The sequence below is a fragment of the Paenisporosarcina sp. OV554 genome (genome assembly GCF_003058165.1).
GTDB lineage: Bacteria > Bacillota > Bacilli > Bacillales_A > Planococcaceae > Paenisporosarcina.
This window is the reverse complement of sequence record NZ_QBUC01000014.1, coordinates 1-57671: the sequence shown is the minus strand read 5'-3', so window position 1 is coordinate 57671 and position 57671 is coordinate 1. Positions and strand designations below refer to the sequence as shown.

The window sequence follows — 57671 nt, the reverse complement described above, 5'->3', positions numbered from 1 at the left end:
AGTGCTGAAAATAGCACAAGAAAACGATATTGATTTAACACTTGTCGAAGGTTCTGGGAATGAAGGACGTATTACTCGTAAGGATTTACTTGCCCTTATCGAAAGTGGTAATATCCCAACTGCTAAAGCTGAACAAGTGGCTCCTAAAGCGGAAGCTGCACCAGCTCAAACAATGGCTTCAGCTAAACCAGCTGCTGCTCCTGTAAATGTACCATTAGCTGTTGGAGATACTGAAATTCCGGTTACAGGAATTCGTAAAGCTATTGCGGCTAACATGTTACGTAGTAAACATGAAGCACCACATGCATGGACGATGATTGAAGTAGATGTAACAAATCTTGTTCAATATCGTGATAGCATCAAAAATGAATTCAAGAAAAAAGAAGGCTTCAATGTGACTTATTTCGCATTCTTCGTTAAAGCTGTCTCTCAAGCTTTAAAAGAATTCCCAATGATGAACTCAATGTGGGCTGGCGATAAAATCGTGATAAAAAAAGACATTAATATTTCAATCGCTGTTGCGACTGAAGATGCATTATATGTTCCAGTTATCAAAAGTGCTGATGAGAAAACGATCAAAGGCATCGGTCGTGAAATAAATGAGCTTGCAGGCAAAGTACGTGCAGGTAAATTGAAATCTGACGAAATGCAAGGTGGTACTTTCACAGTTAATAACACTGGATCATTTGGTTCAATTCAATCAATGGGTATTATCAATTATCCACAAGCGGCGATTTTACAAGTTGAATCGATCGTTAAACGTCCAGTTATTATGGATGGTGGCATGATTGCTGCTCGCAGTATGGTTAATTTATGTTTATCACTAGATCACCGCGTATTAGACGGTCTTGTATGTGGCCGCTTCTTAGCACGTGTGAAAGAAATCTTAGAAAACATGACAAAAGAAAATACTTCAGTGTATTAAGAAAGTACAAGTGTCATTCTAGCTGGACTCCGGTGCTGGATGGATGAAACGCAAAGGTTTTGCCTAACTGCCCCCGTGTTCCACTAGCTGGAACTTGAAACTAGACATTATTCAAAAAGTCCGATGCCGAAACTCTCGGTCATCGGGCTTTTTGTTCTTTTAACAAAGCCGATTCTCAGTTAGACTAGAAGTATGCAACAGATTCGAAGGAGGGAAGCGCAAGCGACCACATGACAATCGATCAAATGAAGAATACGACATTCCCGAAAGCAAGTTTTGATGAGTGGAAAGATGTAGCAGTTAGAACGTTAAAAGACAAACCGTTTGAGCAACTGATTACACCTACTTTTGAAGGAATCGACCTTCAACCTTTATATACGTCTGAACATTTACATAACACCTTGAACTATTCTGAAATAGTAGCACATGCTAAACAAGATGCTAACTGGCAAATCGCACAAGCGACGATTAGTACTTCAGCTACAGAATTTTTACATAAATCGAAAGCTCAGTTGGAACGTGGCAATGAAATGATTGTTTACATTGGAACACCTTCTTCATGGACATGGTCACGAGAAGAGCTTACAGAATTAGCAAGCCTATTAAAAACAAATCTGTTTTATTTATCGGTATCTACAACGGACGATGAAATAATTGGTGTTTTTGAGCTGTTTTCTAAGCAAGAATTAATAGAGTTAAAAGGGTATGTTGCTGGAGTACCTTCTTCATCTTTAACAACAATGATTACAACTAATGAAATTCACCATGCAGGTGGTACAGCAGTACATGAATTAACGCATGCTTTAGTAAAATTATCAAAACTTGCTGATAAGCAAAGTGATTTTGCGAGCAAGGTTGCTGTTCAATTTGCAGTTGACACGAACTTCTTTATGGAAATCGGAAAATTACGTGCTTTTCGGGTATTGTGGAAAGCGTTTTCAACGGCATATAACGCGGAGACAATTGCTATTCCAGTGTTAGCTGAAACTTCACTACGCTCCTACTCAAAATTAGATCCAACTGTTAATTTATTGCGCGCAGGTAACGCGACATTTTCTGCAGTTTTAGGCGGAGCAGATATGATTACGGTTCACCCTCATGATGTATTAACTGGTAGCTCACCGTCGTCTGAACGGATTGCACGTAATGTCCAATTAGTCATTCGAGAAGAAACAATGGTTAATAAAATGATAGATGTTGCTGCGGGGTCATATTATGTCGAATCCTTAACGGCAGACCTTGTTCGTCAATCGTGGGCTTTATTTTTACAAGTAGTAGAAATGAGTCCTGAACTACAAGAAAGCTATCTAATGGAACTAGCACATGATATACAGTCTTCTCGTATAGAAGTTCTTGCTAAGCGCAAAGCATCTTTAATTGGAACAAATATGTATGCCAATCCGGCTGATACAGTATCATCTTCCGTTTCAAATGAAAGTACAGAAAGACTAGCACTTCCTTTTGAACAACTACGCAAGCATTTTGAAGACAATCAACTTAAGGCGGCAGTAGTTTCATTTGGTGTTTTGAAAGAAGTTAAACCAAGAGCCGACTTTGTTCAAGGATTTTTGCAAGCAGGTGGGTTAAATCCCATAATGAGTCCTGTCTTTACTGAGGCTAATGATGCTTGGCACTGGGTAAAATCAAACCAAATCGACTATGCAGTAGTAGCTGCAAAAGATGAAGTGACGAAAGAAATTTTGCCACTCTTCTTAAAACAAACTCATAACCAAATCATTATTGATGTTGCTGGTAAGTTTGCTGAAGAAAAGCAATGGCAAGAATTAGGACTGCACGGTGCGATTTTTGCAGGACAAGACTTAATTAAAAAAATGCATCAGCTTATAGTGGTCGAAAAGGAAGGGGTGCAGGGGATATGAAGCCCAATTTTAAAGCGGTTCAATTAGAAAAAATAGTTACTCAAGAAAAGAATTCGTCAGTTGCTGAAAATACTTTTTTAACTAATGAAGGCATACGTCTAAATTCTAGATATGCAAAAGAAGATCTTGAATCACTTGAGCATTTGTCAGATTTCCCAGGTATTGCGCCTCATACGCGTGGACCGTATCCGACGATGTATGTTTCACGTCCTTGGACAGTTCGCCAATATGCTGGATTTTCAACCGCAGAAGAAAGCAATGCATTTTATCGTCGAAACTTAGCGATGGGTCAAAAAGGATTGTCTGTTGCATTTGATTTAGCCACACATCGAGGATACGATTCTGATCACCCTCGAGTAACTGGTGACGTTGGGAAAGCTGGAGTCGCGATCGATTCAATCGAAGATATGAAAATCCTGTTTAACGGTATACCTCTTGATCAAATGTCAGTGTCGATGACCATGAATGGTGCTGTATTGCCCATCTTAGCGTTTTATATTGTAACAGCTGAAGAACAAGGCGTTTCACTAGAACAACTGGCAGGAACGATTCAAAATGACATTTTAAAAGAGTATATGGTCCGTAACACATATATTTATCCACCTAAAATGTCGATGAAAATCATTGCTGATATTTTTGAATACACATCGAAGTTTATGCCGAAATTTAATTCAATCTCGATTTCTGGCTACCACATGCAAGAAGCGGGTGCCACTGCTGATATTGAGTTAGCATACACACTGGCTGATGGTCTTGAATACGTCCGAACGGGATTACAAGCTGGTATTGACATCGATTCATTTGCTCCACGTTTGTCATTCTTCTGGGCGATTGGCATGAACTACTTTATGGAAGTAGCGAAAATGCGAGCTGCTCGTCGAATCTGGGCGCAAATGATGCAAACGTTTGATCCAAAGAACCCAAAATCATTGGCACTTCGAACGCATTCTCAAACATCAGGATGGAGTTTAACTGAACAAGATCCTTTTAATAATGTAACCAGAACGTTAATAGAAGCAAATGCATCAGCAATGGGACATACACAATCGCTTCACACAAATGCATTAGATGAAGCGATTGCTTTACCAACGGATTTCTCTGCCCGAATCGCTCGAAATACGCAGCTTTTCTTACAAGAAGAAACGATGATGACAAAAGTTATTGATCCATGGGGCGGTTCGTATGCTGTTGAAAAATTAACGGATGAATTAATGCAGAAAGCATGGTCATTGATTGAAGAAATCGAAGAACTTGGTGGAATGGCAAAAGCGATTGAGACAGGCTTACCGAAAATGAAAATTGAAGAAGCAGCTGCTAAAAAACAAGCGCAAATAGATTCTGGTAAAGAAATCATCATCGGTGTAAATAAATTCAGATTATCAGAAGAAGATCCAATTGATATCTTAAATATTGATAATACGGTTGTGCGACAAACACAAATTGATCGAATCGAAAAAATGAAACAAACGCGTAATGCAGATGATGTCAAACTTGCACTAACGGCCCTTACAAAGGCGGCAGAATCTGGCGAAGAAAACTTGCTTGCATGTGCTGTTCAAGCTGCGAGAGTTCGTGCTACACTTGGTGAAATTTCAGATGCCATTGAAAGCGTATCTGGTCGACATAAGGCGGTGATTCGTTCCGTGAGTGGCGTTTATAGTTCGAATTTCTCGAATGATGAAGAAATAAAAGTGGTCAAAGACATGACCGAAGACTTTAAGGAAAACGAAGGGCGACGTCCACGAATTTTGATTGCCAAAATGGGACAAGATGGACACGATCGCGGAGCTAAAGTCATTGCGACTGCTTTCGCAGATTTAGGTTTTGATGTCGATATTGGCCCATTGTTCCAAACGCCTGAAGAAACATCTAGACAGGCAGCTGAAAACGATGTTCATGTGATAGGCGTAAGTTCTCTTGCTGCAGGTCACATGACATTAGTACCCGCACTTCAAAGTGAACTAAAAAAAATAGGTCGTGAAGATATCCTTATCGTAGTAGGTGGCGTAATTCCTGCTCAAGATTATGCGTTTTTACGTGAAAATGGGGCTTCCGCGATTTTTGGACCAGGAACTGTCATTCCGGTGGCTGCTGCGAAAGTAATAGAAGAAATTTACCGACGTCTTGGGTACGAGGAAGTGAAGGAATAATGGAAGGTCAGGAGAACCAGCAGAAAAGCGCTATGAATGTGATGGGTGGACTTAAGTCTACTCATGACGGTATGGGGCAAACGACTCGAAAGCAATTTCGAAGGTCTCACCAAAAAGAGATTTCTGTCGATGACTTTTCTCGTGAAATTCGTCATGGTTCTAGGCTCCATTTGGCTAAAGCCATTACGTTGCTTGAAAGTACAGTAGCTGAAGATAAACGAACAGGTCAACGGTTACTGCAAGAACTTCTCCCGCATACGGGAAATAGTATTCGAATTGGCATCACTGGAGTTCCAGGTGCAGGGAAAAGTACATTTATCGAGGCATTTGGGAAACATTTATGCGAAATGGGATATAAAGTAGCCGTTCTTGCCATAGATCCTAGCTCAAGCCTATCCGGAGGAAGTATTTTAGGGGATAAAACGAGAATGGAAGACCTCGTTAGACACGAAAACGCTTTTATTCGACCATCCCCATCTGCAGGAACATTAGGTGGCGTTCATAAAAAAACGCGAGAAACCATGTTACTGTGTGAAGCTGCAGGATATGATGTTATCTTAATTGAAACAGTAGGTGTTGGTCAGAGCGAAACAATTGTCCGAGGCATGGTAGACTTCTTTATGTTGCTAGTTTTGACGGGTGCTGGTGACGAACTTCAAGGGATGAAAAAAGGCATTATGGAGTTGGCTGATTTGCTGGTTGTGCACAAGGCAGATGGTGATAACGCGAAAATGTCAAAAAAAACCGCAGCTGAATATGAACAAATTCTACATTTTCTGCAACCAGCAACGCCAGGATGGACCACAAAAGCAATGCCTGTTTCTTCTATTGAATACATCGGAATACATGAAGTTTGGCAAATCATTAGTAAGTTCAAAGAGACGCTCGTGACTTCTGGTGTTTTCGAAGATCGACGACAGTCCCAAACGAAAGATTGGTTCCATACCATGATTACAGACCGATTAATGGACAATTTTTATGAATTACCTGATACAAAGTCACAAGTCAAATTGCTAGAGCATGAAATTTTGCGAGGCGACATGACGGTTTCTCAAGCCGTCGAAAATTTATTTCCAACCACGCCTAAAACATAGTTTTTGCGTGTCAATAAACGAACTGCTATTATTAGAATTGAAGTTCGAAGGGAGATTTACAAATGAATATGGATTTTAACTTATTAATGAATGATATAGTACGACAAGCTCGCGGTGAAATGGAAGCAAGCGGATATGAGCAATTAACTTCAGCAGAAGACGTTGAACAAGCATTCGCTCGTCAAGGTACTTCACTAGTTATGATTAACTCAGTATGTGGTTGTGCAGGTGGGATTGCTCGTCCAGCAGCTGCCAATGCAGTACATTATGATAAACGTCCAAATCACTTAGTTACGGTATTTGCAGGACAAGATAAGGAAGCAACTGCTCAAGCACGTATGCTTTTTGGTGAAGAGCATTTACCTTCATCACCTTCATTTGTTCTATTAAAAGATGGACAAGCTATTGCTGAAATTGGCCGTCACGAGATAGAAGGTCATGATCCAATGTCAGTTATTACTCACATTCAAGCCCTTTTTGAAGAACATTGTGACGAGCTATAAAAATGAGAAGGGCACTATTCAGTGCTCTTTTTCTTCTTTATTTCTATAAGATTGCCTTTGTTAAACTTTACTATTGTTGTCGTACATATGCGCTAGCGTATGGTTTGCATGAGCCAACAAGTATGAAAACGTGGGTCTCAAGCTTCACGCTCATGCGGCATGCTAGACACAAATGAACTCTTTCGTTTTTATTTAATATCAACTGCATTAATATAGTTAAAAGAATAAATAATTGGCTAATCTTGATACAAGTTAAGAAAATGTAGATTTACACTTTTCTTACGAAAGTTGGTGAACACATGGATTTCCGACGATTTCGTATCGGTTATCGAACGTTAAAAACAGCTGTTGGTGCTAGTATTGCCATGCTCATCGCCATGTTTTTAAATTTGGATTATTATAGTTCTGCATTTATATTAACGGTATTATGTATTCAACCAACGAAAAGAAAATCGGTTCGTGCCGTCTATGCGCGCATAATTTCAAGCATAATTGGTATCGGATTTGCATTTGTCTTTTTTGAAGGAATTGCTTATAATCCAATCGTTTTTGGTATTATTTTACTACTTTTCATTCCAACTCTTGTTTCTTTAAAATTTCAAGATGGCTTTGTTTCAAGTGTTGTCATCTTACTCCATTTATTTGATGCAAAAGAATTATCATGGGCACTTTTGTGGAATGAAGCTCAATTGATGGCTGTAGGCTTCGGTGTAGCACTGCTCGTCAATATGTATATGCCAGACATAGAAAATGATTTAAAGAAATATCGATTAACTCTCGAATCACTGTATTCAACAATCTTTCATGAAATTGCTTTGTACTTACGCAACAAGGATTCGGACTGGGACGGAAAAGAGCTCGTTCAAGCAGCTGAAGTCATTGAAAAAGGAAAAGCCCTTGCATACAAAGATGTTGAAAACCATCTAAATCGAAGACAAAATCTTTATTATCTTTATTTTGACATGCGCGAACAACAGTTCGAAATTATTGAGCGAGTCTTACCGAAAATCACTGCGTTGCCAGTCACTATTTCTCACTCTTATCACGTCGGGGAATTTATTGAGGATTTAGCCAACCATGTGCATTCTGGAAATACTGCGAATACCTTTATCTCAAAATTAGATGATGTAAAAGAAGAATTCTCGAAGATGCCACTTCCAAAAGATCATGAAAACTTTTTGGCAATGGCTGCTCTCTATCAGTTTATTGAAGAAATGGAGCAATATTTACAAATTAAACGGAACTTTGTCGGATTCAAAATGAAAAAAAAGACAGCTGCGAAGGATTAAACATTCCTTCAAAGCTGTTTTTTTAGAAGAATAAACTTAATCCAAACAAGGCACTTGATAAAACCATCATGATAATCATTAAATAGACGATGAACTTACGAAAATTAGCATTACGCATATGATACAACTCCTTTAACAATCTAGTCTTAAGTGTAGTAGAAATCGAAAAAATTCTCAAGAGGTAGAGTTTTCAAAAAGAAATCGGTACAATAGAGGATGGACATTATAGAAGGGTGTGGCTATTTTGAAAAAGGTTGATCATATCGGCATCGCCGTTAAAAATCTAGACGAAACAATCCCTTATTATACAGAAACACTTGGACTAAAAGTTTTGAAAATTGAAGAAGTGGCTTCCGAATCAGTTCGTGTGGCATTCATTGATGCAGGTAATGTTAAACTGGAGTTACTAGAGCCAATGTCAGAACAAAGTGCCATTCATTCGTTTATTGAGAAAAAAGGGGAAGGCATTCATCATATCGCTTTCGGTGTTGAAGGAATTGAAGAACGCATGAATGAACTTCGAGAAAAAGGAATTCGAATATTAAATGAACAACCGAAGATAGGAGCGGGTGGTGCACAAGTGGCGTTTTTACATCCGAAATCTTCTTTCGGCGTGTTATATGAATTATGTGATAAAAGCAGTATAAAGGGGTAATACTAAATGGATATTTATGAGAAAATTAGTGATTTATATGATCGCAAGCGTGAGATTGAACTTGGTGGCGGAGACGAACGGATAGAAAAACAACATGCTAAAGGTAAATTGACAGCGCGTGAACGTATTGACTTATTGGTCGATCGAGGGACGTTTGTTGAATTGAATCCATTTGTAGAACACCGAACAGTTGACTTTGGGATGGATACTCAAAAGGGTCCAGGAGATGGAGTCGTAACAGGTTACGGAAAAGTAAATGGACGTGCAATATACTTATTCTCACAAGACTTTACAGTCTTTGGTGGCGCGCTTGGGGAAATGCATGCCATGAAAATTGCCAATGTGATGGATTTAGCTGCTAAAAATGGTGCTCCATTTATTGGATTAAATGATTCTGGTGGTGCACGTATTCAAGAAGGTGTTGTATCACTCGATGGATACGGACATATTTTCTATCGAAATGCTATTTATTCTGGTGTGATTCCACAAATTTCTGTCATTTTGGGACCATGTGCTGGTGGTGCTGTTTACTCTCCAGCCATTACTGATTTTGTATTCATGGTTGATAAAACGAGTCAAATGTTTATTACAGGACCAAAAGTAATTGAAACTGTTACTGGAGAAAAAATTTCTTCTGAAGACTTGGGTGGTTCAAAAGTACATAATGCCATTAGTGGAAATGCTCACTTCCGTGCGGAAACCGAACAAGAAATCTTACAACAAGTAAGAGATTTATTAAGTTACTTGCCACAAAATAACGACGAAAAGCCACCTCGTTTAGAAGTGGATCAACTAGACGACTATCGTCCAGAATTAACTGAAGTCGTTCCGTTTGAAGCAATAAGACCTTATGATATTCGAAGAGTGATTGAACAAGTTGTGGATCAAGATTCGTTCATGGAAGTACAAAAAGAATTCGCTCGTAATGTTGTCGTTGGACTTGCTCGAATCAAAGGCGAGGTTGTTGGATTAGTTTGTAACCAACCTAAAGTGATGGCGGGTGGTCTTGATATCGATTCTTCGGATAAAGCAGCTCGTTTTATTCGATTCTGTGACTCATTTAATATTCCAATTATCACATTTGAAGATGTTACCGGATTCTTCCCAGGGATAAAACAAGAACATGGTGGAATTATTCGTCATGGGGCTAAAATTTTATATGCATATTCAGAAGCAACGGTTCCGAAAATGACCGTTATCTTACGTAAAGCATATGGTGGTGCGTATGTAGCTCTTAACTCGAAATCAATTGGAGCGGATTTGGTGTTTTCTTGGCCAAATGCAGAGATTGCAGTGATGGGTCCACAAGGGGCAGCGAACGTAATCTTTTCCCGGGAAATCGCGCAAAGTGACAATCCTGAACAAACGCGTGCGACAAAAATCGAGGAATATCGCGAAAAATTTGCAAACCCATATGTTGCCGCAGCGCGTGGTATGGTCGACGATGTAATTGACCCTCGAGAAACACGTATTAAACTCATTCAAGCATTAGATATGATGCGCAATAAGAAAGAAACGAGACCAGCCAAAAAGCATGGGAATATCCCATTATAAAGGAGTTTTTCACATGACCAATCAACGATTAGTTGATGAATTTTTAGAACTTATTCAAATAGATTCTGAAACTAAACATGAGCAACTTATTGCACCTATTCTAATTGGGAAATTAGAAGCTTTAGGTTTTGATGTATTCGAAGATGATTCGGCTACTAAAAGTGGACATGGAGCAGGTAACTTAATTGCCACTTTAAAGGGTAGCAAGCCTGATGTAACCACTATTTATTTCACTACGCATATGGACACTGTTGTACCTGGTAAAGGAATCAAACCTGAACTACGTGAAGATGGCTATATATACTCAGACGGCACCACTATTTTAGGTGCTGATGATAAAGCAGGAATAGCGGCTCTTTTCGACATGGTGAAGCGATTGAAAGAAGAGTCAATTGAGCACGGAGATATTCAATTTATTATTACAGCAGGGGAGGAAAGTGGCTTAGCAGGAGCTAAACACTTGGATCCTACTCGTATTACAGCGAAATATGGCTTTGCAGTCGATTCTGACGGAAAAGTCGGCGGTATTGTAACTGCAGCGCCATATCAAGCTAAAATTTGGGCAACGATTCGTGGTAAAACAGCTCATGCAGGTGTAGCACCTGAAAAAGGTATTTCTGCTATTAACATCGCTTCAAAATCAATTGCAAAAATGACTTTGGGACGGATCGATGAAGAAACAACTGCTAATATCGGTAGCTTTGAAGGCGGTGGTGCAACAAATATTGTCTGCGATGAAGTGAAAATATTAGCTGAAGCACGTTCAATTGTTCCTGAAAAACTGGATAAACAAACTGCACACATGAAATCTGTTTTTGAAGAAACTGCAGCTGCCATGGGTGGACAAGCAGAAATCGAAATACAACTAATGTACCCTGGTTTCCGTTTTGGGGAAGAAGAACATGTGACACAAGTAGCTGTAAAAGCAGTTAAAAACCTTGGTCTCACTCCAAATCTAGGTACTAGTGGTGGTGGTAGTGATGCTAATATTATCGCTGGTTTCGGCATTCCTACGGTTAACTTATCTGTGGGTTATGAAGAAATTCATACGAAAAATGAACGGATGCCTGTTGCAGAACTTGAGAAATTATCAGATCTACTTGTAGAGATTGTAAAAGAGTCTTCTAAACAAGTTTAAATAACTTGATGGAAAAGAGAAGTCAGGATGCCCCTGACTTCTCTTTTTTTGTTATGATTAAACTAAGTACAAGTAGAGGCGATGAGGACATGACAAGCATAAAACGAGGAAATTCTCGGATTATTTTTCATATCGATATGAATAGTTTTTATGCATCTGTTGAGCAATCATACGATCCAAGCTTAAAAGGCAAAGCAATTGCAATTGCGGGTAATCCAAAAGAACGGCGTGGAATATTAGTGACCTGTTCTTACGAAGCACGTGCAAAAGGTGTTTACACAACGATGAGCGTCTGGGAAGCTAAACGAAAATGTCCTGAGCTTATATTATTGCCACCTAATTTTGAGCGATATCGAATTGCATCACGAGCGATGTTTGAAGTTTTAAAATCATATACAATACAAGTAGAACCAGTATCTATTGATGAAGGCTATATGGACGTTACCAATATTGATGGACCAATGACCGCTCTTCAAATTGCTGACGATATTCAGACGAGGTTGTTAACGGAACTTGATTTGCCTTGTTCGATTGGCATTGCTCCGAATAAGTTCTTAGCAAAAACGGCGTCAAATCTAAAGAAACCAATGGGCATTACAGTATTACGTAAACGTGATATTGATAAAATACTTTGGCCACTGCCAGTTCTAGACATGCATGGTGTGGGGGAAAGTACGGCCAAAAAATTGTACAGTATAGGATTACAAACGATTGGCGATATTGCAAAAGCAGAAGAAGGTTTATTAAAAGAAACCCTTGGAAAGAATGGCAGTCGATTAAAAAAACGTGCAAATGGATTTGATGATCGTGCTGTCGATCCAGATTCTGTCTATGATACGAAGAGTGTTGGAAGTTCAACAACTTTACCTACTGATGAAAGTGATCTTCATGAATTGAAAAAAGTGTTCAAAAGCTTAACTTCAAAAGTCGCAAATCGTTTGGAATCGAAGCGCTTAGCAGGTCCAACAGTATCCATACAAATACGGGATTCAGATTGGAATAATTCTTCACGTAGTCAATCGACTCGTAACTTGATTTATGAAAAGGAAAAAATATTTGAAGTTGCGTGGACCTTATTTACGAAAAATTGGGATGGTCAGCCGATACGGCTATTAGGTGTAACGGTTAGTAATGTGGTAGATCGCGTAGACTTTACTGAACAACTATCTATTTACAATTTTGAAGAACACGCTAAAGAAGAGCCGATATTAAATTTAGTCGAATCACTTCAAAAAAGATTCGGCAAAGAAATGGTTACTAGAGGTCAAACTCAAGTTCGAAAGCCAACGTATGAATCTAAAACGAGTTTTAGTAAAGACTTTTTAGACGATCATAAAGATAGGGAGAACAAGTGATATGGAACTTCAATTTTTAGGTACGGGTGCAGGAATGCCTTCTAAGCAACGGAATACGAGTGCTCTTGTTGTGAAATTAATGCAAGAAAGAGGCACCTTTTGGCTATTTGATTGCGGTGAGGCGACACAACATCAAATGCTTCATACCTCTCTAAAACCGCGAAAGCTAGAAAAAATATTCATTACACATATGCATGGCGATCATATTTATGGTTTGCCAGGATTACTCGGATCTAGATCGTTCTTAGATGGTAAAGAACCATTAACCATTTATGGACCAACAGGAATTCAAGAGTGGATACTTACAACTTTACGTTTATCAAGAACCTATTTGCAATACAAAGTGAATTTTGTCGAAATATCAGAAGGCATAGTGTTTGAAGATGAACAATTTACAGTTGAAGCTAAACTGCTCCATCATGTCATCCCTTGTTTCGGCTTCCGAGTTTCCCAAAAACCACTTCCACCGCAATTATTGATCGAACAAGCACTAAAACTAGGAGTGCCGAAAGGTCCCTTGTTAGCAAAGTTGAAAAGTGGCCAAGATGTACTGTTAGAAAATGGACATACCGTTTACAGTCAAGACGTAACTGCAAAAGCGAAAGAAGGATTTTCATTAGCTATTCTTGGGGATACCCGTTTTTGCGAAGCATCTATTGAATTGAGTCGAGATGTGGATATCGTTATTCATGAGGCAACATTCGATGCAGGCACTGAAGAACTCGCTAAGCCATATGGCCATTCAACCATCACGCAAGCAGCTCAAGTAGCGAAAGAAAGTGGAGCCAAACATTTGATCGTTCAACATATTAGCGCTCGTTTTTTACCAAGCCAGGCCGAAGAACTTCGTAAGCAAGGTTTGGCTGTATTTCCTTCGATTATAGTTGCTGAAGATTTTGCGGAATTTGAATTGAAAAAAAATGAATTAGTACAAATATATAAATAGGCAGACCTGGAGTGAAATTTCCAAGTCTGCCTATTTTTTTAGTAAATGTATTCAGAATTCATTCTTTTTTTCTTCGATATAAATCAATGGATTTATAACCCTCTCCTATAATGGTTTCCATTTCAAGCAGACGTTTTTCTTGTGTTTCTTGTCGTTTTGCACTATAAACGTATCGCGCCCAGTCCTTTTGGTAACCAAAGGTCAATTGGTTGTATGTAGCTAATAATTTCTCATTGAGAGACAAATATTGCTTTATGTCATCAATATAACGGATATAGTCATCCACACATTGGCTGTTTTTTGTGCTTGTCGAATTTTTTGTTTTCTTTGGAACTGATTTAAGACCGACAACCGTAAAAACATCATTTAAACTAATCATTTTTGAAAACTTTAGGGTACTCCCATGAACATAACCATCTTCGTCATGAACAATATTATTAAAGATACTATCACGTTCAATAAATTCTTTATATTTCTTATTATTTTTTTTGGGATATGCAATGAACAAATAGCCACTATCCTCAACTAAATTTTTGTTGATCACCATCTCTAAATGTTGTGAAAAATCCTTCATACTAAAAACAAAAGCAAAGATAAAGTGATATTTGTCATTCTTTATTGTAGTGTCGAAATCAACTTCGTTAAAATCATCAATATCCTCTGGAGCCTGGAGAATTAGTTTCGTAGGATATTTGTTAATATTTAACTTTTCAATTACACTTTTTGTCGAATTCATTAATGTATTCTCCTTCACTTTTCTCCCATTTTAAACCGACTGATGAGAACTTTCAATGTTATATCGTTATTACTCATTGAACGCGTGTGACAGAAGGATCTCGATGCATTAAAAATATAATTTCCGATAAAACAAATCAAATAAAAAAGGGGAAGATCAAAAATCCCCTCCTTTTTATAAAATATAACTCGAATAAATAAATACTTAACTCCATTTCTTGTTGTCAAACTAATAATGAGCTAGTGGTTATAATAGGGTGAATTTCTCCATCCATAGCAAAAGAAACTTTTCCTGTCTCTTCTGAAACAACCAGAACAAGGGCATCACTCTTTTCAGATAAACCTATTGCAGCACGATGACGAGTACCTAGTTTTTTTTCACCTACTAGTATGTTAGATAATGGAAGAACATTTGCTGCAGAAAATATTTGATTAGCACGAACTAATACAGCACCATCATGAAGAGGATTTCCAGGGTAAAAAATGGATTCTAGTAATGAATGTGTCAATTTAGCACCGATAGCTGTACCCGCGCGGATAAAAGAATCGATTTGATCCTTTCGCTCTATCACAATCAATGCACCGTGTCTTTTAATTGAAAGATGTTGGATACAAGTTGAAATATCTAAATACTTGTCAGTAAATGGTGATAAATAACAGTTTAAATAAAAAGATGCCGCCACAGCCTCTGCTTTTTCAAATGTTTCTTTGATTTTTGCAAGTTCCCCTAAAAGGCAATAGTTGTTTTCTTCTAATGCACTTAAACCCTTATTAACTTCTACCGAAATATTATTTAGACTCTTAATTAATTGTTCTTTAAGTGGTGAGAAATCGCAATTTATTTCGATACAAATACACCTCATTTCATTTGATACTTATTCAAAGGGTGTTATGTCTTAAGTCTTAGCTTTATTGTGCTCAAATTGAAGCAAGCCATTCCTGCCACGGGATAAATAGTAGATACAAACATTATCGTATTAAACTACTTTTCAAAAACAGCTGGTTAACGTCGGAATAAATGATTATGTTTTCAATATTGTAGTAGTTGCATTAAATGGTGAGTGCTCATTAATATTGCCTTTTATCAAACTAAAGAACAGTATATTTTAATAATTAAAAAAATAAAGGATATAAAGGAGTAAATCTAGAAATAATGATTTAGCTCATCTTAAAAAATGGGATTCAATAGAATACTATTTTACTTATATTGGACCAGTGATAAGCTCGTATTAAAAAAATAAAACATTCAGGAGTTGTTCACTATGTTTTCTGCATTAACCCCATTGGACTGGAAGCGTCGTGCAGTGAAATACTATCCCGAAAAAATAGCGGTAATCGATGAAAATAAGAAGTTTACATATCAGGAGTTTGGAAAACGGACGGATCAGCTTTCGATGGCCTTACATAACTCTGGAATCCAGGAAGGTGACCTTGTTGCGGTGATGTTACCGAACACACATTATATGCTTGAGGCTTTTTACGGCATTTGTCAACTTGGTGCTGTGATGGTGCCATTAAATTATCGATTATCAGCTGTAGATTTGGAGTACATTATCAATCATAGTGATGCGAAAATGCTGATTGTTGATGCCGAATTCAGCGGGCCGATTGAAGAAATCAAAGGAAATCTTTCCTTTGATCAGATTGTAATCGTTTCCGTGGCAGGGCATGAAACAACATTAAAAGGCGTGGATTACGAAGATTTTCTTCAACAGTCTACAGAGAACTCAACACTACCAGAAGTTGAAATTGATGAAAATCAACTTCTAACGTTGAACTATACGAGTGGAACGACATCAAAACCAAAAGGTGTAATGCTAACACACCGTAGTAATTACCTTAATGCAGCGAATTTCATGTATCACCTTAACGTCAAGCATGACGATGTGTATCTTCATACATTACCGATGTTTCATGCGAATGGCTGGGGTGGCGTTTGGTCCATAACTGCGGCTGGTGCCACCCATGTCTGTTTAAGAAAAGTAGATCCTCCTGTAATTCTTGAGTTATTTGAAAGTGAAAATATTTCATTACTATGTGGAGCTCCGACAGTTGTTAATATGTTGGTGAACAATCCAAAAGCGAAAAATATTAAAATCAAAATGAGCCCTCGTATGGCGACAGCAGGTGCACCCCCTTCAGCAGCGCTAATACAGAAAGCTCAAGGTATCCTGGGATTAAATATGATTCATGTGTATGGTTTGACGGAAACTTCTCCATTTATTCTTTATTGTGAATGGAAAAAGGAGTTTGATTCAAAATCTAAGGATGAACAAGCTGTGATTAAGGCAAGACAAGGAATCGAGCTCGCTTTTAATGGGGAAACAAAAGTCGTCAATCCAGAAGGGGAAGAAGTTGCTTGGAATGGGAAAGAATTGGGTGAAATCGTTACTCGAGGAAACGTAGTTATGGAAGGATATTACAAAGACCCAGAAAAGACAAAAGAAGCAATTAAGGACGGTTGGTTCTATACTGGCGATTTGGCAGTCACATATCCTGACGGGTTCATTGAAATACAAGACCGAATAAAGGATTTGATCATTTCCGGAGGAGAAAATATTTCATCTACAGAAATTGAAGGTATGTTGTATAAACATTCAGATGTTATGGAAGTAGCCGTTATTGCGGTTCCTGATGAAAAATGGGGAGAGATACCAAAGGCTATTATTGTGCTGCAACCTGATGCAAATGTGACTGAAGCAGAGATTATTACCTACTGCAGGTCAAATATGGCACACTTTAAAGCACCCAAAGCTGTTGAGTTCGTTATATCGTTACCAAAAACAGCTACGGGCAAACTACAAAAATTCCGCTTAAGAGAGATGCATTGGAAGGGATCGAAGAAGGTAAACTAATTTCTTTAATCTATTTTTTGCTTAATGAAAGAAATTATATTCAAATTAAGAAGAAAGCTTAAAACGTACACGAGTTTATAAAATCGGGTACGTTTATTAAATATTTTGACGGTGTGTCAGACAAGACGAGTGACCATGACATTTTCTAATGTACTTAAACCCTTATTGACTTCTACCGTAATATTATTAAGACGTATTATGATTACTTGGTATTATCGGTTTTCATCAGGCTATCGTCCCTCAATTACTACTTATTGTAAATTGGGAAGGTTGGGTTCGTGGGAACAAAGAAAAAAATTTTCATGTTAAAGCTGGAGATGCCGTTTTTTGGGAAAAAGACGGATGGCATGAAACAACAACTGAAAAGAGATTAACTGTAATTATGATTGAAAGTGAAGAATATAATCTGAATTTACTTATGCTTTCAAAAAAAAACATATCTAAACCGGTTTATTAAAAGAAGGGATTAATTATGAAACTCACCTTAAAAAATGAAAAGTCGGTCGTAATTCGGCCATACAATGAATATGATTTTAAAGACATCAATAGATTAAATATTGATGAAGGATGGACGAACTTAGTGGAGAAGAATGAAGACACTAAAAAAGCATGGAGTAATTCAAATGTTGCTTTTATTGTCAAAACAGATGATCGAGTGGTTGGCTGTATCAGAGGACTTACAGATGGTTTTATTAGTCTCTATATCTGTGAATTAATTATTCATAAAGACTATCGAAGAATGAGTTTAGGAAATGAATTACTCAAATTCGTTCATAGCCTCTATCCCAAAACAAGGATGGAATTACTAGCAAATAGTACATCTCGATCTTTTTATGAAGAACAGGGGTTTCGAACTTTCTCTGGCTTCAGGAAAACATACGAAGAATATAAAGAAAAGGATGAGAAAAATGAAAATAAATCAACAATGGAATCAAGAAGATAGTGATTATATAAGAACAAAAATTATTGAATACAACCAATCCAAACTACCAGATGACGTAAAACATCCAGTTAATAATGTTAGTTTTATGATTAGAAATGAAGAAGGGGAAATTTTAGGTGGCATAACAGGGAAGATTAGTTGGTACAATTTGCATATAGATTTTTTATGGGTAGATGAATCTCTTAGAGGTGAAGGATACGGAAAGTGGTTATTAGATAATATTGAAAAGGCTGCCAGGGATAATAATTGTAGAAGCATCCACCTAGATACATTTAGTTTTCAAGCACCCGATTTTTACCAACAGTGTGGCTATAAAATTGTCGGAAAGATTGACGAATATCCTAATAAAGAATCTCAAAAGTATTATTTGGAAAAGAAACTCATCTACTAGTTTGTCTTTTACTTATGGTCTTGATCGATCGCAAGAACTGAAGTGGTAAAGGAATAACAAAATCGCTTGGCATCTGACACTCGATTTCAATGATATACTGATTCCAGGAAAAAAACTTAAATAATTGTCTGAGCTGCTTTTGTTGGAAGCAGCTATAACGGTGGAGGTTGCTATGAAGGTGGTTGTGGAGGTTAGACCTTAAAAGATTTTTAATTAATCGCAAATAAAGAGTTTGGATTTTCATGCTCTTCTATTTGTCTAATAAAATTCTGTTATTGTATATTCTTTATCTAATGTTCCTTAGCTGATCTCATCAAATGGCTTCAAGGAAAAGTAAGAGCCCATTTTATGAGACGTAATCATGGTTAAACTAATATGATTTGAGTGTAATTTGACCTTGATATATTAGTTTTTCTCTGAAAAGAGCCCCCGTTACAATTCGGGATTCTTTAGATAAATCGTGTTGTTGGTGCTCATGGATTATCGTCAATATTTTTATAGAAAGTACAACGGTTTCTTAATTTTCATACGTTTTACCCATTCAAAAACACCTCCGATGAGTACCATTTCGAAGGTGTTTTATATTTTTTCACAAATTTAGGTTAATCCATTCCTACGTTGTTGGTATTAACGTTTATTGTATAGCTTGTTTTTTATGAAAATTTTCACAGTTGACAATTCATATTGATTTTCTAATCTTTCTACCTTTATTAACTCAGTGTCATTATCCTCATCCAGGATAATTTCATTTTTCAAGTCATTATCCTTATCAATGTCTAAATCAGAATCTGCTCTTGAAAGTGGATTATTATTAGAAAAACCATTACGAATGAAAAATTCTGATTGGTTAATCACGACTGAACTGACTTTATTGTTTCTCCATACTCTAGTCATATTTTTCACCTCATCTGGTTATAGTTTATTCACAAAAAAATAAATACATAGACATATGGCCTACGTTCCTTTAAAGAGCCTGTTGCCTGTTAAATAATTTATCTCATCCAGTTGGAATGTATGGTACATACTAGCATTAAAACTTTCCAAAAAACATTGATGGACAGCTAAAAGGAAGATACTTCTGCGTAAAGTATCGCATTCGTTTCCGTTAATACAGCCGGCTAAACTGTCTTCACAGCAGTTCCCATTTCCTTTGTACAAGATATTGTGTAGTAGGTGATTTCCTGTTGGATTCATTTCGAAATACTGTGCATATGTTAAAGACAAAGTACACGAGAAATGAACGGAGGATTTCAAATAAAAGGGAATTACCTCGATTTACTAGCTTATTTTGGGATAGGTGGTGCCCACCCTGGGGGATTGGATTTAACTAAAACCGTATTGGACGCAGAAAATATTCTTTCCTCAGATCATGTACTGGACCTTGGTTGCGGAACAGGGCAGACTTCAGCATATCTTGCTCGACAGTATAACTGCCACGTAACTGCAATTGATAATCATCCCATCATGTTGGAAAAGTCGAACCACCGCTTTCAATTAGAGCAATTACCTGTAAGAGTGATCAATGGCAACGCAGAGAAATTAGCTTTCCAAGACGATTCATTTGATTATGTCTTTTCTGAATCTGTTGTCATTTTTACGGACATTACAAAAACATTGAATGAACTCTCACGTGTTTTGAGAAAAGACGGAAAATTGATTTTGATTGAAATGATTGCTGAGCAAACTCTTACCGAAGAATTAATATCTGATGTTTGTGAGTTATATGGTATAAAGAAAATCTTAAATGAAGATGAATGGAAAATATCCTTGCAAGATGCTGGATTTAATCAAATTGAAATTTTAAAGCAGCAATCCGCTGAACTAATAAATACTGAAATTCAAGATTTGAATCAATCAAAAGACATTCGATTAGAGTTTTATGATTTATGGGATCAACATCATCAATTGATACACCAATATCGTAAACTTCTTAGCTATCGAGTATTCCGATGTCTAAGAAGTTGAAGAAAAGCAACCATTTCATGTATTCCTGCATGAACGGTTGCTTTTTTTATCGCGGAAACATTGTGGACTCCGTTTAATGCCACCCATATTTTGAACCCGCAATTATTTCATCAGATGAATAGGCATATAATTCACCTTTTGAAAAAGGACCGTGTTTTTTTTGGAAAGAGTTAACGATTTGATATCCAATGGAATACCCGATCCAATTTGGAAAAGGTTTATTGTTATTTCCATACATAAAAACAGTCTGCTTATCTCTTCCGGTCATATTCAGGGCAGGAATAAAATATTTTCTCCACAATTCAATGGTTTCTTCAAAAGAATATTTTTTGGTCCATGGTGACAACCATTTTTTCCCGTATTGTTCCTGTACTGAAAATTCCCCAAGACCTTCAATAACCAATGAATCTTTTAATGGAATATGTTTAAGCTCCAAGCCTAGGTTTTTAAATCGGCACACATGATTATATTCATGGGCGAGAAGGCTTTTTAATCCATATTCAGGCAAATCAGTAGAAATGAACAACAACAATTTTCCGGGGTAGGCAATGCCGTTTTTCTTTATCGTATTTTCACTCTCTATTTTTATCGGAAAAATAAAAATGGATGCCTCTGGACCACACCATTTTGCTTTAAGTAATTGGTATTCTTTATCGACGGAATGCCAAATACGACGGTTTTCCATCTCAATTACACTTTTTTCTATACCTGTCCATTCACTTGGTTCAAACAAACCATTGTTTAGTAGTTCGAAATGCAAAGTTTCTAAATCATTTGTAGAAAAGTATTTTTCCATTGGTTTGCATATAAGTTCACGCTGCAATTGGAAGGGGGTTATCTTACTCGGTTTCTTACAAGCTTCTAAGAAATTATACAGCCAGTCTTGTGTTTGGATAACTGCCATCGTTACCATCCTCTATTTTGACATCTTAACGTTTATGATATGACAGACTGTAGTAAATGTTCATAATAAATGTCCAAAACTATCGGCTTCTAAACATTTGTCTACTAAAAAGAATATTTATCGGCATAAGTTATATGTAACTACATCTATGATTGTAGATTATAAATGGGAGGGGGAATGAATATGCGCTATACAGAGTTGTATGATTTGTGTTGCCGATACCATAAAAAAAGTGTAAGAATAAAACAACATGATGGAAGAGTTCACGTAGGAACAATCACGAGAGTTAGTCGAGATAAGGTATGGATAATGCCTTCAAGTGGTTATGGTGGCTTTGGCCTTGGATTTTTTGGTGGTGGATTTGGAATTGGAATCGCCCTTGGAGCAATAGCAGGGATTGCTTTGACTTCTGCTTTCTTTTGGTAATGTCATATACAAATTAACTGTGTAATTCTAAAGTTGAGAGGAAATCTGTCCAATTTCAGGTTTCCTTATTCTTAAAAGGATGTGTAACTCATAGTTTAAGATCGATATAGGAACCATAAATTACGAAATTTTGATAATCTCGATTTATACATATCTGAGTGCGGGCATGTGATAAAAATGCGCGAAGGTAATTTTTTCCGTTCTTGAGACTTTTTTGATAAGCTAATAGTACTTTCAAAAAAGGAGATGTATGAATCCTGTGGTAAAACAAATCGATAAGCTTGATTCCATATTAAGCACTTAAATATATTTACAGCATTCACATGAGGAAGCTTTCCGTTAATAATAAGATAATAATTTCCCTAATTGAACCTTGGGAAAAACATCCCTAAGGAACAACTAGGAGAGTTAAAGAGGAGGATAAAACTTAATATTTTTTAGAAAGTACTCTTACTACTAGAAATGAGGTTCAATGATTTGAAACTAGGATTAACAAGAGATGAAGTCAAATTAGTTCCTTATGATGTAGAATGGAAAAGTGAGTTTGATTTGGTGAAACAAGAAATTAGAAACCACACAAACATTGATGGTGACCACATCCAACATATAGGTAGCACAGCCATTGTCGGGATCATGGCGAAGCCGATATTGGACATCGTTGTAGGTATAGATGACATCAGAAATGTTGAGAAAATAATCATCACTGGGTTTAAAAAAGCTGGATTTCTGAGATTGTCTGTTGAAAGACCTTCATAAGGTTGTTTTTGCGAAATTTGCGGATAACACATATGAAGTGAAAACGCATTTTGTACACCTTGTTGAGTATGATAAAGAACTGTGGAACAATTTAATCTTTTTTAAAAATTATTTGAACTTGAATGAAAATGTAAGAAGGGAATATCTGAATCTCAAACTGGATTATGTTCAGAACAACAGTAGTGGTATCGGTCAATATACTGATCATAAGGAAGAATTCGTAAAACGCATTTATACGAAACGTCGATAAGTTTAATCATCCAGTTTTTGATACTTTAGACATATATATTGATTACGCTATAAGACCTTAAATAACCAAGTGTTATATAAAATCAACTTGGACAGAAATTGATTATATTAGACTTTTTAAAAATAATGAAGAAACCTATATTAAAGTAGTATCTGGTAATGGAAAATAACAAAAAGTGACTTCTTCATAATCATTTTTGGAAGTGAAAAGAGGTATTAAATGATCTACAAAGTTGTAATTAACATGCCTATATCAAATCATGAAGTACCAGAATTAAGAGAACTTGTTGGATGGGGTAGACGTGATAAAGATTATCCCACTTTGTTTGAGCGGTGCAATTTTTGGGCAGGAGTTAGAGATGAGAATAATAGATTAATAGGCTTTGGCTATGTTTGTGGAATGGGCTTAGAACATGGTTACATGGAAGATATAATAATTCACCCAAAGTATCAAAAGCAGGGAATTGGAGTTAATTTGGTAAAAGAATTAATACGAGAATCTGAAAACTTTGGATTGGGGATTGTAACCGTGACATATGAAGAAAACAATATTAACTTTTATAAAACTTGTGGTTTTACACCTGGTTTTGGAGGAGTATGGCAAACATAAAAGTAAAAGTTTTTATATTGAACCAACTAAGTACAATAGTTTATTAAGTAAACCACAAAAAGGACCTCAAAAGGGTTCTTTCTTTATTAACTGTATTTCAACATTTAATTAAATGGAGACAAAATACGATTTTAGCTATCCAGCTTTCTTATTAGCATCCATATTGAAAATATTTACTAAAATATAACCTATTACGCGTTAAAAAGGAGTTGATAAAAATTTCAAGAGCTCGTTATTTTGTGATTATTATATACACAGTAATATTTGCAGGTTCATTGATACTCTTTCAAACTCAACTTGCTAGTCCAGTGGTTGAAGATCGAGGACGACTTTTGCCTGTAAAAATGAAATCAGTTAAATCAAGCGATAGTGAAGATGAGATAAAGAACATCGTTCGTGAGGCAAATCTTCATGATGACAAGATATCGATTGCCGGCATGCAGCATAGTCAAGGCGGTCAAACCCTTTATCCAGGTGGTATCATGCTTGACGTGAAGCAATATAATAAAATTCTAGAATTAGATGAAAAAAATCAGCTCATTACCGTACAAAGTGGTGTTACTTGGGCGGAAATCCAATCTTACATAAATCCTTATGGTCTTGCGTTAAAAGTTAGTCAATCACAAAATATATTCACAGTTGGAGGTTCGATAAGTGTAAATGTCCACGGACGAGATATTCGGAATCACACACTCATTGAAACGGTTGAATCCTTTAGACTACTCAATGCACAAGGAAAAGTCTTGAATGTGAGTCGAGATGAAAATTCTGAACTTTTTGGTTTGGTAAATGGAGGATACGGGTTATTCGGAGTAATACTAGATGTCACATTACATTTGACAGAAGATGAATTATATCAAGTGAAAACTCAATCTATTTCATACGATGAATACAGTACCTACTTCACAAAGAATGTTTTGCAAAAAGAAAATGTAAAAATGCATCTTGCTAGGATTTCGGTACCACCAGATAGTTTTTTAACTGAAATGTATGTTACTGATTATTCCACGGCAGATGATCAATCCTTATTGGGCAACTACACGACTTTAAAGCGGGAAAGTATTATTGCGATACCAAAATTTTTCCTAGGACTTTCGAGAACCAATGAGTGGGGAGAAAAAATGTTTTGGAACACTCAAAAAGAATACAGTGAGCGAATAAATGGTACGTATATTTCAAGAAATAATGTTATGCGTTCTGATTCATTATTTATGGACTATAACAACGCAAGCAAAACAGAAGTATTACAGGAATATTTTGTACCAATCAATCAATATACCGCCTATATTGATGACCTAAGAGACACAATCAAAGATGAAGAAGATTTTAATCTATTAAATATCACCGTTCGTTATGTGGGGAAAAACGAAGAAGCCGTTATGTCTTACGCAAACGATGATATGTTTGCGCTCGTTATGCTTATTAACCAAGGGACAAGTGAGGAAAGTATCGACACCACTGGGCGAGTCATTCGAAATATGATTGATGTAACTTTAAAACATGATGGAACCTATTATCTCCCTTACTATCACTACCCAACGAAAGAACAGTTAATTGAGGCATACCCTAGATCTGAGGAATTCTTTGAAATGAAAGAAAAGTATGATCCAGATGAACGGTTCATGAATCTTTTCTATGAGGAGTATCACAAATGAATTACAGAAAATTTATTATCTACCAAGGAACAATTGGAATGGCAGCAAGCATGATTTTCCCGTTTTATGTATTGCTACTGAAAAATGTCGGTAGCAGTTACGCCCAGTTTGGATGGGCATACGGATTATTTGCACTTACGGCAGCACTAAGTTACCCAGTGATTGGGAAATTTGCTGATCAAGCTGGAGATAAAGTTCTGTTAATCATTTATTCATGGGGGATGGCATTAATCTTGCTTGTTTTCCCACTTGCTTACGAAATCTGGCATATATATGTACTGCAAATCTTCATGGGTTTACTTGGAGCCGTTCAGAAAAACTCAGAGAAAACCGTCCTAGCACGTTCAGTTAATAAAGAGACTGCAGGAAATGAAATTGGCCGTTACCACATTTGGACATCAATTGGAGCAGCGATTGCTGTTATTGCAACCGGATATTTAGTTGATTTTCTAACAATAGGTAGCATCTTTTATATCGCTTCAATAGTATTTGCGTGGAGCGGGTTTTATATGATGAAAATGGAAAAACCACTTGTATGATATGTGATTTGTAAAATTCAAAGTAGCAAATCTTAATTATCTAATTACTAGGAAAATATAAATAGTAAGTGAGGGACGATTGTGATAAAAGTTGAGAAAACACAAGTTGGTGAAGAATTATCATTATTTATTCCTTATGCAATAATCAAAAGCAACATCATGTGGGTTATTGTGGAAATAGTGAAAACAAAATTTTGCAAACGTTGTTAAATACATATTAATGTGGATAACAAACCTTCAATCAAACTTGCTAAAAAAACTGGATTCCTTTTTGAATGTGTAAGAAAAGAATTTTCTTTAGAGGGTAATCATTGGACTGATCGGTCGTTATTGAAAATTTTCTCAGCTGTTGAATCCAATAATTAAGACAAAATGTTTTATATAAATTAATAACAGAAAAGAAAATTAAAGATATAATGGTATTAAAAGGAAGTGTTAAGGGTGGGTTGGTTATACTTTATTGTTCCAATAATTATGTTAGTTGGTTTAGGCGGCTTCATTGATTGGAGAAAAAAGAAGAACAATAATTATCCTCATATTCCTACCAATCCTGATATTCGGCCTGGTGAGAGTCAGAACTTTAGCATGGGTGATAGCAATAAGGATATTGGCAGCGGATTGTAAATCTGACCCTTATTGAAAAAGAATAAATTTATTGAATAGCTGCCTTTATGGTAGCTATTTGTTTATTGTGGGAGCTGAGTTAATTTGAATTCGCCAAATGAAAATATTCTAGAACTAACAAATATTGAACAATGGGTAAATGCTTTTCTAGCTAAAGGTTAAAAGTGCTAATTTTGAAGAAGTCATTTATGTTTTTGATGGTTCTATTCTATTAACGGCCTGTGGAAATGAATTACAGAATGTAAAACAAATTAATCTATCTTATTGGGAAGTTACTGAAGAATGACAAGATACACTCATGCTACAAATAACGATGAAGATAGTAATAATACTTTTGTATATGCGATTAATCATGCAGAAGAATTAGAAAAAGAGAAAATAATTCAACCAAGCCTTTGTTATCATTTTCAATACTGTTAAATGAAGGCGAAGAGAAAAATTATTCCAGATGGAAATGCAACGTTAAAATTAGATCAAACTTCCGTGCTAAATTCCTAAACAAACAAGAAAATGTAAAACTGATCAATCAAGCGATTGAATTTGAGAAATAAGATTTGCTAAAGTATTTTTTTACTGATTTAGTAGACAAAATGAAAGTACAATGTAGGCTGCCCGAATTGGCAGTCATTCATTTTTATTAACTGATTGATGAAAAATAAAGTACGCAAAGAGGTGACAGTTATGGATTACACAAAGAAGTTATTACCATTGGAAGCTGGTGAAAAATTTATCCAGAAACATTATCCAAATTGCCAAGGGGCACTATTGGCTGGGAGTGTAGTTAGAGGTGAAGCTACAGAAATGTCTGATTTAGATATTGTTATATTTGATGAAAAAATTAATTCAGCTTATCGAGAGTCACATGTCGAGTTCGGCTGGCCAATCGAAGTTTTTGCCCATAACTTAGCTTCTTATAAATTCTATTTTGAAAGTGATTACCTACGTGCGAGGCCTTCATTGCCAAGAATGGTATCTGAAGGAATCGTATTAATAGATGATGGGATCATTGAATCAATAAAAAATGAAGCAGATATATTATTGGAAAAAGGCCCAGAAAAATGGACTTTGCAAACAATAACAACGAAACGATATTTTCTGACGGATGCATTAGATGATTTCTTAGGCTGTTTAGATAGAGCAGAAGAATTATTTATTGCTAATACAATAGCTGTGTTATTAAGTGAATTTGTGTTGAGATCCAACTGTAAATGGATGGGGGATTCTAAGTGGATTGTACGGTCCTTAAAACAATTTGATGAAAATTATGCTAAACGGTTTGTTGAAGCCTTCGATCGGTACTACAAATATGGAGAAAAAAATCTAATAATTAATTTAGTGGATAAAGCTTTGAAACCGCATGGAGGTAGATTATTTAACGGATATTCGATAGGAAAAGAATAATTTCGTAGTAATGGGTACATCAAATTAATATGGCGAAGAAAAAATTGGGGTATTGGAACTATAGTTCTGAAAAAATGGTACTGGATTAATAGACTAATGGTTTAATTTACCAATATTTCAATCGAAAAGATAGTTCTAAAGTTTCATGTAATTATCTTGGAATAATTTACACTAATATAGTGTAATATGTTAATTTTAGGAGGAAATAATGAAGAAGATATTAGTAACCTTGGTGGCTGTGCTTTTAGCGTTTTACTTTGTTCCAACGAACACATTTGCTGAGGTAAATGACGATGAACTAACAGCCTATTTAACAGTAGTAAGTACAGAAAGAGGATATCCTATTACAAAGGAAGATTATGTTACCTATCTTGAAGAATATTCTCAAGTCTTTTTATCTGATTTTGAAAACATTCAAGAATTAGAAGAATACATGGGCGAGGTTATTAAATCGGATAACAGTAACTTGGAATCTATATATGAGGATTTCGAATTAGATGAACTTCAACTAATAGAATTATTAAATGAAAATGGAGAAGCGATTGAAAATTTCATTTATGTAGATGACTTATACTTTACCGTATTAAATATTGCGACCCCAATTGATATGCCTGATTTTGATGATATTACGGCAGATATTGATGGACTAATGAAAGAAATTGATCTAACTGATGAAGAAATTGAAAATCTTATGAACCATCTCTTATCGATTGAAGAGGAACTAAACTCACCTGAAGTCGGTGAAAGACTTATGTCTATTGCTGAACGAATGATGGTTATAGATCCAGAAAATCCTACTGAGGAGCAAATCAAAGAAGTAGAAAAATGCCTTTGAAGAACTTATGTCGATTTTCAAAATGAAAGCAAGCTTTTATATTGTAGAAGGTAATAATAAGACTCAAGTATCTGCTGCAGAGTTGATGCAAATGGAAGTATTAGAAGGAGACTATTTGTTAATACAACTGTTTGACATAAACGGAACGCTTTTAGCTGATGTGAAGTTTACTTCAGATCAGATTAAAGAGATTCCTACTACCGTTGAGGAAGTAGCCGACACGGTTAAAGAAGAAGTGAAAAGTCCAAATCCACCTGTAGTGACTAAAGCGCCAAATAAGGTAAAAACAGTTAAAGGTGGTAAACTACCCGTTACGGATTCAAATAACCTAGATGGTGCCATGGCAGGCGCAGCGTTAATCGGTATTGGGTTATTCCTTTATAGAAGAGTAAGAGTTTCGTAATGCCAAATCTCCAACGAAAAGAAAGAAGAAAGCCGAAGAAGGCTATACTTCTTTCTTTTTCAATCCTAATTGTGCTTGTTGGTTTATGGTTGTTTTACAATAATATTAGTAGTTTTTCCAAAGGTTTTTTTGCTGGCGAGAAAATAGAGACTAAAGGTGCATCCGAGGTTCCGAAAATTTCTTCAGCCATTCCTAAGAGTGCTCATAAAGAGGAGCCTCTCTATGCGGAAAGACCAAAAATGGGTGAGGAGATAGGCACTCTTTATATTCCGAAACTTGAATCAGAACTTCCTATTTTTCATGGAACAAATGAAGATGAACTGGAAAAGGGTGTTGGGCATTTCGAGGATAGTGTATTACCTGGGGAAAAAGACAACTCTATTCTTTCTGGTCACAGGGATACGGTATTTAGAAATCTAGGCAAAGTAGGCAAGGGCGATGAGCTGCAAGTAACTACTGCAGCTGGAACCTTTACTTATAAAGTTATGAAAGTCCGCATTGTTGATGAAGATGATCGAACTGTGATTGTCCCTAAACCGCGCGCTGTTCTGACGGTCAGTACGTGCTACCCATTTGATTTTATTGGTGCTGCACCAGAGCGATATATATTGGAAGCCTATCTTGTTTCTTCAGTATTGAACTAGAAAAAAGTGTCATCTCGAGATATTGGTGTTAGGTATAATAGTTGCTCAGCCATCCTCATAGCAGGATGGCTTTCTTGTTGACTGGATTTTTTAAAAGAACAAATCGGAGAAATAATTCTTAGTCAATTATGTGTTCTTTTATACAAAGTAGATGACCCACCAGTTTCATGAAAAAGCCACTATCAAATTAATGATGGTGGCTTTCCTTTTTTTGATTTTGATTAACACCTGGAACAGACTATTCCCTTTTCCATTGGACAATTATCAACTGAGGTCCCCTATGTAACTCATCTTGAATCATTCTTTTGTTTTTTCTGTAAGGTATGTTTAGGAAAAATTTCTTCCTGTGAATCCTGAATAAGAATGTACGTGTCCATTATTAAAGGTAGTCGTACCAGAAAATTCATGCAAATGTGTCCCATCGGTCATATAGACAGGAGGTCCCGTAGTCCCGGAAAATTGATGAACATGCCCCACAAAGGTGGTTGTTCCCTGATAATAATGAACGTGAACCATCGTGTTATTGGCAGCAGAAGTTGTTCCCTGAACGAGATGCGAATGTCCAACATTTATCGTCGTTTCCGTGGAATATTGGTGAACATGTACATTGCCTTGATTCCATTGTATTCCCAAAATATTATGCTCGTGCACAAAATACCCTCCTTATTCTACAAGTTGCCTCTATATGTCTATGTAACTAAGATTTGATTCATCACACATTATTGTAAAGAAAGCACATGGATCAATCAAAAGCAGAATTTCTGTTGATACGAAGATGAAATTGTTTTCTTTTGAAACATACTGGTTTGGCAACTGAACACTAAGTTCTTGAATAAATTCATTTAACAAGGAGGAACAATCAGTAAAAAAATCGAACATATAGATAAGATAAGAAATTACCAGCTTCACATAATAAAAGCTGTTGTCCTACCGAAATTAAATGATGAGAAATGTGTTGGGATAGTACTAGTCAGGTGACGTATGGAGGATAAATGATGATCAAAAAAGGTAAGTTTTTTTCATAATTGTACTAATGCTAACTTTTGCGAATGTCATGTTTTATTTTAATCAATAGGATTTAAAACCGATGAACAATCCATCCAAACTGGATTAAACGACTGGTTAAATAGAGGAGATCACGATGAGATTAATTCGAAATTAATCGAAGTTGTGCAATTAGATGGTTCTAAATCGAATATCGCTTTATTCCAATTGGAGAATGATGATCTAGGTTATGCTCATTTGATTAAACGGTTAAATGGGAAGTTTAAAATGGAGCATTCAGAACACGGTACAAATGGTATTTCTTATGAAGAAATAAAAACATAGGGGTATGTACGGGATATTATTCGGTAAAAACAGTAACCATAAGATTGATTATATCTCGGTTGAGTTGATCCATGAAGAATTCAGTTTTACTTCTGATGTCTCCGAAGATGAAGTGTTTGTTAAATACAAAAAAACCCCAAGTCAATTTAAACAAACTTTCCCAGCTGTATTAACCTATTATGATAAAAATAATAACCCATTGAACAATTAATATTTTCAATAAATTTTATCATCGGATGTAAGAATTGTGAGGAGTAACATAATGAGTGCAAATATTATAGATGAAGTTGTAGACTGTATGCCGACAAGTTCAGGCGATATCAATATACAAAAAGTACAGACTGAACACAGATTAAAACTTGCTGACTTCTGGGGTATTAAGAAAGGGTTCAAGGTGTTAGAAATTGGCTGCGGACAGGGAGACACTACCGCGGTTTTGGCCTTTTTGGTTGGAGAAAAAGGCATTGTTCATGGGATTGATATTGCTTCACCTGATTATGGAAGTCCATTAACATTAGGTGAATCAATTAACTATTTAAAGAAATCTCATATTGGCAATCGAATTAAAATCGATTTTGACATGGATATATTATCACCATCAATCGAATTCCCAGAAAATTATTTTGATTCGATTATATTATCTCATAGTTCATGGTATTTGAAATCTGCTGAAGAACTTCATGACATACTAAAGAAATTGAGGAGATGGGGGAACAAGCTATGTTTTGCAGAGTGGGATTCAGGAATTAAATCTGTTGAACAATACCCTCACTTTTTATCAGTTCTTATACAAGCGCAATATGAGTGTTTTAAAACGTCTAGCCTTTCGAATGTACGAACATTGTTTACACCACAGGATATTAGAAAAATTGCTGAAAGTGCAGGATGGGATATTACAGCCGAAAAATCGATAAACTCACCTGAGTTACAGGACGGGAAATGGGAAATTGAACAAGTATTAGCCAATTTCCATGAAGAGCTAAAGACGGTAGAGAATATGCCTGCCAAAATGGCTACTCTAATTAAATCTCAAATAAATTTATTAGAGTCTGCTATTATTACAACCGCAATCAAACCAATGTCAACTTATACATTTACAGCTGAATAATATTACGTAATGGATATCTATCGAATTGTTACTCAAGAAAGAACTTGGGATTTTAATAGAGGAATGAAAAATGAATTAGACGAAAAAAAGGACCGAGGAAACGGTCCTTTTTTTAATGATTTATTTGTGATATATATTTGACTTATAACCAACCACGTTCATATTGAACAGGGGATTTAATTTCTGTACGCAATTCTTTAGCTGCACGGTAAGCCCAGTAAGGATCGCGAAGCAATTCACGTGCAAGGAAAATTAAGTCTGCACGGTCATTTTTCAAGATTTCTTCTGCTTGTAGGGGTGAAGTGATCATACCGACTGCCCCAGTTGCGATTGGTGTATCATGTTTAATCGTTTCAGAGAACTTCACTTGATACCCTGGGTAAGAATCAATCTTAGCAGGGACATTAGCACCTGAACTCACATCGACTAAATCTACGTCTTGTTCTTTCATCCATTTTGTCATCGTAACAAAACCTTCTGGAGTCAAGCCACCTTCAGTGTATTCGAAAGCAGAAATACGAACGAATAATGGACCTTCCCAAATAGTACGAACTGCATCAATAATTTCACGTAGCATGCGGTAACGATTTTCTTCGCTGCCACCATATTCATCCGTGCGTTTATTCGTTAATGGAGATAAGAATTCATTAATTAAATAACCATGGGCGCCATGTAGTTCAATAACATCAAATCCAGCTTCAATTACACGTACGGTTGCTTCCTTAAAGGCTTTAACTGTATTGGCAATATCTTCTTTTGTCATTTCGTTTGGCGTTTTATATTGCTCGTTAAACGCTAGAGGGGAAGGGGCAAAGATATCACCATCCACTGTAGCTTTTCTACCAGCATGGGCAAGTTGTATCCCAGTTTTTGCGCCATTTAGTTTCATTAATTTGACGAGTTCTGTTAACCCTTTTGTATGATCGTCACTCCATATTCCTAAATCCTCTGAAGATATTCGACCCTCAGGTTGGACAGCCGTTGCTTCCAAAATAATTAATCCCACTTGGCCGACTGCTCGAGTTGGGTAATGGATACGGTGCCAATCTTCTACTTGACCATCTTTGTTGTGGCTTGAATACTGGCACATAGGCGCCATAACGATACGGTTTTTAAAGGTTACATCTTTAATAGTATATTCATCAAATAACTTAGCCATTTAATTAACTCCTCCTTTTATGTATATGAAGTAGTATAACAACTTACCCTAAACATAGCGCTTCTCGAGCTCTCTTGACAAAATGTTTCTTTTAATGCTTCCAAAGTTGGCAAGTTGCCTCCATCGAAACAATTATGATATGGTTAATTTACATAAGGGTATGAACACCGATGAATCTTGATAAGAATAATTATCTTTATTCGATGTTTCATAACAAGGGTTTTGTGGGAAAATAAAGGCAGTGGAGATAGTCCATTTTGAAGGAATAAAATGTCTTTAAGCAATAATTATTCAAAAACTATTTTTTAGAAGATAAAGGGGATCCAATAATGAGTTTAACTCCTAAGCAACGAATTGAATTACATGGTTTTAATAATTTGACAAAGTCTTTAAGTTTTAATATGTATGATATATGTTACACACGAACTAAAGAAGAACGTGAAGCTTATATTAAATATATTGATGATCAATATAATGCTGAGCGCTTAACAAGCATTTTAACTAAAGTGACTGACATTATCGAAGCTAACATTTTAAATATTGCTAAGCAAGATTATGAGCCACAAGGAGCTAGTGTAACCATCCTAGTTTCAGAAGGTCCAGTTGATGAATCGCCGATGGAATCTTTTCAAGAGTCACCAGGACCTTTTCCAGATGCGGTTGTTGGTCATTTAGATAAGAGTCATATAACTGTCCATACATACCCTGAATATCACCCTGATGAAGGTATTAGTACGTTCCGTGCTGATATTGATATTTCAACGTGTGGAGAAATATCTCCATTAAAAGCGTTAAATTTCTTAATCCATTCATTTGAGACAGATGTCATGGTGATGGATTATCGAGTCCGCGGCTTTACGAGAGATGTTAAGGGGCATAAGTTGTTCATTGATCACGAAATTAATTCTATTCAAAACTATATCCCTGAAGACTTAGAGGAAAATTTTGAAATGATTGATGTAAATGTTTATCAAGAAAATATTTTTCATACAAAATGTAAGCTAAAGAAGTTTGATTTAAATAACTACTTATTTGGCTATACAGAAGACCAGTTATCAGAAGATGAGAAAATTTCCATTACCAAGAAGCTTAAAAAAGAAATGGATGAAATTTTTTACGCGAAAAATATGTCATGAGTATTCTGAGTTGTTTCCTTTAGGAAGGCAATTTTCGAATTCATTACGTACTACAAAAAAAGGACCGATTCTCTCGGTCCTTTTTTGATTGTATTACTATTTACTTTATATAACGCTTTCCGAGTTCTCGTGAACGTGTTTCCGCGTCATTTAAACAACGAGCAAGCATGTCAGAGAAGCCACTATTTTGTAAAGCTTCAATGCCAGCTTCTGTTGTCCCGCCTGGACTGGTTACTTGTTTTCGAAGCGTGGAAGGAGTTTCATTTGATTGTTTCAACATTTCTGCTGATCCAGCGATTGTTTGAACTAGCAGGTTTCTTGCTACTTGTGCTGAAAGCCCACTTGCAACAGCCGCTTTTTCGAATGCTTCAACGAAGTAATATACATATGCAGGTCCACTTCCTGACAAGGCAGTAATCACATGTAATTCATCTTCTTCTACTTCGATTACTGATCCAATGGTCTTCAGTAGTTCAATGATTTCAGTTTTATCATTGCTTTCCATTCTTTCATTCCAAGCTATAGCACTAGCTGACATCCCAATAGTGGCAGATGTGTTTGGCATACAACGGGCAATTGGACGCTTGCCAAGCCCTTGCTCGATGGTATTCATTGGCACACCCGCAAGTATGGACAAGACAACAGCTGTTGTTGGTAAGTATGTAGCAATCGAGTTCATGCCTGCTTGAACATCTTTTGGTTTCATCGCCAATATAACCAAATCGGCTGTTTTTAAGATTTCTTTTTTTTCACAAACAAGCTGTACTCCATATGTTTCGTTAAGAGAAGCCAATTTTTCTTGATCTGATTTGTTCATGACATAAACGTTTTCCGGGGCAACTGTTGCCTCTTTCATCCAGCCATGAATCATCGCCTGTGCCATAGAACCCGCTCCAACAAATACAATCGTTTTCATTGATACTCCTCCTTTTTCTATTCTAAAACGTAAAAACATGCGCTCTCGTCCTAATAAAAGGACGAAAACGCATGTTTCCGCGGTACCACCTTGTTTTGCCCAGCTAGTGAGCACAACTTGTTCCTTCATATCGTGAAGGCACGGCCATGTTTACATGGCAGCTCCAAAGTAGGTTCATCATGTGAGTGGGAAGTGTGCCTTTCAGCCGGTGGGCACACTCTCTTCTTTCCTTCAACACAATTACTAGTCTTTATCAAAGCTTGAACTTTCTAAATTAGTGAAATTATAGACTTCCGGACCAAGAAATGTCAACTAAAAATAAATCCTTTATTAGACTAGGAGGAACCATGATTTGGTTGCAACTAACCAATTTTCTTCTATTACAATACTCTAAATTACTTGGAAACGTGACGAGAACAGAGAAAACTTGTACAATGGAGTGAATAGTGATTCATTTTAAGGAGAATGCGAAATGATACATAAACTAATAATACCTACACCATTTGCTGTAGGTGACGTAAATGCCTATTTATTAAAAGGAGATTCCTTATCATTAATTGATGCAGGTCCTAAAACACCTGAAGCATACGAAGCATTAGAACGCGGAATAAAAGAAGCTGGTTATACTTTTAGTGATATTGAACAAGTCTTTTTGACACATCATCATCCTGACCATGCGGGCTGGATTGATGCGTTTCCACAAGCCAAAGTACATGGGCATGTCTACAATGATTTATGGTTAACACGTGATCCTGCCTTTTTTGCCTACCATGATGAATTTTATTTAGAGCGATTAATAGAAGAAGGTGTTCCTAAAAAATATCACTCGTGGGTAGAGAAAATGAAACGTCCTGTGTCATACCTCGGCAATCGTCCGCTAGACGCTACGCTTGAAGAAGGTGACTTACTTCCGGGACATCCGGGTTGGAGTATCATAGAAACACTCGGTCATGCCCAAAGCCATATTTCATTTTGGCATGCTGAAAACAGAGAGATGATTGGTGGAGACCATATATTAGAGAAAATTTCCTCAAACCCATTAATTGAACCACCATTAGATCCGAGTGCTGGACGACCTCAGGCGATGCTTCAATACAACGAATCGCTTAGAAAAGTGTTAACAATGCCGGTTGAAAAAATTTATAGTGGTCATGGAAATGAAGTCTATAATGTTCATGAATTGGTTGTCCATCGTTTAGAAAGACAACGTGATCGAGCAATGAAAGTACATGCTATGATTGGACAGCAACCACTGACCATTTTTGAAATTACTCAGAAACTATTTCCAAGTGTCTATGAAAAAGAACTCGGATTGACGCTTTCAGAAACGATTGGGCAAGTGGATTACCTACTTGCGGAAGGTCTCGCAATTGAATCACGCGATCAAAATGGTGTATTTTCTTATGCACAAGCCTAAAAACGTCCTGGTAACGGGAGCTACAAGTGGTGTAGGATTACAAGTTGCTAAAGATCTTCATTCAATTGGTTACATCGTTTATGCAACTGGTCGATCGAAAGATGCTCTACAAAAACTCGAGTCGCTGGGCATTCATGCAATCGAAGCAGACTTACTTAAAGCAGATTCACTCGAAAAAGTTATTAATCAATGTCCTGCACTCGATATTGTTGTGTTTTCTGCAGGAGTTGGCACATTTGCATTAGCACACGATACAACCGATGAACAAATTGAACAGATGATGCGCGTTAATGTAACGGCACCCATGAAGTTAACGCGTAGGATTTTATCTAGTATGATAGAACGTAAAACAGGACATTTGATTTATATCGCGTCTCAGGCAGGGAAAATCGCAACGCCCAAAGCATCTGTTTATGCAGCTACTAAACATGCGCTTCTAGGCTATGCGAACGCCACACGAATGGAAGTACAACCGTACGGCATTTATGTAACGACGATTAATCCAGGCCCCATCGATTCTCCATTTCTAGATTTGGCTGATTCTACGGGAACATATAAAACATCATTGAAAAAATTTTTATTGTCCGTGGAGGAAGTTTCAAATGCGGTCGTGCGTGTTATTAATCGTCCAGTTCGTGAAGTGAATTTACCATGGTATATGGGCATTTCGAGTAAAGTGTACGGGATGGCGCCAGGAATTCTAGAACGAGTAGGTCGAGATTTTTTCATGAAAAAATAGTATTTCAAGAGAGTTGCCTATTAGGTAGCTCTCTTTTTTGAATAGTTAAACTTTTAAAATGTATGATAATACACTTGATTACATTTTTATCCCATGTTATTATTCGTGTATATTAATTCATAATAAATGAATAAACATACATTCAGGAGGAATGAAATATGAATAAAAAAGTCGTTCTCGCATATTCAGGTGGTTTAGATACGTCCGTGGCAATTCCGTGGTTAAAAGAACAAGGATACGATGTTATCGCTGTTTGTTTAGATGTTGGTGAAGGTAAAGATTTAGAGTTTATAAAAAAGAAAGCGATCCAAGTGGGCGCTGTTGAAAGTTATATGATTGATGCAAGAGAAGAATTTGCAAATGAATACGCATTGATTTCTCTTCAAGCTCATACTTGGTATGAAAATAAATATCCACTCGTTTCTGCACTATCCCGTCCGTTAATAGCGAAAAAACTAGTCGAAATTGCACATCAAACAGGTTCACAAGCTGTGGCACATGGTTGTACAGGAAAAGGTAATGACCAAGTCCGTTTTGAGGTTTCAATTAATTCACTTGATCCATCATTAGAAGTGATTGCACCTGTTCGTGCTTGGGGTTGGTCGCGTGAAGAAGAAATTGAGTACGCTAGAAAAAATAACATTCCAATTCCAATAAATTTAGATAGTCCTTTCTCAATCGACCAAAATTTATGGGGCCGCGCAAATGAGTGTGGCATTCTTGAAGACCCTTGGGCTACACCTCCAGAAGATGCGTATGATATTACGGTAGCATTAGAAAATACGCCAGATACAGCAGATATTATTGAAATCACGTTTAATCACGGTGTGCCAACTGAATTAAATGGAGTTCCATATTCGTTAGCTGAACTGATTTTAGAAGTGAATAAGGTTGCTGGAAAACATGGGGTGGGTCGTATCGATCACGTAGAAAACCGTTTAGTTGGTATTAAATCACGTGAAGTGTATGAAGTTCCAGGAGCTCATACATTACTGCTAGCACATAAAGAACTTGAAGACATCACGTTGGTAAAAGAGCTAGCTCATTTTAAACCCGTGATTGAGAAAAAATTAACGGAATTAATTTATGAAGGTTTGTGGTTCTCTCCATTAAAAGTTGCTCTTGAAGCATTCTTAAAAGAGACTCAAGTATACGTAAATGGTGTTGTACGTGTGAAATTATTCAAAGGCCATGCAATCGTAGAAGGACGTAAATCTCCGAATTCCTTATATGATGAGAAACTTGCAACGTATTCTACTAATGACGAGTTTAACCATGCATCTGCAGTCGGCTTCATTGAGTTATGGGGTCTTCCAACAAAAGTACATGCTATGGTCAATAAAGGAGAAAAGAAGGTGTTAGTATGACCAAACTATGGGGAGGTCGCTTTCAAAAGTCTGCTGAACAGTGGGTCGATGAATTTGGCGCATCCATTGGCTTTGATCAACAACTCGTGATGGAAGATTTGACGGGTAGTATCGCTCACGTAAGAATGCTGGGTGATTGTGAAATTTTACCACAAGATGATGTAACTGCTATTTTGAATGGTCTCGAGCAACTAAAAGAAAAAGCCGCAAACGATGAATTGGTTTTTGAAGTTGCAAACGAAGATATTCACTTGAATTTAGAAAAGCTACTTATTGAATTGATTGGTCCAGTTGGAGGGAAGTTGCACACAGGTCGCAGTCGTAATGATCAAGTGGCGACAGATATGCATCTCTTTTTAAAACATCGTGTAGCTGAAATCGTAGACAGTATAAAAGCATTTCAGAATGCCATCCTTTATCAAGCTGAGCAACATGTCGAAACCATTGCACCTGGCTACACCCATTTACAACGCGCACAACCCATTTCATTTGCTCATCATTTAATGGCATATTTCTGGATGCTTGAGCGAGATCAGCAACGTTTGTCCGAGTCGCTTAAACGTATAGATATATCACCACTAGGTGCCGGTGCACTCGCAGGTACGACATTCCCAATTGACCGCGATAAAGCAGCCAATTATCTCGGGTTTGAGCAAGTGTACCAAAATAGCATGGATGCTGTGAGTGACCGTGATTTCATCGTGGAATTTTTAAGTAATGCATCGCTTGTGATGATGCACTTATCTCGTTTCGCTGAAGAAATCATCCTGTGGTCGAGCCAAGAGTTTCAATTTATTGAACTCGACGATGCGTTCGCCACAGGCTCTAGCATCATGCCACAAAAGAAAAACCCTGATATGGCGGAATTGATTCGCGGCAAGACGGGTCGTGTGTACGGAAACTTATTTAGTTTGTTAACCACGCTAAAAGGTTTACCACTCACGTATAACAAAGATATGCAAGAAGACAAAGAAGGCATGTTCGACACTGTTCAAACATTGAATGGATCATTACAAATTTTCGAAGGTATGGTTCGCACGATGACAATCCATACGAAACGATTGAATGAAGCAGTACATCAAGACTTTTCAAATGCCACAGAACTCGCAGATTATTTAGCGACAAAAGGTATGCCATTCCGCGAAGCACATGAAGTGACGGGGAAGCTAGTTTTCCTTTGTATTCAGCGTAAGATTTACTTGTTAGACTTAACACTTGAAGACTTACAAGAAGCTAGTCACTTAATTGAAGATGATATTTTTGACGTAATGTCACCAGTTTCCGCAGTTAAGCGACGCAATTCCCTGGGCGGAACAGGGTTTGATCAAGTTCGTTTACAAATAGAGAAAGCTAAAACACTTTTATAACAATCAAGAAAATCCCACTTGTCGTTTAGGCAGGTGGGATTTTCTTGATGCATATTAACTCTGCTATTCATGGGGAAGGAGTTAAATCACTCAAATTACTGTGATGGAAAAAAGCTATATTCCTCAACATCGCGTATCCATACTCTTGCATTTCTTCCATTCGGATCAGCTATCCACAAATCACCTTTTACAGAACCAATATCACTTCTTCTTATCCAGGTTATTTTATTAATTGAAGGTAAAAAATTTGGCTTAAAATCCCCTTATCTTTTGAAGGAGTCGTAATTTTTATTTGTTTTCGCCTGTGAGTGTTAAAAAATATAATGAAGGTTTCGGCCGCTTTTTCGCAGCATTTGACCATTCGCTTTCAGTTACCCTCGAAACAATGAGTGAGGTATCATCAACCCAAGTAAAACCCATTTCCGCATAGTTTTTAGGAGTAAGGTCAAAAGTAAAATAAGCAGGTAGTTCCGTTACTTTTAGGTTTTTATTTTTAAATCCAAATACAATTCGTCCACCTCCAGCTATATACCCAAGAAAATCTTGGTTATAAGTCCACTTTGGCGTGAATCCAAGATCATAGAAGATTTTTCGATGCTTTTCTGTCTCTACCTCATAAATACATAATTCATTTTGAGTCACCTTATTTTCATTAATTGTTTCAGATACTTCTTTTTGATAAAGGGGTATCTTTCCGTCGAATGACCATTGTGGTGGGTGAGAGTATGATGCTTTTTTATCAGTCACCATTTCTATTTTGTCATTTCCTTGTATCCACAAAAATCCATTCTTAATAAACGCTACTTTCACACTTGGAGTTTCCGGTTCGGCATCGATAATGGATGGTGAAATCAAACATAAGATAACAAGAATATGAAATAATTTTGCCATAAAACCACCTCTTGACTCATTTGTTCTCCCAAAAATGAAAAATTAATTATAAATGAATATTCACCTTAACTGTTGATTAATTTCATTTTGAAAAGAAGCATTTTTTTGTTTATCATAAGAATCAATTTGGTTGAGGGAGGATTTGGAAGTTAAAAGACGAATAACTTTATATTAACGGAAGGCTATTATAATGTGGTAGAGCTCTGAAAAATTATCTGTCTATTTCCCCAAAGATATATGGCAATATTAACTTTAAATGCATATCTTTGGTTTTGTTGTTAATGGGGGGATTTTTATGAGTTCTATTTTTACTGTTTTGACACGTTTTTTATATGTTGTAATCGGTATTATTCTGATAAGTGCTTTTGTCGGGTTATTTACTAATGGAATCCAGCTTGAAATTACATTGTTTGTGGACAATGTACTTCACATTATGAAATCCTTGGTTTTCCCTGAAAATCTAATGATTTTGGGTCCAACAAATCGACAGTATTCAATTTTCATAAATTTTTGGGATTATTACTTTTACTCTCTAATCATTTTCCTAGCGGCATTATGCATTTCGATCATCATTGGTTTATTCATCACTTATGTAACAATCCTATTGCCGCAAAAATTAAATGATGTTGTATCTAGAATTATTTCTTTGCTGGAATCCTTACCTGATTTATTCATCATTATCGTCATTCAATTTTCAGTGATTTATTATTTTAATCAAACAGGCACCTTACTATTTCCTGTTGCTGGCTCTTCACAAAACAATACCTATTTCTTACCAATATTTTCATTGGCTCTAATTCCGTCCTTTATGATCTATAGGATTAACCTCCATTTAGTTAATGAGGAGTGGAAAAAGCCATACATTGAGTTAGCCAAAAGCAAAGGCTTTAACAAAAGCAACATTTTTTTCTCTCATGTATTAAGAAATATAGCCCCTAGTACTTTTAGTCATAGTAAATCGATTGTTCTGTATTTATTATCATCAATGGTGATTTTTGAGAAATTATTCAACATATATGGGATCTTTACTTTTATTACGAGTTACCCAAACCCTAATGTGATTGCATTCGCATTAATCATGTTTTTCCTGCCTGTGTTCATTTTATATGCGCTTATTACCACGCTGATTGAAAAAAAATACTGGCCAAAGATTGGAATGGTGATATAAATGTACATTGTGAAAAGGCTGTTTATTAATAAGCTGTTTTTAACTGGATTTGTCATCATAAGCACGATGTTTTTGGTCAGTATACTTTACTTTCTCATATTTAATGACCGCATTCCCACAACACCATTACTATTTGATAGCAGTGGAAAACCTCTTCCAGCTCCGTATAGTTTGAAGATATTCCCTCCTTTTGGAACAGACAACTTCGGTAGAGATTTATTTATTGTGATGATAGTCGGTGCGAAGTATACGATTGCTGCAGGACTAATCATTACTTTTTTACGAGTTTTCCCATCCATATGGATTGGATTATTCATTCATTTTTTTCTTCAGAAGATAGAGAGACCACTTAAATCTATTGCAGATGCATTAAATTACTTCCCAATCACATTATTGGCTTTCTTGCTTTTGAATGTGATTCTTGTCCAAGAAGTCATGATCTATAATATTGATGGAGTATTAGTGAACGGACCTGAGCCGTTGCCTTATTGGAATCGGGTTGTACTTTTTTTAGTTGTATTGGCTTTACTTTTCATTCCAACAAATTCAATATTAATATCAAATGAGGTAAAAGCTATTTATAACAATGAATTCATCGAAAGTTCAAGGACGCTTGGTGCAAGTAATTGGCGAATAGTTACAAAGCATATAAAACCCTTTTTGGTTCCTCAATTAGCTATTATATTTTTAAGAGATTTTATCCAAACACTGATTCTAATGTCACATATAGCTGTATTGGGCCTTTTCATTGGTGGATTTACAAGGAAAGACGATTTATTTGGACAGCCTGATAAGCTCTCGAATTCAAATGAATGGTCAGGGTTGCTCGGCATGTGGTGGGATTTTCTATGGACATCCTACCCTTGGATAGCCTTTATCCCAATCATCTTCCTATCGATACTAATACTGTCCGCTAAAGGTATGATGGAAGGGCTTACGAATGTATTAACAGCTGTGGATCGGTTGAGGGAACCTACTGAGAAAAGAATAGAAACAGGTTTTATCAAAAGCGATAACCCTTTTCAAAGAGTTAAACTTTATTAGATACATATAGAAGGGATGGCGAAAAATGGCTATAAACAATAGCAGTATAAAAAGTGACCTTCCAGCTGAACTAGCGAAGCCAGCACGTAGAGCACTTGAGGGAGCTGGGTATTTGCAGCTTGAGCAATTCACCAAACTTAGTGAAGTTGAAGTGTTGAAATTACATGGTATGGGACCTAAAGCACTTGAGCAAATTCGTAGAGCTCTTAACGACAGAGGTTTCTCCTTTAGAAATGAATCTTAAATAGAAATTTGATATGCCTACTAAGCTTTTTTAAACAAATCTAATTATGATGAGGAGATATTTTATTTATGTACGAAATAAAAACGAAGGAAACAGAAAGTAGTGTCATTGAGTTCCTTGAAAATGTCGACAATCTAAAAAAGCGAGAAGATGCATATAAATTATTAGATGTTTTTTTTGAAACGACAGGTTTTCCTGCAAAGATGTGGGGACCAAGTATTATTGGATTCGGATCATATCATTATAAATACGAATCTGGCCACGAAGGGGATACCGCTCTAGTTGGTTTTTCACCTCGGAAAGCAAAGATCAGTTTGTATTTTGCAACAGGTAATGCTAAGCGTGATGAATTATTAAAAGACTTTGGAAAACATACGTCAGGAAAAGCTTGTGTTTACATCAATAAAGTAGCGGATATTAACGTAGATGTCTTGAAAGCTCTAATCAACCAATCTGTCACTTTCTTACAAGATACTTATCCGAACCGGTAAAGAGCTGCTTAGTCAGCTCTTTTTTAAATTGAATAGATGTAAAAAGAGCATCATTTAGAGGCTAATTAAATTACATAGGATAAAAAAGTGAATTAATTAACCTTTTCTTTCTCAGGTAAATTTATAATTTTATCAAGGCGACTTTTCCGAGCATATGAATTGACCAACAGTCTTCGTATAAACAATACGAATGATAATATTCCTATTGTGAAAAGAATTAAAATAATAATCTTATAAAAAATGTCACCAGTATTCATCCTTCAACCACAGAAAACAGATTTGGTTAAATATACCACATTTATAAACTTGAATTTACAGAACAATAAAATGAGTTTTCAGAATTTGTTTGTAACTTAATTTTATTTAGACCGTCTTCTAAATAAATGGGGGGACTTTACATGAGAAAATGCTTTTTACTTTTTTTAACTGGACTTAGTCTGATGGGGTGTTCAAGTGATGGACTGTCGGGAAAAAAACCACCTGGAACCACGATAGAGATTGGTAATAAAACGTTTGAAACAACACTCGGAACTTATTGTTGGGGAAATACCTGTGTTGATACCGCTGGACCCATCTACCTTTTAGAAGGAAAAGAACCTATCAAGGTAAAACAGGGTGAAATAATATCTTTAGTAATGGACTATAATCCAAAACCAAATGAATTCTATTTAGGACAAATCAGTGAGAATAAGGAAACTGAAGTTGTGATGAAAGATAATCAATTTACCGCTCCTACACAAAAAGGAGTATATTATTATTCATACGGTGTCTGGTGGATGGACGATAAAGCTAAGAACGTTTCTAATGGCGATTCCTTCTATGCCTTTGTTATAGAAGTAAATTAGTGTTTCAGTAATCCTAAATTTTTATTTAATAGCAGCAAAGAAAAGGTGAGGACTGTGGTTAGTTTTTTATTGGATATAATTGCAGGGGTGTTAGGCGGTACTAGCATTGACAATAGTTTGGATACGAGAAAAATTGACCGGAATATTGTTCGGTTAAAAGAACTGGATTGGTTTAAAACAATATATGATGAGGAAAGATATCATCGTTTGTTTTTTATAAATAGAAACATTCGAGGGTATTTGCAAAGCAGAAGTCGGGTTAATAAAATTATTCGCAGCGAACAAGCCCAAATTAAATTTATGCGTTTTCTCGATAAACAAATACAATCGTAATTTATTAGAAAGAGCGTTAAAGGTACATCTAAGCTGTCTATGTGACATACTACTCCTTTGATGATTGCTAGTTGTTACGACCAATTTGAAATCGTGAAGTTGCTTGTACAAAGATCTGCGGATATCAATGCAAAAGCTGACGATGGAAATTCTGCCATCTCTTTTGCAAAGGAATATGGAAATGAGGAAGTCGCTGTTTTTCTAAGTAAGCAAGGTGCAGAATAGTTTTATTATAAACCTCATTCTTCATCAAAAAAGGATTTCGTTGTAAGAAAGGAGCATACCAAATGCAATTAACAATTCAAGCTTCAGGTGACAACGTTAAAGCCATATCATATTTATTGTCAAAGAACCCAAGCAATCTTTATGAGAGAAATCACAAAGGGCATCTCGTACGGCTATTTTATAGTAAGTTTACGGAGACAGAGCTGGAAGTGACGATCTTTGTAACTCCAGATCCAATTGAACTAGTAAAAAACAATTCAAATTCATATGACATTACGCATTACATAAACGATCGGGAGTTTGCAGTGAGCAGCATCTTTTGTTCATTTATCAGGTCTGCACTAGGTACTGCATTGAACGGTCAGCCGAGGGAAGAACATATAAAATGGGTAGATTATCCGTTTCCTTTCAACTTCGAGTTTGGGCCAGTAGTGTCTACATTATCAGATGAAGAATTAAAAAATCTATTCGAGCCGATTGGATATGAAGTAACGATTACCCGACCAGAAATTGAATACTCGTTTCAAGTAAAGGACAAGAGTTCTGCAAGATACATTTCAATAGAAGGCGTGAAGACACTGCAAGAAGGGTTGAGACATCTCTTTGTATTGATTCCGGTTATCGATAACTACAAGCATTATTTCATTGATGAAAAAGAAATCGAAAAACTGGAGAGATATGGAGAAGGCTGGCTGGAACAGCATCCGTTGCGTGATCTGATTTATCGTAAAGCTCTCAGGTTTAAAGAAATTTACAGCTTAGTGGAAAACTCGGGTAGAGAAGAGAAAAAGGTAGAACCGGTGAAAAAGGTCCGATTAAATGAGTTGCGCTATGAAAGAATCGTTGATACCGTGAGCCGAATGAAACCCAAAACTGTCGTGGACTTCGGTTCGGGCGAAGGCAAGCTTTCCGTACAGCTTGGTTTCGTGGAAGGCGTAAAAGAAATCCTGGCTGTTGAACCGTCCGAGTCTGAATCACTCAAAGCATTGAATCGATTCAATAAAGTGAAGAATATAGATGAATTTGTAGTCCCGGAAATACTTTGGGGTTCTCTCTTTTACTATGATGAAAGATTGAAGGACAAGGATATCATCATTTTGTGTGAGGTGATCGAGCATATCGACGAATACCGTTTGCCGAAGGCGATGGATACTGTGCTGAATGACTATCAGCCGGGTGCCCTGATTATTACAACGCCAAACCGGGAATACAACGAGGTATACGATATGGAAGAACATCTCCGTCACAATGACCATCGGTTTGAATGGACAAGAGAGGAATTCAGTCGATGGTGCACAGAGCGAAATCACAGAAATGACTATGAACTTCTGTTTGATGGGATTGGCGAGGAGCATGAAACTCATGGCTTCCCTACACAAATGTGTGTGTTCAAAAGAAAGGAGGACTGATTATGCAGATTAGATTGCCCCATGCAGGAATTGTTTTGCTTATTGGTCCATCCAATAGCGGAAAATCTACGTTGTTAAAAAGGATGATTGAAAAAAATGAAATTCTTCTATCAGAGGTCATAAGTTCAGATGACTTTAGGGTTTTGGTAAGTGATATTGAATTCATTGAATGGCGTGACAGACCGAAGGATGAAGCAGACAATTTGATGGACGAATACCAGACCATCTCCAAGGAAGCTTTCTCAATGATGGATTCAGTTATTGATGCTAGGTGCCGCCTGAATAAACTGACCTTTGTGGATGCAACTCACCTTCATCCGGATGATCGAAAAAGATACATTGCCTTGGCCAGAAAAAACAATGTCCCTATTTTATCCATTGTTTTTGATATAGCCGAAGAAGAATTACTTGAACGGGATGAAAGAAGAGACAATCCGCGTGGGAAAAAACGTATTAAACAGCAATATCAGACATTCAAAAGGGAAAAGAACTACCTGAAAAAAGAAGGATACATATCCGTTTATACAATAAAGGGACCGGATAATCTGGAATTTATCAGACGTACAAACCCGATTGAAAAAGATATCCAGCATGGAATCGACATTATTGGAGATATTCATGGTTGCTTTGAGGAAATGATTCGCTTGCTTGAACAATTAGGCTATGAAAAGAATCAAGAAGGTCTCTATTTTCACCAGCATGGCCGGAAATTTATTTCCATAGGTGACGTTATGAGCAGAGGGCCACAATCACTTAATACCATCCTCTTTTTCCATGAGCATGTTGAGCAAAACCTAGCTTATATGATTGACAGCAATCATGGTTGGAAAATTGCAAGGTGGCTGGATGGAAGAAACGTTACCCTGAACCATGGCGACGAAAAAGTGGAAGACGAATTAAAGGCGTACGAAATGGAATATGGAAGTGAAAAAACAGAAGAGATAAAACAGGTACTTAAGGATTTTCTTCTTCGAGCTCCCTCCCATTATGTATTTACGAAGAATGGGATTCGGACTCTGATTTGTGCTCATGCCGGTATAAAAGATGAATTCATCGGGAAACAATCGGAGGCAATAAGTGACTTTTGCCGCTATGGTGATACGGATGGGTTTAACGAAAAAGGAAAGCCAGTGCGTAAAGATTGGTTTATCTCACATAAGAAAAGTTCCCTGATTGTTTGGGGGCATGATCCTAAGCCTACCCCTCTTCTAATCAATAACACGATTAACATCGATCAAGGAGTAGTATTTGGCGGTTCATTGACTGCTTTTCGTTATCCTGAAAGAGAATTCATCTCTGTAAAAGCGAAGCAAGACTACTCAGGAACTCCTGACAATCCCTTAAAAGAATGGGAGAAAAATCGCTTGAATCCGCCGAATATAGGTAAGTTCATCAATGGCTATTCAGTACTTACAGAAGAAATGGGAGAAGTTAAAATACATCAAGACATCGTAAAACCTGCAATTGACACAGTATCTCATTTCACGATACCAATTGAACAATTAATCTACATTCCACCAACGATGAGCCCAACCCCAAAACCATCATCTATAGAAGGGTTCCTGGAGCATCCAAAAGAAGCAATAGACTATTACAAGAGCCAAGGGATTCAAACCATGGTTGCGGAAAAGAAACATATGGGAAGTCGTGCAATTCTGTTCTTGTTCAAAGATATGGAATCCGCCAAAAAGCATACAGGCATAGAGTCACTAGGAGTCATCTATACAAGAACAGGCAGACGATTTTTCGATGTCGCTACTGAAGAACAAATAGTTGGCCGGATCAATCGGGATTTGCATGAAAATGGCTATTTTGAAACGTATGATACAGATTATTTATTACTTGATGCTGAAATCATGCCTTGGAACTTGAAAGCAAAAGAGCTGATTAGCAGCCAATACGCGCACGTATCTGAAAATGCAATACTAGACCGAATGAAGCTGAAGGAAAAAATTGAATCAGCTGTAAGTGGGAATGAAGCCTTAAAAAGCTGGTTGGAAGAATACAAACAAAAGCTTGAAAATGCACATACATTTAAAGAAGTTTTCCAAAAATACTGCTGGGAAATAGAAGATGTGGACTCCATTCGAATTGCCCCATTCCATGTCCTGGCTCACAGCAACCAGACATTCTTTGACCGGCCCCACACATGGCACATGGAAATGAACCGGAATTTTTCAAGGCTATCCAGCATGTTTGTTGAAACGGAGTACAAAGTCATTAAGGACGTGGCGAGTGAGGAAGAAGTCATTAATTGGTGGCGGGACATAACTCGCGAAGGTCACGAAGGTATCGTCATCAAGCCGGAATTCTACACTGCAAGGAATAAAGGGAAGCTGCTGCAACCTGCCATAAAAGTAAGGGGAAGAAAATATCTCAACATTATCTATGGGATGGATTACTTGCTGCAGGAAAATCTTGAGAGGCTTAAGAATAGAAATACAGGAAAAAAACAAAAACTTGCGCTTAAAGAATTTTCACTTGGAGTAGAAGGTATTAAACGGTATGTGAATGGAGAATCAATTGAAAGAGTTCATGAATGTGTGCTTGGGACATTGTCAATGGAGTCAGATCCTGTAGACCCAAGATTATAATTTTGAGTAGACATACATGATAAAAAATGAAAGGAGTTCAAGTCCTATGGCTTGAACCCTTTTTTGATATTGTATCTGTTTCATAAAAGTTTTAAAAATTTAAATGCACGGATGCCGACAGAGCAAATGTTAACCGAGGGACCATCTATCTTCATTATCTGGTTAAATTCGATCTCTGGATAAGCTCATTGAAGAACATATTAACGAACTACGTGAAATGTGCGAATCGGAATCTGAAACTAATTCTTCAGATGGGAGTGTGAGCTGGTTCGGATATTTTAAAAGTCATCTTTTATTCTTTTCGGCGATGTTAGCTAGTAAAGGAGCCCCTTTCTTTCGTAGCCGGTTTCTTGAGTTTGTCATCGAAGATATCAAGAAAGAATGGAATATAACAGAAGGAAAAAATCGTGGTTTAAGCGAAGATATTATTCTTGAATTTTTTGGAAGGGACAGTGGAGTGGTGGTTTAAGAATGGAATGCCTTATCCACCTCATGTCATGGAAGAACAAATAGGGATATTGTTTGAGATGAATTTATAGGTATCTCTTATGAAAAACGTACCTCAATTTAGTGAGGAAGAAAGAGAATCATACCTAAGAGGATGCCTTAACAAAAATATTGTCACTTACTATACAATAAAATTCGATTGTAAAGGATTGTACTTAAGCTAACGGCTGCCTCCATGGCAGCTTTTCTTATAGAATTAAAATGTAAGAATAGAATTAACTTTAAAACCTAACTTTAAAATGTCTTTTTAGAGGACAATACCGTTAATCTTGTTCATCTAACGGACGCTTTGATCCATGAAGGATTAACGCATTTTTTGTTGAACTATTTAATATGGCAAAACAGCGATAAGGAAAACCCTATCGCTATTTTTCGGGTCATTTTTCAAAGGAGAGCTGTTTTGCCGAGCCATCTAAGAAAAGCAGAAGTGAAAGAATATTTCATAAGGCAAATTTGGCGCATAGCGATTAATTTTTCTCCAGGTGTTATTGGTGCCATAATAGAGACAAGCAAAGGAAGTAGTAACTAGATCGTGACATAAAACACAATATCAACTTCAATGATAAATGTACTAAAGGGGAATGTGAAAAATGAACTGGATGCCGGATAGAAATGCCAAGAAAGCGATCTATAAACAGCTTGCGGATTATATCGAAGCAGGAATTTCGGATGGTACTTTTCCGCATGATAAACCACTTCCGTCGGAAAGGTTCTTGGCCAAGGAATATAACATTAACCGCAGTACAGTTGTGTCGGCATACGATGAATTGGAATCTAATGGGCTTATCCAAAGAAAAAGAGGAAGCGGAACAACAATTAATAAAGATATATGGGGAATTACGAAGAAACGGATTCCGAGTTGGAATCGATATATTGAGGCTGGCTCTATTTTGCCCAATTTACCGGTAACCCAAAAAATCCGAAAAGAAGTGGCTGATCATAAATTGATCAATTTAGCTAGTGGAGAATTGTCAGAAGATCTCTTCCCATTAGGCTCGCTGAGAAGTATTGCATCAAACAGGTCATTTGTCGGGAGCTTGGGCTATGATCACCCTCAGGGAAATGTGATATTAAGAAATACAATTGCAAAACATGTGATTCATGAAAGGAAATTGGAGGGAATTGATCCGTCCTCAATCCTTATTACCTCGGGTGCACAGCAGGCTTTGCATTTAGTCATCCAATGCCTGTTAAAGCCGGGTGATGCAGTAGCTATAGAGAATCCATCGTATTCTTACAGTCTCCACATATTCAAATCTGCAGGCATCAGGACATATTATTTGCCTATGGACAAAGAAGGGATTAATCCGGATGACTTAGTATCCTTATATAAAAAGCATAAAATCAGAATGATTTTCCTGAATCCTGCTTTCCAGAATCCAACTGGTACATCTCTATCCCATAGTAGGAGAAAAGCTGTTTTGGACATATCAACTAAGTACGGAATTCCCATTGTGGAAGATGATCCATACAGTTTAACTTCCTTTATGGGCGATAAAGTCAACACATTAAAGTCGATGGACTCCCATGGGAATGTCCTGTATATAAGTTCATTATCAAAAATCGTGGCTTCCGGATTGAGGATTGGGTGGATTATAGGTCCAAAAGCGGTTATTGAACGATTGACAGATGCGAAGCAGCAGATTGATTTTGGACATTCGAGCTTCACTCAATGGATTGCAAATGATTTCCTGGAATCAGTAGACTTTCCTGCACATATAAAAAAGTTAATCATGCAGTTGAAAAAGCGAAGAGATCAAATAGTCAAAAGCCTTAGATTTTTTTTAGGAAATCAAGTTGATTTTCATGTTCCCGAGGGCGGCATTCATATATGGTGCAAGTTGAGAAAAGAAATTGATGAAATGAAACTACTTGAAGAATCCATAAAAAGAGGGATTATATATGTTCCCGGAACAACAATGGGTTCAGAAAAGGGATATGTCCGTTTTACATATGCGAGGGAAAATGAAGAAAATATACATGAAGGAATAAAACGATTTGCAGAAGCCTTGCAGGTGGTTCAAGAGTAATTTTATTTTTGTAAAGAATCATGATTTATACAGTGTGGAAGTGGATGGTATAATTAATGGCGAAATGGATGGTCATAAATTTAGTAAATCCTTTATGATAATAATATGCGATAGAGCAGTAGGAAAAAGTAGAAATTCAATTTTTGTATCAAGAGTAATCATTTCAATGATTGAATGCAAGGATAGATTCTAAGAGAACGTTTACTATAAAGTTGACTTCAAGGAGGAAATATGAACAATCTCATTATATTAATTATCGTTGCCATCATTATGGGTATCGCTCTGGTAAGTACACTGTTAATTACAAAGGAAAGAGACGCTGTTTATAGCAGTGAAAAAAGTATGAATAACCAGGCATGGATGTATATCGCTTTAATTCCAGTACTGGTCATTGTAGGGTTGATTTTTTGGTTTTAATATAGCTGCCATATTGGATGGACTATTCAATATGAAGAAATCGGACAGGAAAATGCTCCTGTGCGATTTTTTGCGTGTAGTGGGTTCTTAAACTACGAATACAAGATATTTGAATAACAATGGAGGCGTTGATCCAAGAAGGATTAACGCTTTTTTTGTTGAACTTATTGAACTAACGGGGCAGGTTAGTGAAGAAGGGCTTCGGTTTTATACAGAAGTCGTAACAAACAAAAGGAATTCTATTTCCAAATAGATGATATGACTTGATGGCAGACCTATACGTCTGCCAATTTTTTATATTTTTGTAACGAAACCCTCTTAACTTAGTCTTATTTATGAAAGGAGGTTGAAATGTGACTGACTTTGAGAGTATTTATAGTCAATATTTTCGAGATGTTTACTCGTTTGTACTATTGTTAAGCCGTAACGAAAAGGTCGCAGAAGAAATAACACAAGAAACATTTTTCAAGGCTTTAAAAAACATTGATAAATTCAAAGGGAATTGCAAACTCAATGTTTGGCTTTGTCAAATAGCCAAAAATACATACTTTACTTATCTCGACAAACAAAAACGATTTGATACAGACGAAATACCAGAAGCAAGTGAAAATAGGATTGAAGAAATGATAATAAATAAGGAAGAGACTTTCCGTTTACACAAGGTCTTACATCGCTTAGAAGAGCCTTATAAAGAAGTCTTTACGTTAAGAGTATTTGGAGAACTTTCATTAAAACAAATAAGTGAACTTTTCGAGAAAACAGAAAGTTGGGCGAGAGTCACATTTTACCGAGCTAAACGTAAAATTCAAGACTTGCTAAAGGAGGAATAGAAATGAGTAAAGTATCATGTGAAATCGTTAAAGACATGCTTCCATTGTATTATGACAACGTTTGTAGTGATGACAGCAAAAGAATGGTAGAAGAACACCTTGTCGAGTGTGATAGTTGCAAAATGGAATTAGACAGAATACAAGCTGATTTTAAATTACCAAAAGAAGAAATTGAAAGAAATAATAATGATGGTAATGTTATAAAAAATATATCTTCTTTTTGGAACCGTTCAAGAGCCAAATCATTTATTAAAGGGGGAATAATTAGTGCATTATTATTGTCGCTTATCACATTAGGGTATTTCGGTTTGTTTCATTGGCACATAACTAACGTTCCAATCGATGTGGTAGAGATAAAGGACGTTAGTGAAATGTCAGATGGCAAAATCGTCTATTATTCCGAGATAAATGATGGGTATAGTTTGAATAGGTTAAAATACGATATGGATAAGGAAGGAAACTTTTATATCACTCCTTTACGGCCAATGATAAAGCAAAAGGCACAATCACTAAATGTTTTGGAAAAGGGATATGAATTTATTGACATTAAGGAACAAGAAATATTTCGTGGTGAGGAGATAAAAACGATTAATTATGGAACGCCAAAAGAAAAAATTTTGATTTGGAAAAAGGGGATGGAATTGCCCAAAGCAAGCGAAGAAATAGAAAATATGTTTGACTTTAATTAAAAGTAAGGCAATTTTGTTCTTCAACTAACGGGTGCTTTAATTAACGATCATCGAGATGCTTGAGCAGCCCTTTTACTTATTGAACTAACGGGGCAGTTTAGTGGAATATTATTTATAATTCGGGAGGGTATTCATATGTCTATAGGTGCGTGTGATTTATCAATTTAACCGTAGGTCCAGCAGTAATTTCATAGGTCATTCGGTCTTTCCCAATTGGAACCCATTGTCCACCATCGGTAGGCTCTATTTCAAATGTAATTTGCAATTTAAAGCTACGAAAGCCATCAACTCTTCTTGTTTCTTTCACTTCAATTCTCCAAGGAGCGACAATAGGTGAAAAATCCTTAAAAACGTTCGGATAATAGTAGTTACGCAAGTCTTTTTCAATATAAGGTATAAGCATACTCATAAGCATATCCTGTAACCTAAGTTCTTCAGAGTCTTGAGTTGGTTTAGCTGATGAAACGATTGAAGAAGTAATAAGAACAAGGAATAGTATAAAAACGATTAACATCTTTTTCATTCTTTTAAAACACCTCGTTAAGAATTTTTCTAATTAATTGTATTGTTACCTTTTCTGAATAAAGTATGTGCTTATTGAACTAACGGGTGCTTTAGTTGAAGAAGAAATCCAAAGAGAAATTATCTTTCTAAAAACAAGCTGAGCCCAATTCAATGCGAATTTGGCTCATTTTATGTTTAATTTGTTTTGTACTAGATAACTGAACAGGTCACTATTTTAATAGGCCGGCTCTTCTTCTTGTATTGGAATACTTCTCATATAAAGCTTTAACGCAAATAACCCACCATTCTTGTAACGCCCAAAACCCTTGATATATAAAGGTTTTGGGCGTTTTTGTTTAGGTGTTAATGTTATGGAATGAAGGATTAACGCTTTTTTTGTTGAACTTATTGAACTAAACGGGGCAGGTTAGTTGAATAAGAAGGGATTTTTAGAATGGTATGATTAAGTAATAATTTTTTTTTGAGTAAGGCAGAAATAATGGGGTGTATAAATAGTATTTCATTTTGAACTAACGGAGGCGTTTCAATGAAGAATAGAAACGTTTTTTTACTAACTAGGAAGGTTACTTGAAGAGGATAATTTAATAGTGAACTGAAAGGAAGGGAAATACCATGAAAAAACCGTTCGGTTGGACACTTACTTTTACTACGCTTTTGACAAGCGGAGTTATTTATTATTTCGTTACACTTTCTCTATACGAACCGTCAGAGGATCTATATAATTTCCCTGTTCCTAAAAATGCTGAATTAGTTCAAGAAAATGTCCATGGGAAAAGTTATGATTGGACCCCTACATCTGAAGAAAATGGAATCCCATTTGGATATGAATTAGCTCTTAAAGCGAATGGTTGGAAAAAAGGAGAAAGCGATGGTGCTTCAACTTATTATAAGAAAGGGGCTAAGAAAATTGATTTGATTTCATCTACAAAACATTTGAACATCCTTAAAGGGAAATGATTTGTTAGAAAAAAATCACTTAAGCTGCTCCTTTCTTCTTAAACTAAGGCAGCAGATTTGTGTATTATGGTACATCTCTACAATAAGTCATATTAAACTAACGGGACAGGTTAGTTGAAAGAAGGGATTTTTTCTTTATTAGCGAATAATATTTCAAAAGCATCTAATTAAAGGAGTTGGTTTGTTGTGTGTGATTTTGAAACAAAACACAGAAAAAGAGATTTGGAAATTCCGAAACATCGTCAAACTTTACTAAATGCAATTGAACAAGATTTGCTAAGTGATGGAAATGTTTTAGCCGTTTTTTATGGAGGTTCATTAGGGAATCAAAATACAGACTTGTATTCTGATATTGACCTTCGTGTAGTAGTCAAAGATGAAGTGTTTGAAAAATATAGGTTGAACAAAAAACAGAGAGCTAAAAACTGGGGTAAGGTTTTGTTTTTCGAAGACTTCCCTTGGGCAACACACAGTATTGCTCACTATGATACTTTTATTAAGGTGGATACCTTTTATTATAAAGTGAAAGACATTCAGTCATCAGTCTGGCTTAAAAATATCAAAATTGTCCACGACACTGATGGATTGGTGAATGATGTATTAGAAAAATCAATGAGTTTATCCTATACTCCATCTGCTCAAGAGGTAGAGATTTGGAGAACAAAATTTTTTGCTTATGTTCACGAAGCATATCGAAGAACAATGAGAAAAGAATTTTATTATGCTCTAAATTGTATAGATAACTTACGATTGTCGATGACAACAGCTTGGTATATGGAAGCAGGAATACAACCTAATACTTTTGGAGATTGGGCAAAATTAGAAGGCGCAAGGAGTAAACTGCAAGATTGGCAATTAGTTCTTCTTGCAAAATGGCTTAGCAGTAGAGAACCAAATGAGATACAGAACGTAATAAAAACTATAGTACCCGAATTTATAAAAACACATAAGAGTTTATGTGAAAAACTTGGGATTGACGAAAACCCTGAACGGGTAGATGAAATTTTAGATATGGTTGTATGATGATAAAAACACCTGTTCGCGGGGTTTTTATTGCTTCCCTTCTTAAACTAACGGGTGCTTTAGTTGAATAAGCAACCCAATGAGAAATCATCTTTCTAAAAACAAGCTGAGCCCAATTCATTTACGAATTTGGGCTCAGTTGTATTTTTTATTTTAATTTTGAACAAGATAACTGAACATGTCACTATTTTAATACGCTTGCTCTTTTTCTTGTATTGGAATACTTCGCATGTAAAGCTTTAACGCAAATAACCCACTATTTTTGGAACGCCCAAAATCCTTGATATATAAAGGTTTTGGGCGTTTTTATTAAGATATTAAGGTTATAAAAAGAAGGATTAACGCTTTTTTTGTTGGACTTATTGTACTAACAGGGCTGGTTAGTTGAAGATGGTAAAGAGAAAATATATAAATTAGGGGAGATTATAACTTGGATGGAATTATGGGGGTCTTGTTGGGTACATTAGGTTTGTTTTATCCATTACTTATAGCATCAGTCATTACTTTTGTATTTGCACTTATAAAGCGTTCTTGTATTTGGATGTTGTTAAGTGCAATCTTACTATATCCCGATGCTTGGTTTTTTAGTGGTTATCCGCCATTTCCTTGGGCGAAATTTGTTCCTTTAATTCAGGTGATATTGGCTATAGTTTTTTATCTATTGAAAAGAAATAAATCGATAACATAGTTTTATTTAATTATGGGGTTATTAAGCTAACGGATGCAATTGCGAAATAAGATCAGTCGTTTTTTTCCTAACTAATAGTAAAATAAAACCGAGCCGGTTTTATTTTCTGTATCTCATTTTCCTATTCGATAAAATCCGGCTATAAACCCACCATTGGCAGTTTCTAAATATGCATTGTATGGTTTGTCTTCTTCTAACTCAATTATACATCGGATCATTTCAACGCTATTAGTTGCTTCAAAAACAGCTGCATCGAAAGTCATTTTTTTGAATTTAGTTAAATCAAGTTTAACTTCATGTTTTTGATCAGTATGAATCCAGCAAGATTCAGTATTAATCTCGTAAAAGTTAAGAGTTACATCATGTAATACAATATTATCACCGACGACTAAGTTATGTTTCAGCTTTTTGTTTGTTAAATATTCCAACAGTGTAACTAGTGCCATGGTCTCAACTCCTTTATGTAGTTAGTTGAGTATATGGTTGGAAGTAAACAAAAATGAACAACATTGTCCCTGAACGAGTCATTACAATAAAAGTGAATATATCCGTGTAAGTAGAATTGATTATTACGCTGTAAGAACCTATTTTTTAACCAAAGAGGAATTTCCTTATTGGTAGCTTTTAAGGTGCTTTATGCAATAGAAGAAATAAAAATCGACCTATAAGGAGGGCACTGCAAAACGAATACAGAAATTAGGGGAAAGCGCTAGATTCGCTTTTCCCTTTTTCGTTATAATAAATAAAAAGCTCTGAAAGTGTGTGTTAATCATGTTAAATCAATCAAAACAAACTACTT

Annotated in this window: 61 protein-coding genes, 1 pseudogene and 1 other annotated feature (1 of these 63 running past the window's edge); of the genes and pseudogenes, 50 read left to right on the top strand and 12 right to left on the bottom strand. The window is 36.3% G+C overall.

Annotated elements, in window-relative coordinates; all coding sequences use genetic code 11:
• The 6 genes from C8K15_RS12830 to C8K15_RS12805 form a co-directional block, all read left to right on the top strand.
• On the top strand, nt 1-925 hold the 3' portion of the coding sequence (locus C8K15_RS12830; protein WP_108586799.1) for a dihydrolipoamide acetyltransferase family protein. The gene continues 389 nt to the left of window position 1, outside the view; 925 of the gene's 1314 nt are visible here — the last part of the coding sequence; the start codon falls outside the window, past its left edge; its stop codon occupies nt 923-925.
• Nucleotides 926-1155: 230 nt separating this feature from the next.
• Nucleotides 1156-2805 (top strand): methylmalonyl-CoA mutase family protein, encoded by a 1650-nt coding sequence (locus C8K15_RS12825; RefSeq protein WP_108586798.1) that lies wholly within the window; start codon nt 1156-1158, stop codon nt 2803-2805.
• Nucleotides 2802-4955: a methylmalonyl-CoA mutase gene (gene scpA, locus C8K15_RS12820; RefSeq protein WP_108586797.1), complete on the top strand. Its 2154-nt coding sequence runs from the start codon at nt 2802-2804 to the stop codon at nt 4953-4955. The genes C8K15_RS12825 and scpA overlap by 4 nt, the downstream gene beginning before the upstream one ends.
• The gene (meaB, locus tag C8K15_RS12815) at nt 4955-6049 is read left to right on the top strand and encodes a methylmalonyl Co-A mutase-associated GTPase MeaB (protein ID WP_108586796.1); all 1095 of its coding nucleotides are present in this window, start codon (nt 4955-4957) and stop codon (nt 6047-6049) included. Before scpA ends, meaB begins: the two co-directional genes overlap by 1 nt.
• 62 nt (nt 6050-6111) lie before the next feature.
• A complete protein-coding gene (locus tag C8K15_RS12810) occupies nt 6112-6552 on the top strand; it encodes a BrxA/BrxB family bacilliredoxin (protein ID WP_108586795.1) in 441 nt (146 codons plus the stop codon).
• Between the two features lie 299 nt (nt 6553-6851).
• The gene (locus C8K15_RS12805; RefSeq protein ID WP_108586794.1) at nt 6852-7841 is read left to right on the top strand and encodes an aromatic acid exporter family protein; all 990 of its coding nucleotides are present in this window, start codon (nt 6852-6854) and stop codon (nt 7839-7841) included.
• A gap of 22 nt (nt 7842-7863) precedes the next feature.
• Here C8K15_RS12805 and prli42 read toward each other — a convergent pair whose 3' ends face one another.
• Nucleotides 7864-7959 carry a stressosome-associated protein Prli42 gene (gene prli42, locus C8K15_RS20345; protein WP_155979643.1) on the bottom strand — a complete coding sequence of 32 codons (96 nt, stop codon included), beginning with the start codon at nt 7957-7959 and terminating at the stop codon, nt 7864-7866.
• Between the two features lie 126 nt (nt 7960-8085).
• On the opposite strand from prli42, the gene mce reads away from it, so the two are divergent.
• From mce to rnz, 5 genes are all read left to right on the top strand, one after another.
• Nucleotides 8086-8496 carry a methylmalonyl-CoA epimerase gene (mce, locus tag C8K15_RS12800; RefSeq protein WP_108586793.1) on the top strand — a complete coding sequence of 137 codons (411 nt, stop codon included), beginning with the start codon at nt 8086-8088 and terminating at the stop codon, nt 8494-8496.
• A gap of 6 nt (nt 8497-8502) precedes the next feature.
• Nucleotides 8503-10050: an acyl-CoA carboxylase subunit beta gene (locus C8K15_RS12795; protein ID WP_108586792.1), complete on the top strand. Its 1548-nt coding sequence runs from the start codon at nt 8503-8505 to the stop codon at nt 10048-10050.
• 13 nt (nt 10051-10063) lie between these two features.
• Nucleotides 10064-11188, top strand: coding sequence for a M20/M25/M40 family metallo-hydrolase (locus tag C8K15_RS12790; protein WP_108586791.1), 1125 nt, complete (start codon nt 10064-10066; stop codon nt 11186-11188).
• Between the two features lie 89 nt (nt 11189-11277).
• Nucleotides 11278-12543, top strand: a complete 1266-nt coding sequence (locus C8K15_RS12785; protein ID WP_108586790.1) for a DNA polymerase IV — start codon at nt 11278-11280, stop codon at nt 12541-12543.
• Between the two features lies 1 nt (nt 12544).
• Nucleotides 12545-13489 carry a ribonuclease Z gene (gene rnz / locus C8K15_RS12780; protein WP_108586789.1) on the top strand — a complete coding sequence of 315 codons (945 nt, stop codon included), beginning with the start codon at nt 12545-12547 and terminating at the stop codon, nt 13487-13489.
• 58 nt (nt 13490-13547) lie between these two features.
• Here the strand turns inward: rnz and C8K15_RS12775 are convergent, their stop codons facing one another.
• Together C8K15_RS12775 and cdaS are read right to left on the bottom strand one after the other, a co-directional pair.
• Entirely contained in the window at nt 13548-14225 is a 678-nt protein-coding gene (locus C8K15_RS12775; RefSeq protein WP_108586788.1) for a YdeI/OmpD-associated family protein, read from the bottom strand.
• A gap of 223 nt (nt 14226-14448) precedes the next feature.
• A complete protein-coding gene (gene cdaS, locus C8K15_RS12770) occupies nt 14449-15087 on the bottom strand; it encodes a sporulation-specific diadenylate cyclase CdaS (protein ID WP_108586787.1) in 639 nt (212 codons plus the stop codon).
• A 399-nt stretch (nt 15088-15486) separates the two neighbouring features.
• On the opposite strand from cdaS, the gene C8K15_RS12765 reads away from it, so the two are divergent.
• The 3 genes from C8K15_RS12765 (at nt 15487) to C8K15_RS12755 (ending at nt 18413) form a co-directional block, all read left to right on the top strand.
• A complete protein-coding gene (locus C8K15_RS12765; protein WP_108586786.1) occupies nt 15487-17079 on the top strand; it encodes a long-chain-fatty-acid--CoA ligase in 1593 nt (530 codons plus the stop codon).
• A 472-nt stretch (nt 17080-17551) separates the two neighbouring features.
• Complete coding sequence (locus C8K15_RS12760; protein WP_108586785.1) at nt 17552-18022, top strand: GNAT family N-acetyltransferase; 471 nt, start codon at nt 17552-17554, stop codon at nt 18020-18022.
• The gene (locus C8K15_RS12755; RefSeq protein ID WP_108586784.1) at nt 17988-18413 is read left to right on the top strand and encodes a GNAT family N-acetyltransferase; all 426 of its coding nucleotides are present in this window, start codon (nt 17988-17990) and stop codon (nt 18411-18413) included. The genes C8K15_RS12760 and C8K15_RS12755 overlap by 35 nt, the downstream gene beginning before the upstream one ends.
• Nucleotides 18414-19040: 627 nt before the next feature.
• Here C8K15_RS12755 and C8K15_RS12750 read toward each other — a convergent pair.
• Nucleotides 19041-19307 carry a hypothetical protein gene (locus C8K15_RS12750; RefSeq protein WP_108586783.1) on the bottom strand — a complete coding sequence of 89 codons (267 nt, stop codon included), beginning with the start codon at nt 19305-19307 and terminating at the stop codon, nt 19041-19043.
• 342 nt (nt 19308-19649) lie between these two features.
• Between C8K15_RS12750 and C8K15_RS12745 the strand changes: the two genes are divergently transcribed.
• A complete protein-coding gene (locus tag C8K15_RS12745; RefSeq protein ID WP_233260481.1) occupies nt 19650-20378 on the top strand; it encodes a class I SAM-dependent methyltransferase in 729 nt (242 codons plus the stop codon).
• 73 nt (nt 20379-20451) lie between these two features.
• Here C8K15_RS12745 and C8K15_RS12740 read toward each other — a convergent pair whose 3' ends face one another.
• A complete protein-coding gene (locus C8K15_RS12740) occupies nt 20452-21282 on the bottom strand; it encodes a DUF2268 domain-containing putative Zn-dependent protease (RefSeq protein WP_108586782.1) in 831 nt (276 codons plus the stop codon).
• 183 nt (nt 21283-21465) lie between these two features.
• Here C8K15_RS12740 and C8K15_RS12735 point away from each other — a divergent pair, with 183 nt between their 5' ends.
• From C8K15_RS12735 to C8K15_RS12690, 10 genes and pseudogenes are all read left to right on the top strand, one after another.
• A complete protein-coding gene (locus C8K15_RS12735) occupies nt 21466-21708 on the top strand; it encodes a hypothetical protein (protein ID WP_108586781.1) in 243 nt (80 codons plus the stop codon).
• A gap of 477 nt (nt 21709-22185) precedes the next feature.
• A pseudogene (locus C8K15_RS12730) lies at nt 22186-22714 on the top strand (GrpB family protein).
• Between the two features lie 219 nt (nt 22715-22933).
• Nucleotides 22934-23323, top strand: a complete 390-nt coding sequence (locus C8K15_RS12725; protein ID WP_108586780.1) for a GNAT family N-acetyltransferase — start codon at nt 22934-22936, stop codon at nt 23321-23323.
• A gap of 239 nt (nt 23324-23562) precedes the next feature.
• Nucleotides 23563-24978, top strand: a complete 1416-nt coding sequence (locus C8K15_RS12720; protein ID WP_233260480.1) for an FAD-binding oxidoreductase — start codon at nt 23563-23565, stop codon at nt 24976-24978.
• A complete protein-coding gene (locus tag C8K15_RS12715; protein WP_108586778.1) occupies nt 24975-25517 on the top strand; it encodes an MFS transporter in 543 nt (180 codons plus the stop codon). Before C8K15_RS12720 ends, C8K15_RS12715 begins: the two co-directional genes overlap by 4 nt.
• Before the next feature lie 441 nt (nt 25518-25958).
• Nucleotides 25959-26141 (top strand): hypothetical protein, encoded by a 183-nt coding sequence (locus tag C8K15_RS12710; RefSeq protein ID WP_108586777.1) that lies wholly within the window; start codon nt 25959-25961, stop codon nt 26139-26141.
• Between the two features lie 681 nt (nt 26142-26822).
• The gene (locus C8K15_RS12705; RefSeq protein ID WP_108586776.1) at nt 26823-27542 is read left to right on the top strand and encodes a nucleotidyltransferase domain-containing protein; all 720 of its coding nucleotides are present in this window, start codon (nt 26823-26825) and stop codon (nt 27540-27542) included.
• A gap of 208 nt (nt 27543-27750) precedes the next feature.
• On the top strand, nt 27751-28377 hold the full coding sequence (locus C8K15_RS12700) for a processed acidic surface protein (protein ID WP_108586775.1): 627 nt from the start codon (nt 27751-27753) through the stop codon (nt 28375-28377).
• Nucleotides 28378-28384: 7 nt separating this feature from the next.
• Nucleotides 28385-28780: a processed acidic surface protein gene (locus C8K15_RS21185; RefSeq protein ID WP_108586774.1), complete on the top strand. Its 396-nt coding sequence runs from the start codon at nt 28385-28387 to the stop codon at nt 28778-28780.
• A 71-nt stretch (nt 28781-28851) separates the two neighbouring features.
• A complete protein-coding gene (locus C8K15_RS12690) occupies nt 28852-29424 on the top strand; it encodes a class D sortase (RefSeq protein WP_233260479.1) in 573 nt (190 codons plus the stop codon).
• Nucleotides 29425-29751: 327 nt separating this feature from the next.
• Here C8K15_RS12690 and C8K15_RS12685 read toward each other — a convergent pair whose 3' ends face one another.
• Nucleotides 29752-30075: a YmaF family protein gene (locus tag C8K15_RS12685; protein WP_108586772.1), complete on the bottom strand. Its 324-nt coding sequence runs from the start codon at nt 30073-30075 to the stop codon at nt 29752-29754.
• Nucleotides 30076-30594: 519 nt separating this feature from the next.
• On the opposite strand from C8K15_RS12685, the gene C8K15_RS20340 reads away from it, so the two are divergent.
• Genes C8K15_RS20340 through C8K15_RS12675 form a run of 3 tightly spaced genes read left to right on the top strand, consistent with a single transcriptional unit; the run spans nt 30595 to nt 31861 of the window.
• Nucleotides 30595-30753, top strand: coding sequence for a hypothetical protein (locus tag C8K15_RS20340; RefSeq protein WP_158268313.1), 159 nt, complete (start codon nt 30595-30597; stop codon nt 30751-30753).
• Between the two features lie 4 nt (nt 30754-30757).
• Nucleotides 30758-30964, top strand: coding sequence for a hypothetical protein (locus C8K15_RS12680; RefSeq protein ID WP_108586771.1), 207 nt, complete (start codon nt 30758-30760; stop codon nt 30962-30964).
• A 51-nt stretch (nt 30965-31015) separates the two neighbouring features.
• A complete protein-coding gene (locus tag C8K15_RS12675; protein ID WP_108586770.1) occupies nt 31016-31861 on the top strand; it encodes a class I SAM-dependent methyltransferase in 846 nt (281 codons plus the stop codon).
• A 142-nt stretch (nt 31862-32003) separates the two neighbouring features.
• Here the strand turns inward: C8K15_RS12675 and namA are convergent, their stop codons facing one another.
• On the bottom strand, nt 32004-33020 hold the full coding sequence (gene namA, locus C8K15_RS12670) for an NADPH dehydrogenase NamA (RefSeq protein WP_108586769.1): 1017 nt from the start codon (nt 33018-33020) through the stop codon (nt 32004-32006).
• Nucleotides 33021-33349: 329 nt separating this feature from the next.
• Here namA and speD point away from each other — a divergent pair, with 329 nt between their 5' ends.
• Entirely contained in the window at nt 33350-34156 is an 807-nt protein-coding gene (gene speD, locus C8K15_RS12665; RefSeq protein WP_108586768.1) for an adenosylmethionine decarboxylase, read from the top strand.
• A gap of 100 nt (nt 34157-34256) precedes the next feature.
• On the opposite strand, the gene proC is transcribed toward speD, so the two are convergent.
• The gene (proC, locus tag C8K15_RS12660; protein ID WP_108586767.1) at nt 34257-35072 is read right to left on the bottom strand and encodes a pyrroline-5-carboxylate reductase; all 816 of its coding nucleotides are present in this window, start codon (nt 35070-35072) and stop codon (nt 34257-34259) included.
• Between the two features lie 54 nt (nt 35073-35126).
• Nucleotides 35127-35338, bottom strand: a binding site (T-box leader).
• A gap of 206 nt (nt 35339-35544) precedes the next feature.
• Between proC and C8K15_RS12655 the strand changes: the two genes are divergently transcribed.
• The 4 genes from C8K15_RS12655 to argH all read left to right on the top strand — a co-directional run bounded on the left by C8K15_RS12655 (nt 35545) and on the right by argH (nt 39962).
• On the top strand, nt 35545-36489 hold the full coding sequence (locus C8K15_RS12655; RefSeq protein ID WP_108586766.1) for an MBL fold metallo-hydrolase: 945 nt from the start codon (nt 35545-35547) through the stop codon (nt 36487-36489).
• Nucleotides 36476-37228: an SDR family NAD(P)-dependent oxidoreductase gene (locus C8K15_RS12650; protein WP_108586765.1), complete on the top strand. Its 753-nt coding sequence runs from the start codon at nt 36476-36478 to the stop codon at nt 37226-37228. The genes C8K15_RS12655 and C8K15_RS12650 overlap by 14 nt, the downstream gene beginning before the upstream one ends.
• Before the next feature lie 158 nt (nt 37229-37386).
• Nucleotides 37387-38595, top strand: coding sequence for an argininosuccinate synthase (locus C8K15_RS12645; RefSeq protein ID WP_108586764.1), 1209 nt, complete (start codon nt 37387-37389; stop codon nt 38593-38595).
• The gene (gene argH / locus C8K15_RS12640) at nt 38592-39962 is read left to right on the top strand and encodes an argininosuccinate lyase (protein WP_108586763.1); all 1371 of its coding nucleotides are present in this window, start codon (nt 38592-38594) and stop codon (nt 39960-39962) included. The genes C8K15_RS12645 and argH overlap by 4 nt, the downstream gene beginning before the upstream one ends.
• Nucleotides 39963-40250: 288 nt before the next feature.
• Here argH and C8K15_RS12630 read toward each other — a convergent pair whose 3' ends face one another.
• Entirely contained in the window at nt 40251-40853 is a 603-nt protein-coding gene (locus C8K15_RS12630; RefSeq protein ID WP_108586761.1) for a hypothetical protein, read from the bottom strand.
• A gap of 295 nt (nt 40854-41148) precedes the next feature.
• On the opposite strand from C8K15_RS12630, the gene C8K15_RS12625 reads away from it, so the two are divergent.
• From C8K15_RS12625 to C8K15_RS12610, 4 genes are all read left to right on the top strand, one after another.
• Nucleotides 41149-42021: an ABC transporter permease subunit gene (locus C8K15_RS12625; protein WP_158268312.1), complete on the top strand. Its 873-nt coding sequence runs from the start codon at nt 41149-41151 to the stop codon at nt 42019-42021.
• Nucleotides 42022-43065 carry an ABC transporter permease gene (locus C8K15_RS12620; protein WP_108586759.1) on the top strand — a complete coding sequence of 348 codons (1044 nt, stop codon included), beginning with the start codon at nt 42022-42024 and terminating at the stop codon, nt 43063-43065.
• A gap of 25 nt (nt 43066-43090) precedes the next feature.
• Complete coding sequence (locus tag C8K15_RS12615) at nt 43091-43309, top strand: helix-hairpin-helix domain-containing protein (RefSeq protein WP_108586758.1); 219 nt, start codon at nt 43091-43093, stop codon at nt 43307-43309.
• A 68-nt stretch (nt 43310-43377) separates the two neighbouring features.
• Nucleotides 43378-43800: a DUF1801 domain-containing protein gene (locus tag C8K15_RS12610; RefSeq protein ID WP_108586757.1), complete on the top strand. Its 423-nt coding sequence runs from the start codon at nt 43378-43380 to the stop codon at nt 43798-43800.
• A gap of 92 nt (nt 43801-43892) precedes the next feature.
• Here the strand turns inward: C8K15_RS12610 and C8K15_RS12605 are convergent, their stop codons facing one another.
• Nucleotides 43893-44057, bottom strand: a complete 165-nt coding sequence (locus C8K15_RS12605; RefSeq protein WP_108586756.1) for a DUF4083 family protein — start codon at nt 44055-44057, stop codon at nt 43893-43895.
• Nucleotides 44058-44198: 141 nt separating this feature from the next.
• Between C8K15_RS12605 and C8K15_RS12600 the strand changes: the two genes are divergently transcribed.
• The 10 genes from C8K15_RS12600 (at nt 44199) to C8K15_RS12560 (ending at nt 53679) form a co-directional block, all read left to right on the top strand.
• Nucleotides 44199-44645 carry a cupredoxin domain-containing protein gene (locus tag C8K15_RS12600; RefSeq protein ID WP_108586755.1) on the top strand — a complete coding sequence of 149 codons (447 nt, stop codon included), beginning with the start codon at nt 44199-44201 and terminating at the stop codon, nt 44643-44645.
• Nucleotides 44646-44714: 69 nt separating this feature from the next.
• Complete coding sequence (locus C8K15_RS12595) at nt 44715-44978, top strand: hypothetical protein (RefSeq protein ID WP_158268311.1); 264 nt, start codon at nt 44715-44717, stop codon at nt 44976-44978.
• 60 nt (nt 44979-45038) lie between these two features.
• Nucleotides 45039-45203 (top strand): ankyrin repeat domain-containing protein, encoded by a 165-nt coding sequence (locus C8K15_RS12590; protein WP_233260483.1) that lies wholly within the window; start codon nt 45039-45041, stop codon nt 45201-45203.
• A 62-nt stretch (nt 45204-45265) separates the two neighbouring features.
• On the top strand, nt 45266-46612 hold the full coding sequence (locus C8K15_RS12585; RefSeq protein ID WP_108586752.1) for a 3' terminal RNA ribose 2'-O-methyltransferase Hen1: 1347 nt from the start codon (nt 45266-45268) through the stop codon (nt 46610-46612).
• A 2-nt stretch (nt 46613-46614) separates the two neighbouring features.
• Nucleotides 46615-49206, top strand: coding sequence for a polynucleotide kinase-phosphatase (locus C8K15_RS12580; RefSeq protein ID WP_199224112.1), 2592 nt, complete (start codon nt 46615-46617; stop codon nt 49204-49206).
• 307 nt (nt 49207-49513) lie between these two features.
• Nucleotides 49514-49675: a hypothetical protein gene (locus tag C8K15_RS20120; protein ID WP_158268310.1), complete on the top strand. Its 162-nt coding sequence runs from the start codon at nt 49514-49516 to the stop codon at nt 49673-49675.
• A gap of 628 nt (nt 49676-50303) precedes the next feature.
• Nucleotides 50304-51743, top strand: coding sequence for a MocR-like pyridoxine biosynthesis transcription factor PdxR (pdxR, locus tag C8K15_RS12575; protein WP_108586751.1), 1440 nt, complete (start codon nt 50304-50306; stop codon nt 51741-51743).
• Nucleotides 51744-51974: 231 nt separating this feature from the next.
• The gene (locus tag C8K15_RS12570) at nt 51975-52160 is read left to right on the top strand and encodes a BshB3 potential contributor to bacillithiol synthesis (protein WP_108586750.1); all 186 of its coding nucleotides are present in this window, start codon (nt 51975-51977) and stop codon (nt 52158-52160) included.
• Nucleotides 52161-52513: 353 nt separating this feature from the next.
• Nucleotides 52514-52990, top strand: coding sequence for an RNA polymerase sigma factor (locus tag C8K15_RS12565; RefSeq protein WP_108586749.1), 477 nt, complete (start codon nt 52514-52516; stop codon nt 52988-52990).
• A 2-nt stretch (nt 52991-52992) separates the two neighbouring features.
• Nucleotides 52993-53679, top strand: a complete 687-nt coding sequence (locus C8K15_RS12560) for a zf-HC2 domain-containing protein (RefSeq protein WP_108586748.1) — start codon at nt 52993-52995, stop codon at nt 53677-53679.
• Nucleotides 53680-53818: 139 nt separating this feature from the next.
• Here the strand turns inward: C8K15_RS12560 and C8K15_RS12555 are convergent, their stop codons facing one another.
• The gene (locus tag C8K15_RS12555) at nt 53819-54202 is read right to left on the bottom strand and encodes a DUF3888 domain-containing protein (protein ID WP_108586747.1); all 384 of its coding nucleotides are present in this window, start codon (nt 54200-54202) and stop codon (nt 53819-53821) included.
• A gap of 614 nt (nt 54203-54816) precedes the next feature.
• Between C8K15_RS12555 and C8K15_RS12550 the strand changes: the two genes are divergently transcribed.
• The 3 genes from C8K15_RS12550 to C8K15_RS12540 all read left to right on the top strand — a co-directional run bounded on the left by C8K15_RS12550 (nt 54817) and on the right by C8K15_RS12540 (nt 56872).
• Entirely contained in the window at nt 54817-55161 is a 345-nt protein-coding gene (locus tag C8K15_RS12550; RefSeq protein ID WP_108586746.1) for a hypothetical protein, read from the top strand.
• A 186-nt stretch (nt 55162-55347) separates the two neighbouring features.
• Nucleotides 55348-56184, top strand: coding sequence for an aminoglycoside 6-adenylyltransferase (locus C8K15_RS12545; RefSeq protein ID WP_108586745.1), 837 nt, complete (start codon nt 55348-55350; stop codon nt 56182-56184).
• 430 nt (nt 56185-56614) lie between these two features.
• Complete coding sequence (locus C8K15_RS12540) at nt 56615-56872, top strand: hypothetical protein (RefSeq protein ID WP_108586744.1); 258 nt, start codon at nt 56615-56617, stop codon at nt 56870-56872.
• A gap of 113 nt (nt 56873-56985) precedes the next feature.
• Here the strand turns inward: C8K15_RS12540 and C8K15_RS12535 are convergent, their stop codons facing one another.
• Nucleotides 56986-57318: a hypothetical protein gene (locus C8K15_RS12535; RefSeq protein ID WP_108586743.1), complete on the bottom strand. Its 333-nt coding sequence runs from the start codon at nt 57316-57318 to the stop codon at nt 56986-56988.
• Between the last annotated feature and the right edge of the window lie 353 nt (nt 57319-57671).

What these genes read in the sequence shown, in the direction of transcription:
- C8K15_RS12825 (WP_108586798.1), top strand. Translation starts at nt 1,156, where the DNA reads ATGACAATCGATCAAATGAAGAATACGACATTCCCGAAAGCAAGTTTT.
- scpA (WP_108586797.1), top strand. Translation starts at nt 2,802, where the DNA reads ATGAAGCCCAATTTTAAAGCGGTTCAATTAGAAAAAATAGTTACTCAA.
- meaB (WP_108586796.1), top strand. Translation starts at nt 4,955, where the DNA reads ATGGAAGGTCAGGAGAACCAGCAGAAAAGCGCTATGAATGTGATGGGT.
- C8K15_RS12810 (WP_108586795.1), top strand. Translation starts at nt 6,112, where the DNA reads ATGAATATGGATTTTAACTTATTAATGAATGATATAGTACGACAAGCT.
- C8K15_RS12805 (WP_108586794.1), top strand. Translation starts at nt 6,852, where the DNA reads ATGGATTTCCGACGATTTCGTATCGGTTATCGAACGTTAAAAACAGCT.
- prli42 (WP_155979643.1), bottom strand. Translation starts at nt 7,959, where the DNA reads ATGCGTAATGCTAATTTTCGTAAGTTCATCGTCTATTTAATGATTATC.
- C8K15_RS12795 (WP_108586792.1), top strand. Translation starts at nt 8,503, where the DNA reads ATGGATATTTATGAGAAAATTAGTGATTTATATGATCGCAAGCGTGAG.
- C8K15_RS12790 (WP_108586791.1), top strand. Translation starts at nt 10,064, where the DNA reads ATGACCAATCAACGATTAGTTGATGAATTTTTAGAACTTATTCAAATA.
- C8K15_RS12785 (WP_108586790.1), top strand. Translation starts at nt 11,278, where the DNA reads ATGACAAGCATAAAACGAGGAAATTCTCGGATTATTTTTCATATCGAT.
- rnz (WP_108586789.1), top strand. Translation starts at nt 12,545, where the DNA reads ATGGAACTTCAATTTTTAGGTACGGGTGCAGGAATGCCTTCTAAGCAA.
- C8K15_RS12775 (WP_108586788.1), bottom strand. Translation starts at nt 14,225, where the DNA reads ATGAATTCGACAAAAAGTGTAATTGAAAAGTTAAATATTAACAAATAT.
- cdaS (WP_108586787.1), bottom strand. Translation starts at nt 15,087, where the DNA reads ATGAGGTGTATTTGTATCGAAATAAATTGCGATTTCTCACCACTTAAA.
- C8K15_RS12765 (WP_108586786.1), top strand. Translation starts at nt 15,487, where the DNA reads ATGTTTTCTGCATTAACCCCATTGGACTGGAAGCGTCGTGCAGTGAAA.
- C8K15_RS12760 (WP_108586785.1), top strand. Translation starts at nt 17,552, where the DNA reads ATGAAACTCACCTTAAAAAATGAAAAGTCGGTCGTAATTCGGCCATAC.
- C8K15_RS12755 (WP_108586784.1), top strand. Translation starts at nt 17,988, where the DNA reads ATGAAAATAAATCAACAATGGAATCAAGAAGATAGTGATTATATAAGA.
- C8K15_RS12750 (WP_108586783.1), bottom strand. Translation starts at nt 19,307, where the DNA reads ATGACTAGAGTATGGAGAAACAATAAAGTCAGTTCAGTCGTGATTAAC.
- C8K15_RS12745 (WP_233260481.1), top strand. Translation starts at nt 19,650, where the DNA reads ATGAACGGAGGATTTCAAATAAAAGGGAATTACCTCGATTTACTAGCT.
- C8K15_RS12740 (WP_108586782.1), bottom strand. Translation starts at nt 21,282, where the DNA reads ATGGCAGTTATCCAAACACAAGACTGGCTGTATAATTTCTTAGAAGCT.
- C8K15_RS12735 (WP_108586781.1), top strand. Translation starts at nt 21,466, where the DNA reads ATGCGCTATACAGAGTTGTATGATTTGTGTTGCCGATACCATAAAAAA.
- C8K15_RS12725 (WP_108586780.1), top strand. Translation starts at nt 22,934, where the DNA reads ATGATCTACAAAGTTGTAATTAACATGCCTATATCAAATCATGAAGTA.
- C8K15_RS12715 (WP_108586778.1), top strand. Translation starts at nt 24,975, where the DNA reads ATGAATTACAGAAAATTTATTATCTACCAAGGAACAATTGGAATGGCA.
- C8K15_RS12705 (WP_108586776.1), top strand. Translation starts at nt 26,823, where the DNA reads ATGGATTACACAAAGAAGTTATTACCATTGGAAGCTGGTGAAAAATTT.
- C8K15_RS12700 (WP_108586775.1), top strand. Translation starts at nt 27,751, where the DNA reads ATGAAGAAGATATTAGTAACCTTGGTGGCTGTGCTTTTAGCGTTTTAC.
- C8K15_RS21185 (WP_108586774.1), top strand. Translation starts at nt 28,385, where the DNA reads ATGTCGATTTTCAAAATGAAAGCAAGCTTTTATATTGTAGAAGGTAAT.
- C8K15_RS12680 (WP_108586771.1), top strand. Translation starts at nt 30,758, where the DNA reads ATGTACGGGATATTATTCGGTAAAAACAGTAACCATAAGATTGATTAT.
- C8K15_RS12675 (WP_108586770.1), top strand. Translation starts at nt 31,016, where the DNA reads ATGAGTGCAAATATTATAGATGAAGTTGTAGACTGTATGCCGACAAGT.
- namA (WP_108586769.1), bottom strand. Translation starts at nt 33,020, where the DNA reads ATGGCTAAGTTATTTGATGAATATACTATTAAAGATGTAACCTTTAAA.
- speD (WP_108586768.1), top strand. Translation starts at nt 33,350, where the DNA reads ATGAGTTTAACTCCTAAGCAACGAATTGAATTACATGGTTTTAATAAT.
- proC (WP_108586767.1), bottom strand. Translation starts at nt 35,072, where the DNA reads ATGAAAACGATTGTATTTGTTGGAGCGGGTTCTATGGCACAGGCGATG.
- C8K15_RS12655 (WP_108586766.1), top strand. Translation starts at nt 35,545, where the DNA reads ATGATACATAAACTAATAATACCTACACCATTTGCTGTAGGTGACGTA.
- C8K15_RS12650 (WP_108586765.1), top strand. Translation starts at nt 36,476, where the DNA reads ATGCACAAGCCTAAAAACGTCCTGGTAACGGGAGCTACAAGTGGTGTA.
- C8K15_RS12645 (WP_108586764.1), top strand. Translation starts at nt 37,387, where the DNA reads ATGAATAAAAAAGTCGTTCTCGCATATTCAGGTGGTTTAGATACGTCC.
- argH (WP_108586763.1), top strand. Translation starts at nt 38,592, where the DNA reads ATGACCAAACTATGGGGAGGTCGCTTTCAAAAGTCTGCTGAACAGTGG.
- C8K15_RS12630 (WP_108586761.1), bottom strand. Translation starts at nt 40,853, where the DNA reads ATGGCAAAATTATTTCATATTCTTGTTATCTTATGTTTGATTTCACCA.
- C8K15_RS12625 (WP_158268312.1), top strand. Translation starts at nt 41,149, where the DNA reads ATGAGTTCTATTTTTACTGTTTTGACACGTTTTTTATATGTTGTAATC.
- C8K15_RS12620 (WP_108586759.1), top strand. Translation starts at nt 42,022, where the DNA reads ATGTACATTGTGAAAAGGCTGTTTATTAATAAGCTGTTTTTAACTGGA.
- C8K15_RS12615 (WP_108586758.1), top strand. Translation starts at nt 43,091, where the DNA reads ATGGCTATAAACAATAGCAGTATAAAAAGTGACCTTCCAGCTGAACTA.
- C8K15_RS12610 (WP_108586757.1), top strand. Translation starts at nt 43,378, where the DNA reads ATGTACGAAATAAAAACGAAGGAAACAGAAAGTAGTGTCATTGAGTTC.
- C8K15_RS12605 (WP_108586756.1), bottom strand. Translation starts at nt 44,057, where the DNA reads ATGAATACTGGTGACATTTTTTATAAGATTATTATTTTAATTCTTTTC.
- C8K15_RS12600 (WP_108586755.1), top strand. Translation starts at nt 44,199, where the DNA reads ATGAGAAAATGCTTTTTACTTTTTTTAACTGGACTTAGTCTGATGGGG.
- C8K15_RS12590 (WP_233260483.1), top strand. Translation starts at nt 45,039, where the DNA reads ATGATTGCTAGTTGTTACGACCAATTTGAAATCGTGAAGTTGCTTGTA.
- C8K15_RS12585 (WP_108586752.1), top strand. Translation starts at nt 45,266, where the DNA reads ATGCAATTAACAATTCAAGCTTCAGGTGACAACGTTAAAGCCATATCA.
- C8K15_RS12580 (WP_199224112.1), top strand. Translation starts at nt 46,615, where the DNA reads ATGCAGATTAGATTGCCCCATGCAGGAATTGTTTTGCTTATTGGTCCA.
- C8K15_RS20120 (WP_158268310.1), top strand. Translation starts at nt 49,514, where the DNA reads ATGTTAGCTAGTAAAGGAGCCCCTTTCTTTCGTAGCCGGTTTCTTGAG.
- pdxR (WP_108586751.1), top strand. Translation starts at nt 50,304, where the DNA reads ATGAACTGGATGCCGGATAGAAATGCCAAGAAAGCGATCTATAAACAG.
- C8K15_RS12570 (WP_108586750.1), top strand. Translation starts at nt 51,975, where the DNA reads ATGAACAATCTCATTATATTAATTATCGTTGCCATCATTATGGGTATC.
- C8K15_RS12560 (WP_108586748.1), top strand. Translation starts at nt 52,993, where the DNA reads ATGAGTAAAGTATCATGTGAAATCGTTAAAGACATGCTTCCATTGTAT.
- C8K15_RS12555 (WP_108586747.1), bottom strand. Translation starts at nt 54,202, where the DNA reads ATGAAAAAGATGTTAATCGTTTTTATACTATTCCTTGTTCTTATTACT.
- C8K15_RS12550 (WP_108586746.1), top strand. Translation starts at nt 54,817, where the DNA reads ATGAAAAAACCGTTCGGTTGGACACTTACTTTTACTACGCTTTTGACA.
- C8K15_RS12535 (WP_108586743.1), bottom strand. Translation starts at nt 57,318, where the DNA reads ATGGCACTAGTTACACTGTTGGAATATTTAACAAACAAAAAGCTGAAA.